Origin of the sequence: Methylobacterium sp. J-059 (genome assembly GCF_022829485.1) — a bacterium.
Classification (GTDB): domain Bacteria; phylum Pseudomonadota; class Alphaproteobacteria; order Rhizobiales; family Beijerinckiaceae; genus Methylobacterium.
In genome coordinates, this window is the sequence record NZ_JAKSYA010000095.1 from 56,165 (window position 1) to 110,952 (window position 54,788).

The window sequence follows — 54,788 nt, forward strand, 5'->3', positions numbered from 1 at the left end:
ACTACTTCCTCGCCGGCGCCGACGTCTGCGAGACCAACACCTTCTCCGGCACCACGATCGCGCAAGCCGATTACGGCATGGAATCGGTGATCCACGAGCTGAACGCGCAGGGCGCGCGCCTCGCCCGCGAGGCCGCCAAGCTCGCTGAGGAGCAGGACGGCCGCCGCCGGTTCGTCGCCGGCGCCGTCGGCCCGACCAACCGCACGCTCTCGATCTCGCCGGACGTGAACAACCCCGGCTACCGCGCCGTGACCTTCGATCAGGTCAAGCAGGCCTATGCCGAGCAGGTCCGCGGCCTGATGGACGGCGGCGCCGAGCTGATCCTGATCGAGACGATCTTCGACACGCTGAACGCCAAGGCGGCGATCGCCGCCACCTGGCAGGTGTTCGACGAGCGCGGCGTCACCCTGCCGATCCAGATCTCCGGCACGATCACCGACCTGTCCGGGCGCACCCTGTCGGGCCAGACCCCCGAGGCGTTCTGGAACGCGCTGCGCCATTGCCGGCCGCTGACCTTCGGCCTCAACTGCGCGCTGGGCGCCCGCGAGATGCGCGGCCACATTTCGGAGCTGTCCCGCGTCTGCGACACGCTGGTCTGCGCCTACCCGAATGCCGGCCTGCCCAACGAGTTCGGCCTCTACGACGAGAGCCCGGAGGCGATGGCCAAGCTCGTCGCCGAGTTCGCCGAGGGCGGCATCGTCAACATGGTCGGCGGCTGCTGCGGCACCACGCCGGACCACATCCGCGCCATCTCCGAGGCCGTCGCCGGCAAGACGCCGCGGGTAATTCCTGAGATCGCGCCGCTGATGCGCCTGTCCGGCCTGGAGCCGTTCACGCTGACGAAGGAGATCCCCTTCGTGAACGTCGGCGAGCGCACCAACGTCACCGGCTCGGCCAAGTTCAGGAAGCTCGTCACCGCCGGCGACTACGCCGCCGCCCTCGACGTCGCCCGCGACCAGGTCGCGGCCGGGGCCAGCATCATCGACGTCAACATGGACGAGGGCCTGCTCGATTCCGAGAAGGCGATGGTCGAGTTCCTCAACCTGGTCGCCGCCGAGCCCGACATCGCCCGCGTGCCGGTGATGGTCGATTCCTCGAAGTTCCACGTCATCGAAGCCGGCCTGAAGTGCATCCAGGGCAAGGCGATCGTGAACTCGATCTCGATGAAGGAGGGCATCGAGAAGTTCGTTCACGACGCGAAGGTGTGCCGCTCCTACGGCGCGGCCGTGGTGGTGATGGCCTTCGACGAGGACGGCCAGGCCGACACGCTCGAGCGCAAGGTCGAGATCTGCACCCGGGCCTACAAGGTGCTGACCGAGGAGGTCGGCTTCCCGCCCGAGGACATCATCTTCGATCCGAACGTGTTCGCGGTCGCGACCGGCATCGAGGAGCACAACGGCTACGGCGTCGCCTTCATCGAGGCGACCCGCATCATCCGCGAGACGCTGCCCCACGCCCACATCTCGGGCGGCATCTCGAACCTGAGCTTCGCCTTCCGCGGCAACGAGCCGGTGCGCGAGGCGATGCACGCGGTGTTCCTGTACCACGCGATCAAGGTCGGCATGGACATGGGCATCGTCAACGCGGGCCAGCTCGCGGTCTACGACCAGCTGCCGGCGGAGCTGCGCGAGCTGTGCGAGGACGTGGTCCTGAACCGGCGCGACGACGCCACCGATCGCCTTCTGGAGGCGGCCGAGCGCTTCAAGAGCGGCGCCTCGGCCCAGGCCAAGACCGCCGACCTGACCTGGCGCGAGGGCACCGTCGAGAAGCGCATCGAGCACGCGCTGGTCAACGGCATCACCGAGTACATCCTCGCCGACACCGAGGAGGCCCGCCAGGGCGTGGCGCGGCCGCTCCACGTCATCGAGGGCCCGCTCATGGCCGGCATGAACGTAGTCGGCGACCTGTTCGGCTCGGGCAAGATGTTCCTGCCGCAGGTGGTGAAGTCCGCCCGCGTGATGAAGCAGGCGGTGGCCTACCTCGAGCCGTACATGGAGGCGGAAAAGCTCGCCAACGGCGGCGACGGGCAGCGCCGCGCCGCCGGCAAGGTGCTGATGGCCACCGTGAAGGGCGACGTCCACGACATCGGCAAGAACATCGTCGGCGTGGTCCTGGCCTGCAACAACTACGAGATCATCGACCTCGGCGTGATGGTGCCGGCGACCAAGATCCTCGAGGTCGCCAAGCGCGAGAACGTCGACATCGTCGGCCTCTCCGGGCTGATCACGCCGTCGCTGGACGAGATGGTGCACGTCGCCGCCGAGATGGAGCGCGAGGGCTTCGACGTGCCGCTGCTGATCGGCGGCGCCACCACCAGCCGCGTCCACACCGCGGTGAAGATCCACCCGTCCTACCAGCGCGGGCAGGCGATCTACGTCACCGATGCCAGCCGCGCGGTCGGCGTGGTCTCGGGCCTGATCTCGAAGGAGACCCGCGGCGGGGTGATCGAGAAGGTGCAGGCGGAATACGCCAAGGTCGCCGACGCCCACGCTCGCTCGGAGCTCGACAAGCAGCGCCTGCCGCTGGCCAAGGCCCGCGCCAACGCGTTCAAGATCGACTGGACCGATTACGCGCCGAAGAAGCCGAGCTTCACCGGGACGCGCGTCTACGGCTCGTACGAGGTGGCCGACCTCGTGCCCTACATCGACTGGACGCCGTTCCTGCAGACCTACGAGTTCAAGGGCCGCTACCCCGCGATCTTCGAGGACCCGAACCAGGGCCCGGCGGCCAAGGCCCTGTTCGAGGACGCGCAGGCGATGCTCAAGCAGATCGTCGCCGAGCGCTGGTTCAACCCGAAGGCGATCCTCGGCTTCTGGCCGGCCAACGCGGTCGGCGACGACATCCGCCTCTACACCGGCGAGAGCCGCTCGGAGACGTTGGCGACCTTCCACGGCCTGCGCCAGCAGCTGTCGAAGCGCGACGGGCGGCCGAACACCTGCCTGTCGGACTTCGTGGCGCCTGCCGAGACCGGGATCGCCGACTACGTCGGCGGCTTCGTCGTCACGGCGGGCCTGGAAGAGGTGCGGATCGCGGAGAAGTTCGAGCGCGCCAACGACGACTACCGCTCGATCCTGGTCAAGGCGCTCGCCGACCGCATCGCCGAGGCGTTTGCCGAGCGCATGCACGAGCGCGTGCGGCGCGAGTTCTGGGGCTACGCGGCGGACGAGACCTACACGCCGGAAGAACTGGTGCGCGAGGAATACGACGGCATCCGCCCGGCCCCGGGCTACCCGTCGCAGCCCGATCACACCGAGAAGGTCACGCTGTTCGACCTGCTCCAGGGCGAGCGCCGCATCGGCGTGAAGCTCACCGAATCCTACGCGATGTGGCCGGGCTCGTCGGTCTCCGGCCTCTACCTCGCCCACCCGAAGGCGCACTACTTCGGCGTCGCCAAGGTGGAGCGCGACCAGGTCGAGGACTACGCGATGCGCAAGGGCATGGACCTGCACGCCGTGGAGCGCTGGCTCGGACCGATCCTCAACTACGATCCGGCGCGCTACCTGGCGGTGGCGGCGGAGTAGGCAGCCTCGACTTTGCGGCTCCGGCCTCCCGATCTATCCTCGTGACGGACATCGGGAGGTCGGCATGTCGAACATCGCGAAGATCATCCGATCGGACGGGGAGGAGGCGGTACAATTGCCGCCCGGTTTCCAGTTCGAGGGCAACACGGTGCGGATCCGACGCGACGGCGAGGCGGTCATCCTCGAACCGATCGTGGATGAGTGGGCTTGGCTCGAAGCCATCGCCGTCAAGCTCGACCCTGACGTCCTCGATGCCATCCTGAAAGCCACGGATGAAGATGTGCCGCAGCAAGACCGCCCGGCGCTCGACGAACTCTGATGCTCTATCTGCTTGATACCAATGTCGTAGTGGCTTTGCTGAAGCAACGACAACGGGTTTGGGAGCGGTTGCGAGCACATCGGCGGCGCGATTTCGGCGTTTCGGCGATTGTTTCGCACGACTTGTTCTTCGGCGCCTATCATGGTGATCGCCAAGACGAAACGCTCGCCGGGATCGATGCCCTGCGCTTCCCCGTGATCGATTTCACCGTCGCCGACGCCCGCCAGGCCGGCGAGATCCGTGCGGGCCTCGCCGCGGCCGGAACGCCGATCGGCCCCTACGACGTCCTGATCGCCGGGCAGGCGCTCGCGCGCGACGTGACGCTCGTCACCCGCAACGTCCGCGAATACTCGCGCGTCCCCGGCCTGCGGGTCGTGGATTGGGAAGGCGGCGGCGCATAAGCCGGCGCCTGTGTCCCGGCGGAGCTTGACCGGGCGGCCCTCGCGGCTTCAATGCCCGTGCGGGTCGTCCGCGGGTCGGTTGCGTGGAGACGGGTATGAAGCGGCTGGCGTTTGTCATCGCCGTCGCGACGGGCCTCGCGGTCACCGGATGCACCGGGTTTTCCCACATCTCCAAGACCTATGTCAGCCTGACGCCCCAGGTCGTGACGATTTCCTGCAACGACCCGTACGAGGTCTACGACCAGCGCCAGCAACGGCGGATGCTGATCGTCTCGAACGCGGTGCGCGAGTTCACCGGCTGCGGCATCGGCGACCGCTATGCCGACCGCGACCCCGGCGAGACGCGGGCGGCGCGCTTCCGCCTGGCGGCGCGGACCTACCTCGACGAGACGGTGCGCGAGGATTGCAGGATCACCGGCGAGACGGTGTTCACCGACCTGCAGACCGAGTTCGTCTACGCCTGCGGCGCCCCGATCGAGCCGCGCACCGCGAAGGTTCCGCGCCTGCCCGGGCGCACCAATCCCGGCATCGGGCTGCGCTGAGCCGCTATCGCTTGGCGGGCTGCGGGAAGCTGCGCTCGGCGGCGTCGCCCGAGGCGGCGAGCAACGTGCGGGCGAAGGCGCGCGCCTCCGCCCGGCTCAGGCTAAGGATGGCGGTGACCGGCTTTCCGTCGAGGTCGGGCAGCCCGAGCTCGAGGCGCACGCCGTCGCCCGCCGCCGCCGCGGACAGGCTCCAGCCGCGTTCGCCCGCGGGGCCCGGTTCCTGCTCCGGATCGCTCATCGTCGTGCATTCCCGTTCGGTCGCCGTCCTGCATGACCGATCGCGCCCGCGGAGGCCAGAGCCGGCGCCGGGCTTTATCGAGGCGGCCGCCCGGTCCGGCGGTTGACGAAGCTCTCCGGGGATGATGTCTGCGCGGCCGACCGCGCCTCGCCGGGGCGCCGCTTCCAAGGCCGAGAGACATGTCCGAGATCTGGTTCCGCACGGGCGAGGCGACGGTGCTCGCCGCCGAGGGGCAATACACCGACGCGATGCCCGAGGTGCTGATCGGCTCGACGCGGGGCCCGGTCGGCCAGGCCTTCGCCGGCATGATGGGCCAGGTGCAGGGCCACACCCGGATGTTCGTGGTGCGCGACCTCAACCAGCTCGTGCGCCCGGCGACGATGATGACCACGAAGGTCACGATCCACACCGCGGAATACGCCGAGCTTCTCGGCGGCGTGGTTCAGGCCGCGACCGGCGACGCGATCGTCGATTGCGTGATCGAGGGCATCCTGCCCAAGGACGGCTTGGACGAGCTGTGCATGATCATCATGATCTGGCTCGACGAGCGCTGCGGCGCCGATCCGAACGTGGACCGCAAGGACCTCTACCGCACCAACTACGAGGCGACGAAGCTCGCCATCGGCCGGGCCATGCGGGGCGAGCCGACGATCGAGGAGCTCATCGCCAATCGCAAGACGGTGAAGCACTACGCCCTCGAGGACGTGGTCGAGTACTGAGGCGAACGCTCAGGCCGTCCTCCGCGCGCGTGCCAGGGAGGTGCGCGCGTAGAGGTCGACGACCCGGCAATCCAGGCCGGCGGCGGACAGGATCAGGCGCTCGCCGGGATCGGTCAGGCGTCGCGTGATCCAGCCGCCCGGGTCGCGGATGGCGAGCGTCACCGCGACGACCGGCTGTTCGATCAGCAGGACGACCTCGCACATCGGCAGGGCCTGGTAGCCTGCCAGCTTGATCGCGATCTTCCCGCGGTTCGAGCCCGAGGGCTTCCGGCGGTCGCTGGTGGAGATGATCTCGGCGCGAGGTAGCAGGTCCCGGAAACGCTTCGGCCGGGCTCGAAGTCGGATCGATCGATCACGGCGGCGTCGGGAACGTAGGCGTTCCCCTCGATCACCGGCCGAAGGTCGATCGCCGGGATCTACAGGACCACACGGTCGGAGCCGATCCGTTCGAGGCCCTCACTCAGCCGCCGGTCGAGGTTTCCGGCGATGATCTGATGATCGATGCTCGGCTGCGCCTGCATGACGAAACGCCCTTCGATGAGTTCCCATTTCTCCTCGTCGATGGGGCGCGACGAAGTCCCAGAAGCTTCGATGCGCGTCGAGGCGGGAAGCATCCGTCAGCAAGGCGGGCATGATGGGCTCCGTGCCGAGAACGTCTGCGAGAGAGATCGGCCCAACCGCGCGACCGGTCAAGAGCATGTCAGCCCGGCGGGATGCGGCCGACCGAGCAGAGGGTGCGGATCGAGCCGGTGCTGTCGGTGTAGCAGCTCGCCGACCAGCCGTTCTGCTGGACGAACGACTTGCGCCGCTCCGAGAGCGCGGTGGCATGCGCCGTGGCGATGATGCCCTGGACCGCGCCGGCCGACTCGCCGACGAGCAGCTCGGAGGCGATCGACAGGTCGCGGAAGAAGGCGGCCGACGGCGTCGTCTCGCCGGAGCTCGCCTGGACGATCGGCTCGGCCCGGCAGGTCAGGTCGAGCTTGATCGCGCCGGGCACCCGGATGTCGATGCTGGGGCCGGCGCGGCGCCCGACCTTGCCGCCTGTGGCGGCGGCGACCCTCTGGGCGAGGCCGTCGCATTCGTCGGCGCGGGCAGCGGCGGGGATCAGCAGGAGGCAGGCGAGGGCGAAGCGAAGCATGGCCGCACCATACGCGCAGCCGGTCGGCTGTCGAGGCTCGGCGCGCGGCGCCCTCAATGGAAATCCCGGCTGCGATAGGTCCGCCGGTCGGTGGGAGCCCCGAAATCGTTGGTCTCGGGTGGCAGGCGCACGCCGCCGGCGCGAAGCTCGAGCAACTCCTCCGTCAGGTCGCGGAACCGCTCGGCGACGAGGTGGACCACGCCCTCGGCCCGCTGCACCCGGCCCTGCACCGCGAGGAAGCGGGCGTTCATCGCGGCGCGGCGGTTGGCCTCGAACACCTTCTTCCAGACGATGACGTTGGCGATGCCGGTCTCGTCCTCGAGGGTCAGGAACACCACGCCCTTGGCGGTGCCGGGCCGCTGCCGCGTCAGCACCAGCCCGGCCACGGTGACGCGACCGTTCTGGGGAAAGCCGGGATCGTGATGCTCGCGGGCCGGGACGGCGCCGATCCGGGCGAGCCGGGCGCGGAAGAACGCGACCGGGTGGCCCTTCAGCGAGAGCCCGGTGGCGGAATAATCCTCGGCCACCTGCTCGGAAGCCGGCATCGGCGGCAGCGCCACGGTCGGCTCGTCGCGGAAGAGCCCGTCGTCGGCATGGAAGGCGAAGAGCGGCAACGGCGCCTCCAGCAGGTGCGCGCGCCGGCCGAGGGCTTCGTCCGGCACGGGCTTGGCGATGCGACCGCCCTCCAGCGTCCGCACCATCCACAGGGCCGCCCGCCGGTCGAGGTCGAGGGACCGGAACGCGTCGGCCTCGGCCAGCCGCTCCAGGGCGTTGCGGGACAGCGCCAAGGCCGCCTGCAGGCCCTCGATGCTGGCGTAGCCGTTGGCCCGCAACGCCACGAGCCGGCGCATCGCAGCCTGCGGCAGCCCGGTGATCTGCCGCAGGCCGATCCGCACCGCGAGCCGCTTCGGCACCCCGGGCGGGGGAACCTCCGCGGCCGGCTCCAGGGTGCAGTCCCAGTCGCTGGCATTGACGTCGGGCCCGCGCACCTCGACGCCGTGGGCGCGGGCGTCGCGCACCAGCTGCGCCGGCTGGTAGAAGCCCATCGGCTGCGAATTGAGGATCGCGGCCAGGAACACGTCCGGGTGCCGGCATTTCAGCCAGGCCGAGGCGTAGACCAGCAGCGCGAAGCTCGCCGCATGGCTCTCCGGGAAGCCGTAGGTGGAGAACCCGCGGATCTGCGCGAAGCAGCGCTCGGCGAAGTCCCTCGGGTAGCCCCGTCCGGTCATCCCGCCGATGAACTTCTGCTCGAAGCCGCCGATCGTGCCGACGTGCCGGAAGGTCGCCATCGCCCGGCGCAGGCCGTCGGCCTCGGCCGGGGTGAAGCCGGCCGCGGTGATCGCGATCTGCATGGCGTGCTCCTGGAACAGCGGCACGCCGAAGGTCTTTTCGAGGACCTTCTCCAACTCGTTAGCCGGCCCGTGATCGGGGTGGGGGGCCGGGTATTCCACCGGTTCGGCACCCGACCGCCGCCGCAGGTAGGGGTGCACCATGTCCCCCTGGATCGGGCCGGGGCGGACGATCGCGACCTGCACCACGAGGTCGTAGAATGCGTTCGGCTTCAGCCGCGGCAGCATCGACATCTGCGCCCGGCTTTCGACCTGGAACACGCCGACGGAATCGGCCTTCGACAGCATCGCGTAGACCTCCGGCTCCTCCGGCGGCAGGTCGGCGAGGGTCGGGTAGTCGAGGCCGTAGTCGCGGGCCAGGAAATCGAGCCCGCGGCGGATGCAGGTGAGCATGCCGAGCGCCAGCACGTCGACCTTCATCAGGCCGACCACGTCGATGTCGTCCTTGTCCCATTCGATGAAGGTGCGGTCGGGCATCGCGGCGTTGCCGACCGGCACGGTCTCGTCGAGCCGCCCGCGGGTCAGAACGAACCCGCCGACGTGCTGCGACAAGTGCCGTGGGAAGCCGATCAGCGAGACCGCGAGGTCCACCGCCTGCCGGATCGCCGGGTTTCCGGGATCGAGGCCGGCCTGGGCCACGTGCTTGTCCGGCAGGTCCTTGCCCCACGACCCCCACACGGTCTCGGCGAGCGAGGCGGTGATGTCCTCGGTCAGCCCCAGCACCTTGCCGACCTCGCGGATGGCCGAGCGCGGGCGGTAGTGGATCACCGTCGAGCAGATCGCCGCGCGCTCGCGGCCGTACTTGCCGTAGAGGTACTGGATCACCTCCTCGCGGCGCTCGTGCTCGAAGTCGACGTCGATGTCGGGCGGCTCGTCGCGGTTCTCGGAGATGAAGCGGGCGAACAGCAGGCGGATCTGGGTCGGGTCGACCGCGGTGATGCCGAGGCAGAAGCACACGGCGGAGTTGGCGGCCGAGCCGCGGCCCTGGCACAGGATGCCCCGGCCGCGCGCGAACTCCACGATGTCGCGGATGGTGAGGAAGTACTGCGCGTAGTGCATCTTCGCGATGAGGGCGAGCTCCCCATGAAGGGTCCTCTCGATGTCCTCGGGGACGCCGTCGGGGAAGCGCCAGCGCGCGCAGTCCCAGACCCGTTCCTCCAGGTAGTCCTGAGGCGTCCGGTTCGGCGGCACCGGCTCCTCGGGGTACTCGTAGCTCAGCATCCCGAGGGAGAAGCCGCAGGCCTCCGCGATCTCGACCGTGCGGGCGAGCGCCTCCGGATGGTCGGCGAACAGCCGCGCCATCTCCGAAGGCGGCTTGAGATGGCGCTCGGCGTTGGCTTCCAGGCGGTAGCCGGCCTCCGCGAGGGTGCAGCCCTCGCGGATGCAGGCGATCACGTCCTGCAGCGGACGCCGGTCGGGATGGTGGTAGAGCGCGTCGGACACCGCGACCATCGGCGCGCCGAGGCGATGCCCGAGCTCGGCGAGGAGCCCGAGACGCCGGCGCTCGTCGCCGCGGTGGCGGTGGCTGGCACCGAGCCAGACCCTTCCGGGGGCGGCGGCTGCCAGCGCCTCGACCCGGGCGGAGAAGGCCGCGGGCGGCACCAGCCGCCGCCCGGGGGGCATCGCGATGAAGACCTGTCCCTCGGCCGCCTCCAGCATCTCCGCGAAGGAGAAGCGGCATTCGCCCTTACGCGCCCGCCGGTTGCCCGAGGACAGCAGCCGGCACAGGCGGCCGTAGCCCGCCCGATCCATCGGGTAGGTCACCGCCTCGAACCCGTCCTCGGTGACGAGCCGCACCCCCGGCAGGAACGGGATGTTCCAGATGTCCTTCGCGCCCGGTCGCTCCGGCTTCACCCGCGCCGCCGCATAGGCGCGGACCACCCCGGCGAGGGTGTTGCGGTCGGCGATGCCGATGGCGCGGAGCCCGTAGGCGATCGCCTGCTCGACGTATTCCTGCGGATGCGAGGCGCCGCGCAGGAACGAGAAGTTGGTCGAGACGGCCAGTTCCGCGTAAGCCGCCGCCGTCACGCGAACAGCCCGTGCACGAACCAGGCGGCCGGCCGGTCGGCCAGGTTCGGGCCGTCGCGGTAGAGCCAGAGCCGGCGGCCGGATTCACACTCGACGACGTAGTAGTCACGCGGGACGCCGGACTCGCGCCACCATTCGGGCTCGATCCGTTCCGGCCCTTCCGAATGCGCGATCCGATGGAGGCGGGAGCGCCAGCGGAAGCGGCGCGGCGGCCCCTCCGGCACCAGGGCGATCACGTCCTCGGCCGCCTCGCCGCGGTCGAACAGCACCAGCGGCCGGGGACCGATGCCGGCATCGGGATCGGGCCAGTGCAGGACGACGCGCTCGATGCGCCAAGGTTCGGTGCGCCAAGGTTCGGTGTGCCAGGGGGCGATGCGGTCGGCGCGCTCGGGCACGTGGCTCGCACGGGGGCTCAGGCGGATCACGGGTCGGCCGAAGCGCTGGCGCAGGGCGTCGGCGAGGCCGGCGGTCCGGTCGTCCTGAGGGGCGGGGCCGGTGGCGAGGGTAGCCTGGCGGCCGGGCATCGGGCCGGTGGCGGACACGTCCAAGCGGACCGTCTCGAAGCCGAAGCCGGCATCCAGGCCAGAGCCGAGCCGTTCGAGCCGAAGCTGCAGCAGGCGCGCGACATGGTCGGGGCTGCGGCTCGGCTCGGACAGGCCGAGGTCGAGGGCGCGCACCACGTCGTCGACCCGGTGCAGCGACAGGCGAAAGCCGCGGGCGCCGAGCCCGTCCGCCTCGAGGCGCGGCGCGATCTCGGCCATCAGCCGCCGCACCGTGGCGACGATGATCTCCTGGCTGCCGATCGGATCGAGGAAGCCGCGGGCGGCGCCGTAGCGCACGGGTTCCGTGACCGGGACGAGCGGCTCTGGCCGCCGCCCGGCCGCCTGGTCGAGGCGAACGAGGAGTGCCGTGCCGAAGCGGCGGGCCAGCGGCGGGCGCGGCGCGTCGAGGACGGCGCCGATCCTGCGCAGGCCGAGCCGCTTCAGGGCGACGGCGACGGCTGGTTCGCAGCGCAGGGCCTCGACGGGGAGGGGCCTCAGGGCCTGCTCGGTCCTCTCCGATGGGACGCACATGGTCTCGCCGCGCCCGTATCGCGCGAGGGCGAAGGCCGCGCCGGGCGTGTCGGCGAGCGCGATCCGTGCCGGGATCCCAGATCGCGCGAGGCGCGCGGCGAGGTCCGCGACCAGATCGGCTTCGCCGCCCAGGAGGTGGGCCGCCCCCGTGACGTCGAGGTACAGGCCGTCGCAGGCCTCGGCCGGGCCGAAGGGGACGACGCACGGCGTGTAGCGCTGCGCCCAGAGGCAGAGCCTGGCGAACGCCGCTGCGTCGGCGGCCGGATCGGCTGGGTGGACGTGGAGCGGGGTCGAGATCCGCGCCCGCACGCGGCCCAGCGGCTCGCCGCGTCGCAGGCCGAGGGCGGCTGCGGCGGGGTTCACGGCGGTGAGCCGTAGGCCGCCGGCCCCGGCGGCGGCGATCACCAGGGGGACGCCGTCATCCGGCGCGGCTCCCGCGCGCATCAGGCGCGCGACGGGCCAGTCCGTCAGGCAGATCGAAACGATGCGCGGCATGATCCCACTCCAGGAGCCAGTCGCCCGGCCGGCCGTTGCGGCAGCGGTCGAGCCGTGCGCGCCAACGGGGACGCAGGGTGCAGCCGAACCGGTCGCGCGCCGCGCCGCCGGCTGCGATCCGCCAGCGCGTCGCCGCGCCGTTCGGCAAGTCGGCCCGGCCGGGCCGCAGGATGAGGAGAAGGGGCGGCGCGGTGCCGAAGGATCCGGCGGCCAGCTGCAGGCGCCGGCCTGGCTTCAGCGGAAGCCCATCCGCGACGAGCCCGGCCACCGCCGCGAGGTGCCCGGCGCGCAGCGTCTCCTCGAGGGCTCCGAACACGGAAGCGTCGGCCTCGGCCTCCAGCAGCAGCAGGCGCCCCGGATCGAGCCCGAGCCCGGTGAGGCCGTGGCCGTAGGGGATTGGATGGCCGGGGGCGACGACGAGGAGGGCGTCGCCCGCCGCCCGCGCGAGATGGCGGGCGACCAGGGCCAGCACGAAGCCGAGGGCCGAGGCTTCGTCGCCCGCGCCCTCGGGGGCGACCTCGTGCAGGAGGCCGAGGCCGAGGCCTCCGCCGGGAAGCCGGGCGTCGAGGTCGGCGACGCCCAACGGCAGCACGCCGCCCGCGCCGGGGCGCCGCTCCGCGTCGAGGCGGGCCCGCAATTCCGCGAGCCGTTCCGCCGTGGACGGTCCCTGCTCATCCGGCTCGTCACGCGACCGCTCCATCCCGTCCCAGCTCCGACATGACGTCAGATAAGAACAAAACAAGAACACTTTCAAACGGTTTCGCACCGCCCGAAAATAGTCCCGCCGGGGCAGCAGCTTGGCCTGTGGACGGGTGTGGAAGGGTGTGGATCGGCTCCATTTGGAGGCGGCCATGGCCAGGGTTGACCCCGGTGGCAGCCGGGCGGCAATGTCCCGCCGCCGCGCGATCCGGCGGCGGGGAATGTCCGACATGATCCTTCATCGCGCGCGCTTCGCCACGCTGATCGCCGGATGCCTGGTCCTCGCCGGCGGCGCGCAGGCCCAGCAGCCGGCAGCGCCGGGACTCGATGCGCCCGCCGCGTCCGCACCGGCCCGCCAGCGTGCGCGTCGGCCTCAAGCGCCCTCCCAGCCGATCATGGTCTACGACGCCCGCATTGAGGCCGGCGACCTGCGGATCTCAGGTTCGGTGCGCAAGGGCGGCGCCGTCGTGGTGATGGACGAGGACGTGTCGGTGATGGCCGATTCCCGCGGCCGCTTCCTGTTCCGTCTGCCCTACCGGCCGGGCAGCTGCGTCGTGTCGCTGACGAGCAACGAGGACGAGCGCGAGGCGGTGATCGCCAACTGCGCCCCCGAGGGACAGGCCGGCGCCAAGGGCGAGACCGGTGTGCGCGGCGAGCCCGGCCCGCAGGGCGTGGCGGGGCTTCCCGGCCCGGCCGGACCGGCGGGCGAGGCCGGCCCGAAGGGCGAGACGGGTCCCAGAGGCGAGACGGGTCCTAAGGGCGAGACGGGTCCGAAAGGAGAGGCGGGCCCCAGAGGCGCGGCGGGCCCCCAGGGAGATGCGGGACAGAAGGGGGAAGCCGGCCCGGCGGGACCTGCCGCCGCCGCGCTCCCTGCCGCAGCCCCCGCGACGCCGTTTCGGGCGGTACGGAGCGAGACCTGCCCGGCCACCGGCTGCGAGATCGCCTGCGCGGGCGGCGAGGTCTTCGTCTCGGCCTACTGCCTCAAGGCCGGCGCCCCGGTCTTCTCGCAAGGCACCGACGGGACGGCAACCGCCTCCTGCCCGTCGGAAGCCGCCGGCATGGTCGGGTTCTGCGCGCGGATGTGACGGTCGCGTCACCGGATCGATCGCGCGAGGCACGGCACGCTCCCTCTTCCAGAGGGGAAGGGTCGGGGTGAGGGGCGTGACTTCTCCGCAAAGCTCACGCCCCTCAACCTGTCCATCTCCTTATGGGAGATGGGACCCGCGCTTCGAACCGGCCGGTCGGTCGCGCAGGGGATGAGGTAATTCCAGGCCTCAGCCGCGGCCGGAACGTACCGCGAGCCAGATCACGTGGCGGGCGCCACCCTTTCGGCCGTTGGCGCGGGTGGGGACCTCCTCGACGCTCAAGCCCGCATCGTGCAGGCGGCGGCCGAAGCTGCGGTCCGGCCCCGCGGACCAGACCGCTAGGACCCCGCCCGGACGCAGGGCGGCATAAGCGGCGCCGAGGCCGGCCGGATCGTAGAGCCGGTCGTTGGAGGCCCGCGTCAGGCCGTCCGGCCCGTTGTCGACGTCGAGCAGGATCGCGTCCCAGGCGGCCGGACGCTCGCCGATCGCGCGCGCCACGTCCACCTCGCGCAAGGTTACGCGGGGATCGACGAGGATGCCGTCGAACACGCCGGCGAGGGGTCCGCGCGCCCAGGCGGCCACAGCGGGCACGAGCTCGGCCACCGTCACCGCCGCTCCAGGAGGCAGCGCACCGAGCGCGGCGCGCAGGGTGAAGCCCATGCCGAGCCCGCCGATCAGCACGTGCGGCGCCCTGCGCGATGCGATCCTGCCGCAGGCCAGGGTCGCCAGCGCCTCCTCCGAGCCGCTGAGCCGGCTGTTCATCAGCTCGTTCTGGCCGAGCATGATCGCGTACTCGGTGCCCCGCCGCCGCAGCCGCAGGGTGCCGCCGTCGCCGGGGATCGAAGCGGTGTCGAGGTTCTCCCAGGGGATCATGCGGCGCTCACGTCCTCTCGTCCGGCAAGCCACGCCGCCATTCCGGCCGCCGCCGCCCGACCGCTGCTGATCGCGCCCTGGAGCAGGTAGCCGCCGGTGGGCGCCTCCCAGTCGAGCATCTCGCCGGCCACGAACAGGCCCGGCCGCTTCCGAACCATGAAGCCCGCGTCGAGCCCGTCGAAGCCGACACCGCCGGCGGTTGAGATCGCACGCTCGATCGGAGCCATCGCGTGCAGGCGCAACGGTGCGGCCTTGATCAGCCCGGCGAGCGCATCCGGGTCGGCCGGCAGCGCGACGCCCGCAGCCTCGCGCAGCACCCCTGCCGCCACCGGCGACAGACCGGCCCCCTTGCGCAGGCGGGTCGCCATCGATTCGCCGGGCCGCGGGTCGGACAGCCTTTCGGCGAGGGCGCTCCTGCTGAGGTCGGGACGCAGGTCGAGCACGAGGCGGGCGGCGCCCTTGCCTCCCGCGTCCTTCCCGCTCCTGTCCTGGCGCTCGATCATCGCGCGCAGGGCCCGCGACACCGCGTAGATCGCACCGCCCTCGATGCCGTCGGCGGTGATCAGCGCCTCCCCCCGCACGATCACGCCGTCGGCGGTCAACCCGATCCGCTTCAGGGGCTGCCCGGCGAAGCGCTCGCGGAAATGGTCCGACCACGCCACCGCGAAGCCCGCATTGGCCGGGCGCAGGGGCGCGACGGCGACGCCGAGATTCGCCAGCATCGTCACCCAGGCTCCGTCAGAGCCGAGGCGGGGCCAGCTCGCGCCGCCGAGCGCCAGCAGCACCGCCTTCGGCCTCGTCCAGCTCTTCCCCTCCGGCGTCTCGAACACCAGGGTGCCGTCCTCGACGGCCACGAGCCGGTGCCGGGTGCGGATACCGACGCCTGCGCCCTCGAGGCGGCGCAGCCAGGCCCGCAGAAGGGGCGAGGCCTTGAACGCCTTCGGGAACACCCGCCCGCTCGATCCGACGAAGGTCGGCTCCCCCAAGCCATCGCACCAGGCCCGCAACGCATCCGGCGGGAACGCCGCGATCGCCCCGGCCAGGCTGCCGGACGGGTGGTAGCGCCGCAGGAAGTCCGGGACGGGCTCGCTGTGGGTCAGGTTCAGGCCGCCGCGGCCGGCGAGCAGGAATTTCCGGCCGACCGACGGCATCCGATCGTAGATCGCGACCCGGTGCCCGGCCGCGGCCAGCACCTCGGCCGCAGCCAGCCCGGCTGGGCCGCCGCCGACGACCGCGACCTCGTTCCGGGAGGCGTCGTCCTGCGCCACGTCGTCGTCTCGCATGTCCATCGCAGCGGAAGGCGTCCGATCGTCCCCGCTGTCAAGGCATGCCTGCATGGCCCGGCATCGCTCGAGCCCGCCCTTGATTCGCCGCGTTCGGGTCTTTAACTGCCGCTCATCGGCTGCGGGCCCCTCTGGCGGGATGCTCTCTCAAGATGCTTCCGTGATGTCGGAGCCGATGCTTTCCTTGCAAAAGAAGCATCACGGTCCCGCTCATGGTCGATTTCCTGTACGTCGAGTGGCTCGGCAAGCCGATCTGGATGTGGCTCGGGTTCCACGCCCTTGTCGCCGCCCTGCTCGCCTTCGATCTCGGCCTGCTCCATCGCGACAAGGAGCACGAGATCGGCGTCAAGGAGAGCCTTCTCCTCACCGCCTTCTACTTCAGCCTCGGCCTCGCCTTCGGCGGCTGGATCTGGTGGTACCTCGGCGCGCAGCCCGCCCAGGAATACGTCACCGGGCTCGTGGTCGAGAAGTCGCTGTCGATGGACAACGTCTTCGTCATCGCGGTCATCCTGTCGGCGCTCGGCATCCCGCTCGCCGCCCAGCACAGGGTGCTGGTCTGGGGCATCCTCGCCGCGGTGCTGCTGCGCGGACTGATGATCGGGCTCGGCGCCGCCCTGGTGCATCAGGCCGCCTGGGTGCTGTCGTTGTTTGCCGCCTTCCTGATCTATGCCGGCCTGAAGATGCTGTTCTCCAAGGAGGAGGACGCCGGCGACTTCCAGGATCACGCCGCCGTGCGGTGGCTCAGGGCGAAGCTGCGGATCACGCCCGAGCTTCACGGCCAGCATTTCCTGGTGCGGAAGACCGATGCCAGGACCGGCAAGACCGCCCTGTGGCTCACTCCGTTGGCGCTCGCCCTGGTGCTTGTGAACGGCGCCGACGTGATCTTCGCGGTCGACAGCGTGCCGGCGATCTTCGCGATCACGACCGACACCTTCGTGGTCTACACCTCCAACATCTTCGCGATCCTCGGGCTTCGCGCGCTCTACTTCGCGCTGGCAGCAATGGTCGATCGCTTCGCCTACCTCAAGACGGCGCTCGCCTTCATCCTGATCTTCATCGGCACGAAGATCGTCGTCGCCGACACCTTCGGCCTCGTCCACGTGCCGCCGTGGGTGTCGCTGGCGGTGACCGTGGTGCTGCTGACGATCGGCATCCTCTACAGCCTGTGGCGCACCCGGGGCGAGGCGCATGCGGATGCGCGCGAAGCCGAGCTGCACGGTCGGGCCTGAGCCCGAGGGTCAGCCGCCCCGGCGGTAGACGCCGCTAAAGCTGATGTTCATGCCGCCGCAAGCCCTGTCGCGGCAGGCGGGCGCGAGGCTCGAGCAGGTGGGGTCGGCATCCGCCGACTCGAAGAATGGCACGCGCCCCTCCGCCACGACCCGTGCGACCTGGCGCGGGCGGCCGAGATCCGGCACGTCCGGACGGGTCGCGGCGGGCGCAGCCGAATTCATCGACGCCCTCCCGCCCGCATTCTGGGCCGAGGCCGGGGCGGCGAGGGCGGCCAGCAACGCGAGTCCGGCCGACATGGGAGGGAGGCGATCCGGCGATCGCGCCCTGACGGCCGCCTCAGCTTGGCCGCGACGCGATCAGGTCGCGCAGGGTGGTGATGGTGGAGGCGTCGGCGATGCCGTCGACCCGCGCCTGACGGAAATGGCGCTGGAACGCGGTGACGACGTCCCGCATGTGGCGATCGAATGTGCCCGTCACCGGCTGCTCGTAGCCGTAAAGCGCGAGCATCGCCTGCAGCGCCTCGATCGGCTGCCCGGCATCGCCCTCGGCGAAGAAGCGCCCGTCGCGCATCGGCACTTCCGGCACGTGATGGCCGACGCCGTCCGCCGCGAGCCGGCCCCAAGGGAAAGTCTCGCCCGGATCCTCCTTGCGACCGGGCGCGATGTCGGAATGCGCCAGCACCCGGTCGGCCGGGATCGCCCAGCGCGAGACGATGTCGCGCGCGAGCGCTGTCACGGCGGCGATCTGCGCCTCCGGGTAGGGCGGCAGGCCGCCGGCATGGCCGGGATGGACGATCTCGATGCCGAGCGAGCGGGAGTTCACGTCGCGCTCGCCGCGCCAGGACGCCCGCCCCGCATGCCAGGCCCGGCGGCTCTCCGGCACCATCTGCCAGATCGCGCCGTCCTCCAGCACGACGTAATGGGCCGAGACCTCGGCGATCGGGTCGGCGAGCCGCTGCATAGCGGCGGCCGCGCTCGTCATGCCGGTGTAGTGCAGGATCAGCATATCCGGCCGCGGGCCGAGGCGCTCGCCGTGGTTCGGCGAGGGCTGGATGCGGGTGGCGAGCGGGCTGTCCGGTGTCATGGCGAACCGCCCTCCACCGCGGCGGCGCCGTCCGCGAGGATCCGGTCGTGGGCCGCGTTGATCGCGGCGAGGCGCTTGGTGGCGATCGCCACCGCCTCGGGCGGCAGGCCGCGGGCGATGGCGCGGTCGGGGTGGTTCTCGGCGACGAGCTGGCGGTGGCGCGCCTTCACCGCAGCCGGGTCGGCGCCGTGCTCGAGCCCGAGGACGAGGTAGGGGTCGTCGGCCAGCCGCACGTGCCGGGCGGCGATGCGGCGGAACGCGGCGTCGTCGAACCCGAAGATCTCGGCCACCGCGCGGAGATAGGCCTCCTCCGCCTGATGGATCGCGCCGTCGGCGGTGGCGATGTGGAACAGGCCGTCGAGGACGTCCTCGAGCAGCGACGGCTCGTCGTGGAAGGCGTTGGCGAGCTGCCGCGCATAGGCCTCGTAGCCGTTGGTCGTCCGCTTCGCGAGGTCGAACAGCCGGGTGACGCGGGCGCGCTCCGCCTCGCCGACCTGCACGACCTTGCCGAAGGCCTCGACCTCGGACGGGGTCACCACCCCGTCGGACTTCGCCATCTTGGCGGCGAGCGCGACGAGGCCGGTGGTGAAGACCACGTCGCGCGGCATCGGCCCGAACAGCGCACCCTCGCGGTCGACGAGGTAATGGCCCGCGAGGCCGCCGACGAGCCCGCCGAGCGGGCCGCCGATGGCGAGGCCGATCCCGGCGCCGCCGATCTTGCCCCAGATCCCCGAGCTCATCGGGACCCGGCGGGGATGTTGCGGAGATGCGGAACGGTCACCGGCAGGCCTCTATGCGGTGCCGCCGGGGACCCTGACGGGATCCGGCGACGACAAGCCGCCGGGGATACAGGCTCGACCGGAAACGCGGAAGGGCCGGAGCGCTCGGCTCCGGCCCAGGCCTGGAACGAAGAAAGGGCCGGAGCGCTCGGCTCCGGCCCTTCGACGTTCGGTCGGCGGCGAGGCCTCAGCGGCAGTACACGTCGCCGTAGGCGTCGCGGTAGGTGCCGTAGGGGCAGCGCGGCGCGGTGGAGGCGCCGACGATGGCGCCGCTCGCGCCGCCGATCGCGGCACCGGCGAGGGCGCCGAGACCGGCGCCGCCGAGGGCGCGGTCCTGCGGCGTGTTGCAGGCGCCGACCGAGAGGGCGAGGGTGCCTGCGAGGGCGACGGCGATGAGCTTCTTCATGAGTCCGTGACTCCCTTGTGCATCCGGTCCGGCATTTCGCCGTGGTGATGGTGCGGTCCGAGCTTAGCCTTATCGGCCATGAAATGCACTTGCCACGGCCAAGGTTCCGTCGAGATCGCCGACGGGCGCCGGAAAGCCGGGCTCGGCCCGGCCTCGCGCCGACGACCGCGATGACCCGCCGCGCCGCGGTTCCCGTGGCCGGCCGCGCGCGAATGGGCCTCGGCACGGCGCATCGTGCGGGGTAAGAGCTTGCGGATGCGGGTTCCGCGAGGCCCGAGCCTCCTACGTTCCGATCACCGCCTGAGAGAGGGTGCCATGCCGAGAGCCACCACGATCGTCCGCAAGGCCGCTGTCCGCCCCGACGCGGTTGTCGACACGATCAGCCTCGATTACGCCGGGCGCCAGGCGCAGCAGGGGCACCTCCACAGCGCCGGCGGCCTGCACATCGATCTCGCCCTGACCAAGGCCGCCGGGCTGGAGGACGGCGACGCCCTGCGCCTCGACGACGGCCGCCTGGTCGCGGTTAAGGCCGCCCCGGAGGCGCTGCTGGAGATCCGCGCCGAGAATCCGGCCCGCCTGATCCGCCTCGCCTGGCAGCTCGGCGGCAATCACGTCCCGGCCGAGATCGGCGCCGACGTGCTCCACGTCCCGGCCTCGCCGGCCACGGCCGAGCTTGTCCGCGGCCAGGGCTGCACCGCGAGCCCGGTCGACCGCGCCTTCCGGCCCGAGCGCATGGCGCACGACCACAGCACCTGCGGCCACGACCATTCCCACGATCATCACGCGCACGCGGCGCACGCCGATCACGACCATGGCCACGACCACACGCACGCGGACGATCACGGCCACGATCACAACGCGCACGATCACCACGCGCACGATCACGCGCCCCACGTGCACGGCCCCGGCTGCAGCCACGATCACTGACATGCTCCCGCCGCCGACCGCGCCGGCCGACGCCGCTTCACGGGATCGCAAGCCTCGCCTGCGATCCTGATGCGGCACGAGTGCACCAGACTGGATAGCAGACTCGCATGTGCATCGTTTCGGCCGGGATGCAGGGCGAGAAATGAGAATGAAAGCGTTGCGTCAGAAATTCCTATAGCCGGCACGTCCAGCAATACCCCTTGCGAAGACAAGCCTGCCCTGGTTGATACATGCCTTGCTCGCAGCTTTGATCATCTTCGCGTGGGCGCAGCGAACGGCCGTCCTTCGGTGTTTCCGGATACGGCTTGGCATTATTCTCAAGGCGAGTACTTCGCATCGCGCCTCGGCATCGAAACACAGCGTGCCAGCGAGGACCGCGAAGCTGATCCGACTCCGATGATGCCGCGTTCGTAAGCGATGCGGAAACGGATTCCTGCAACCGTCGCCGGAGGGCGCTCGCCCTACTATGGCATCGCACTCGTGGCCACGGTCGAGATCGGAACGCTCTGGTTACTCGCCGCGATCCAAGCTTTCGTTGCCACTTGGCTCATTGCCATGTTGATGCGCACATCGTTCCCGCCGTTGAAACCGAGACACTTCTGATTATAAAACGTATTACTGAGTCTTCTTGCAAACCTTCCATTCATTGACTCACTTATGATGTCGGACGTATTTTCCGTCTTTGTTGTCGTCTGTATTTCGATGCAGATGGTCTACGCTGATCGCAGTCAGTTTCAGAGCCGCATCCTCGTATGGTTTCTGCTGACCGTCAGCGTGTCCTTTCACGCTGCGAATACCGTGATATCATCGATTTTGTTGGTTGCCTCGATACCGATACTCGCAGCTCTTGGCATTCTAACGCGTGCGATTGCAGGTCGTGCGGCCGGGTCGGCTGCCGCCATTGCCATGGCGGTCATATCGGAATGGGCGTTCGGAGCGGTCTATCGCTCCGATGCCGATATAGCCCAACGCAGCCCGCCCTTCCTGATGGCACGCCTGATCGCAGATGGGCCTGGACGTGATTATCTCGATGCTGCCTGCCCAGGCGGGGCAAGCCCAACATTGTGCCGGTTCAAGGAACGTCCGATGGCCGGCGAGGATGAGATTCTCTGGTCCGAAAACTAAGCACGTGGTGTCTTCAACATACCCGATTACGAAACCAGGACACGACTGAAGGATGAGGAACTTGCGTTCGTCTTGGCGGTCGTCGCATATTCTTCACTGGCTGCGCTGCGCGATGCCATCGGCAACGGTATCCTTCAACTGGGAGACTTCTACGTCCTGGAACCGATGCGCAACCCGGCCACGTTCCTTAACATCGGCCGGTGGGGTCGCACTGCCATCGAGCGCGTCGTACCGCATATGGACGTTTGCGAGCGGGATGCCGATGCCTGCGGTCCCAGAATGGACGGCGTGCTGCTCGCCGTGCTCCACATCGTTACGGTCCTCGGCTCGGTTTGTTTTGCGTGTTACACCCTCGTGCAGATCTTCCGGTCCGGCGCTGTGGCCGAGGAGAGACGCGCCGGCGGCGAGGATCTCCAGTGCCTCCTTACGGCGGGGCTGATCATCACCCTGGGCGTGATCCTGAACGCCTTTGTCTGCGGAGCGATCCCAGGCCATTTTGCGCGCTATCAGGCACGCGTTGTCCGGCTGGTTTCCCTCATCGCGATGCTGCTCGCAAACTATCGCTCGCTCTCGAGCAGACGCCTCTCGATGCCAGCAAGACGGTTGTTGTCTAGTGCATGCCGACTTTTAGGTCCGATCGGAAAGACTTGCGATATACGGAAGTCCTATGAGCCGTCGGCGTCGCCCATCACCAGGTAGCGCCCGCGCGCCGCCTGAAAGCCGCCGGCGAGGGCCGCGCCGTAGCCGCGCTCTGCGACCGGCACCACCCGCGCGCCGAGGCTTTCGGCCAAAGCCTGGCTGCCGTCGGTGCTGCCGTTGTCGGCGATGACGATCTCCCCGGCCAAGCCTTTGGCGGCGAGGGTCTCGAGGGCGGCGCGCGCGCTGGCGATCGCGGTCGGCAGGGGACGCACCTCGTCGAGGCACGGCATCACGATCGAGACGTCGATCGTGATGCCGCCGCCGCGTCGGCGGCGATCTCCCGGTCCTGCCCGCCCCGGTCCTGCCCGCCCATGCCGCTTCCACCCGCGTCTCGCCCGGGCGGCAGGATGGTTTGCAAAGCGTTGCGATTCGGTTTCGGCGGCCGCTCAGGCGCTGACGAAGCGGCCCGACGCTCGCGCGGGTCGGGCATCGGCCTCGGCCAGCACCAGGATCGCGCGGCCGGGCAGCGGCACGATCGCCTCCGCCGCGTGCGCGGCGGCGTCCGGTGCGACCGCGCCGGTCGCGGCGGTGGTGTCGAGGACCGTCTGCCACGGCCCGCCGATCACCGCGGCGAGGCGGAAGTCGCAGGGCTCGGGATCGGCATTGATCAGGATCAGGATGCGGCCGTGATCGAGGTCGTTGCCGATCTGCATCCCGAAGGCGCGACGGCTCTCGTCGGCCCAGGCGTCGGAATTCATCTCCGCGCCGCAGGGCGAGAGCCAATGCACGTCGCGCAGGGTGCTCCCGGGGGCGATCGGCGTGCCGTCGAAGAACTGCCGACGGCGAAGGGCCGGCCTCTCCCGACGCAAGCGCGTGAGGTTCGAGACGAAGGCGCCGAGATCCGGGTCGGGATCGGTCGACCAGTCCATCCAGCTCGTCGGGTTGTCCTGGCAATAGGCGTTGTTGTTGCCGCGCTGCGTGCGCGAGCGCTCATCGCCCATCAGCAGCATCGGCACGCCCTGCGCCAACATCACGGTGGCGAGCAGGTTGCGCTTCTGGCGGGCGCGGATGGCGAGGATCGCCGGGTCGTCGGTCGGCCCCTCGACGCCGTAGTTGCGCGAGACGTTGTGGCCGTGGCCGTCGCGGTTGTCCTCGCCGTTCTCGGCGTTGTGCTTCTCCTCGTAGGCGACCACGTCGGCGAGCGTGTAGCCGTCATGGGTCGCGGCGAAGTTGATGCTGGCGAGCGGCGAGCGGCCCGACGGCGCGAACACCTCGCGCGAGCCGGTCAGCCCCTGGGTCAGCTTGGCCAGCTGGCCGGCATCGCCGCGCCAGAAGCCGCGGGCGGCGTCGCGGAACTGGTCGTTCCACTCGCTCCAGCCGCGCGGATATCCGCCGAGGCGATAGCCGTTCTCGCCGAGGTCCCAGGGTTCGGCGATCATCTTCACCCGCGCCAGCACCGGATCCTGCGCCACCGCCTGGAAGAATGCGGCCTCGGCCGAGAATGCGGAGGGCGCCCGGCCAAGGCTGGTGGCGAGGTCGAAGCGGAAGCCGGCGATGCCGTAGGCGGTCGCCCAGTGGCGCAACGAATCCATCACCATCTGCATCACCCGCGGGTGGGCGACGTCCAGGGTGTTGCCGCAGCCGGTGCAATCGACGTCGCGGCGGGGATTGTCGGGGTCGAGCTTGTAGTAGCTGGCGTTGTCGATGCCACGGAACGACAAGGTCGGCCCGGTATGGCCGGCTTCGGCGGTGTGGTTGTAGACCACGTCGAGGATCGTCTCGATGCCGGCGGCGTTCAGCTCGCGGATCGCCGCCTTCAGGCCGCCGAGGCCGCCGTCGCCGAGATAGCGCGGATCGGGCGCGAAATAGCCGAGCGGCGAGTAGCCCCAGAAGTTCACAAGCCCCTTGTCGACCAGGAAGCGATCGTCGGCGAAGGCCTGGATCGGCAGCAGCTCGAGCGCGGTGACGCCGAGCTTCCACAGGTGCTCGACGATCGCCGGATGGGCCAGCGCCGCGTAGGTGCCGCGCTCGGCCTCCGGGACGGCCGGATGGGTCATCGTCAGCGCCTTGACGTGCGCCTCGTAGATCACCGTCTCGGAGAGCGGGCGGCGGATCGGCTGCAGCGCGAGGTTCGGAACCTCCGGCGCGGTGACGACCGATTTCGGCATGTAGACCGCGCTGTCGCGCCGGTCGATCTGATCCTCGCGTTGCAACCCGCGGCGGTGGCCGTACAGGGCGTCGTGCCAGCGGATCCGTCCGCGGACCTCGCGGGCATAAGGGTCGAGGACGAGCTTCGACGGATTGAAGCGGTGGCCGCGCGCCGGCTCCCACGGCCCGTGCACCCGGTAGCCGTAGAGCTGGCCCGGCAGGACGCCGCGGAGGTAGCCGTGCCAGATGTCGTCGCTGCGGCAGGGCAGGCGGATCGTGCGGCTCTCGTGGCGCTCGCCCGGCTCGAACAGGCAGAGATCGACCGCCGTCGCGTGCTCGGAGAAGAGCGCGAAGTTGACGCCGCGCCCGTCGAAATGGGCGCCCAGAGGCGCCGGCACGCCGTCGTCGACGGCGATCATGCGTGATTGCGACACTGGATGGTCCCCCCGGCCCGGAGCCGGTGTGGACGCATCCGCGATCCCGGATCAAGCCGCCGGGCCGCATGGGCCGTGGAGAACGACGACGTCCGCCCCGAGATCACTCCGCCGCGGCGGCCGTCGTCGGCGGCTCGCGCTCGACGGTGCGGAAATTCTCGAGCTCCGAGAGGAAGTTGCGCGCCCACCAATCGACATCCTCGCGGGTCATGCGCTCGACCATCGGCTTCCAGCGCTCCAGGCGCTCGCTGCGCGGCATGTACAGGGCCGTCCGGATCGCCTCCGCGACCTCGAAGCGGTCGTAGGGGTTCACCATCAGCGCTTCGGGCAACTGCCGTGCCGCACCGGCGAACTTCGAGAGCACGAGCACGCCGGGATCGTCCTCGCTCTGGGCGACGACGTATTCCTTCGCCACGAGATTCATGCCGTCGCGCATCGGCGTCACGAGGCCGACGCGGGCGGCGCGATACAGCCCGGCCAGGACCGGCCGGGGATAAGCCTTGGTGACGTACTGGATCGGCGTCCACGCGGGGTCGCCGAGCGCACCGTTGATCTCGCCGACCGTCTCGTTGACGGTGCGCGAGAGCTGCTCGTATTCCGGCACCTCGCTGCGGGACTTCGGCGTGATCTGGATGTAGGTGACGTTGCCGCGCTGGTCGGGGTTCGAGGCGAAGAAGCGCTCCACCGCCTCCATCCGCTCGGGCACGCCCTTGGAATAGTCGAGCCGGTCGACGCCGATCAGCAGCTTGCGGGTGCGCAGGCCCGCCATCGTCTCGCGAACCACCTTGTTCGAGCCCGCCTTCTCCGCCGCGTCTTTGAAGCCGGCGACGTCGATGCCGATCGGGAAGCTGCGGATCCGGGTCCGGCGCCCGTCGACCATCAGCGAGCCGCCGCCGAGCGGGATCGCCCGCAGGGTGTCGATCAGGTTGCGGGACAGGTTCTGCACGTCCGGGTCGGTCTGCAGCCCGATCAGGTCGTAGTCGGCAATGGCGCGGAGCAGGTCGTTGCTCGCCGGCAGCGTGTTGAACACGTCGGCGGCCGGCCACGGAATGTGGTGGAAGTAGCCGATCGGGTTGGCGAGGCCGAGGCCGCGAAGCTCGGCGGCCATCGGCAGCAGGTGGTAGTCGTGGACCCAGATGATGTCGTCGGGCTCGACGAGCTTGGCGAGCGCCCGCGCAAAGATGCGGTTGACGCGGCAATAGCCGGCATAGTCCGAGCGCGAGAACGCCCCGAGACCGAGCCGGTAATGCATGATCGGCCACAGCGCCCGGTTGGCGAAGCCGGCGTAGTATTCCTTGTGATCCTGTGGCGAGAGGTCGACCACGGCGTACTGGACGCGGTCCCGATCGATCAGCGTCGGTTCCTCGGAGGGCTCCTCGCTGATGTTGCCGCTCCACCCGAACCAGAGACCTTCGTAGGCGGTGAAGGCCTCCTTCACGGCGACGGCGAGGCCGCCGGCGGCGACCGCCTTGCCGCCTTCTTCCGGAACCGCAACGCGGTTCGATACGATCACAAGGCGTGCCACTCAGGTGGGCTCCGGATCCTCAAGCGCGCCGGCGTGGAACGCGCAACGTCAACGTTTCTTGCCATCGTGAACGCGCGAGAGGTCGGCGCGATCCGTAGCGTTAGCCAAGCGCGAATGACTGCCGCGGGTCAAGCGATCGTTTGCGGCCGTCACGACGAAATCCGGGGCCTGTCCCCGCATCCGTCCCCGCCGCGCGGGGCGGCGGAGGCAGGAGCGAACCTTGGCCGATCGCCCCTGAATGGAGGCTGAGCCGCGGATGTGCCGTCGTCCCCGGAACCCCCGGACGTGGACGATGTTACTCAGGCGAACATCGCCCCGCTAAGACCCCGTGTTCGAAGGAGTCCCCTCATGGCCGCGTCCGAGATCCCCCACCCCGATCCGGCCAAGGCCGCAGCCAGCGAGCAGGCCGAGTGGCGCGGCCTGAAGGGCGACGTCGAGGGGTTGGCCGACGTCGCGGCCGAGCGCGGGCGCGGCCTGATGGATGCAGCCCGGGTTCAGGCGCAGACCTTCGTCGAGGGCCGCAAGAACGACGCGGCGCAGTCCGTCCACGATCTCGCCAAGACCCTGCGCGATTCGAGCAAGGACTTCGAGGATCGCCCGAACATCAAGGCGTTCTTCGACAGCGCCGCCGACGGCCTGAGCCAGCTCGGCGGGTCGATCGAGTCGCGCAGCTTCGCCGACTTCTACGGCGAGGCCGAGGCCTTCGCCCGCCGTGCACCGGTCGCGGTCGCGGTCGGAACGTTCGTCGCCGGCTTCATCGCCGCGCGCTTCATCAAGTCGTCGAGCCTGCCGCCGGAAGGCGACGCCCGCGACAGCTTCCACGCGTGAGCGGCCCGGCCATGTCGACCGGATCGCAGACCCCACCCCCCGGCTCCTCCGGTGCGTCGCCCGCCGGCAGCATCCAGAGCCTCATCGGCGACGCGCTGCGCGAGACGAACGACCTCGCCCGCAAGGAGATCGCCCTGTTCCGCGCCGAGATGGCGCGGAACGTCCGCTCGCTGATCATCGGCATCGTCTGCCTCATTGCTTCGGCGGTCTTCTCCGTCGTCGCCCTGCTCGTGCTGATCGGCGCCTTCGTGAAGTGGCTGGCGACGATCGTCGGCTCGGAATGGCTCTCGGCCCTCATCGTCGGCGGCGTGCTCCTGGTCATCGCGATCGGGATGGCGCTGTGGGGACGCAGCGCCCTGTCGTTCTCGACGCTCACGCCCACCCGTACCGGCCGGCAGGTCCGCCAGGACGCCCGCGCCCTTTCCGAGAGAGTGTCCGGATGAGTTCGATGAATGAGATGGAGCGGGACATCGAGGAGAGCCGCGCGCGCCTCGACGAGACCATCGACCGCATCCAGGGCCGCCTCTCGGTGTCCAGCCTCGTCGACGAGATGCTCGGCAACGCCCGCCGCGCACCCGCCGTCAGCGGTGCCTACGACGGAGCGCTCGAGGCGGTCCGCCGCAATCCGGTTCCCGTCCTACTGATCGCCGCCGGCGTCGGCTGGCTGCTGCATCGGATGTCCCAGGACGCGACGCGCCGCCGGACGCAGGCTTCGGCCGAGCGCGTCCCGGTGCTCAACGACGGGGCGGCCCGGGTCTACGATCCGGATCTGCCCACCCGCCAGCCGAAACCCTCGCTGATGGACGAAACCCGCGCCTGACGGGCCGCCACCTGCGGACATTGCCAGCCGCGTACGAGTTCTGAAGGATCACGCCATGAGCGATACGAGCAAGTCGGCCACGACCGACAACCACCTGCCGGACGACCTCGCCCGAGCCGCCGCCGCGAAGGTCGACCAGGGCCTGCACGCCGCCGGCCTGGACCCGGTCCACCTCGACCCGCATGCGAAGGCGGCCGACCACACGCTGCGGGCGGATCCCACGGGCCTCCGCGATCCGATCGGACGGCCCGACGCGTCGCCGCACGATCATCAGGCCGGTCCCGCACCCGATGTCGGCAGCGTCGCCGGTCAGGCTCGCGCGGCGGCGGGCGATGCGGCTGATCGGGCCGCGGACTTCGCCGATCGCACGCGCGATCGTGCCGCCGACTTGGCCGACGACGTCCGCGATCGCCTCGGCGGTGCGGCCGACGAGGCCCGCAACTGGGTCTCCGGCGTCCATCGCGACCACATGCGCCGGATCGACGACGCGGTGGTGCGCGGCAGCGACCGGCTTGATCGCGGTCGCACCGCCGTCGAGCAGTTCGTGACCGAGAACCCGCTGCTGGTCGGCGTCGTCGGCGTCGCCGCGGGCCTGCTTATCGGCGCGTTGCTCCCGCGTACGCGCCAGGAGGACCGCAACATCGGTCCCTATGCCGACGAGGTCCGCGACCAGGGCCTGCGCTACGCCCGCGAGTTCACCAGCCGTGGCCGCGAGTTCGTCGAGACCGCCCTCGACCCGGACAACATCCAGACCGCGGCGCAAAAGGCCGGCCTCAAGACCGAGCCCGCGTATGAGGGCGAAGACCGTACCGCGCACCGGCTCTGAGCCGGCGCAATCGACCCGATCCGAGAGGCGGCACCGCGAGGTACCGCCTTTCTTCGTTCTCGACCCTCGCGCCGAGAGACGGTAGGCACGCGACCATGAAGACCGCCGATTGCGACATCCTGATCGTTCCGGGCCTGGGCGGCTCGGAAGAGGGCCACTGGCAGGCGCGCTGGGCCGGCCGCATGTCTACCGCCCGCGTGGTCGAGCAGCAGTCCTGGCATGCGCCCGAGCCCGAGGCCTGGTGCGGTCGCGTCGTCGAGGCGGTCGCGGCCGCGACTCGGCCCGTCGTCCTCATCGCCCACAGCCTCGGCGTCGTCGCCTGCGTCGAGGCGGTGCCGAAGCTTCCCGAGGGCCGCGTCGTCGGGGCGCTGTTCGTGGCGCTGCCGGACGTCGAGGAGACGCCGAACCTGCCCGACAGCGTGCGCGCCTTCGCGCCGCTGCCGCGCGCGCGTCTGCCGTTCCCGTCGCTCTTGGTGGCGAGCCGAACCGATCCGTACTGCCGCTACGAGCGCGCGGAGGATTTCGCCGCGGCCTGGGGATCGGCCCTGGTCGACGCCGGCGAATCCGGCCACGTCAACGTCGCGAGCGGCCATGGGCCGTGGCCCGAGGGGCTGATGCGGCTCGCCGGGTTCATGAAGGATCTTTGAGCCCGTCGGCTCGATCGCGCCCGGCGGTTAACCTCTCGTTTACCCAAGCCCGCGCTGATGGGTGCCGGATCACGGGCGATCCGGCCCGCGGGAGATCGACGTGACGCGAAAAGAGCTTCTGGTGCGACTGGACGCCGTGCAGACGGCGCTGGGCGAGCGCGCCCACACCTCCTTCAACAGCTCGATCTTCGGCGACGCCGCGCTGCTCAAGCGCATCGAGGCGTTCGAGGCCCAGCTCGTGGCCGTCGAGAAGCCGAAGGTCGCCGACTACACCGGCAACATGTTCACCCGCATCGCCAACCGCCGCAACGTCGAGGCGGTGCAGAAGCGCGCGCAATCCTGAGCATCACGGCTTCGGCTCCGGCTCGGCCGGGCGGAGAAGCTCGCCGGCGACGTCCGACAGGCGCGGCGGAGCCTCGCGCACGAACGGCAGCGGGCGGCAGACCGCGAGGGCCGCGAGGCCGAAGCGCGCGGTCATCAGGCCGTTGAGCACGCCCTCGCCGAGCTTGGCCGAGACCCGCGCCGCGATGCCGAGGCCGAGCACCTGCTGAATCATGCTCTCGCCGACCGCCATTCCGCCGGTGACGGTCAGGTGGGCGAAGGCGGCTCTGGCCAGGCGCAGGAAGCCGAGGAAGCCCGGGCGTCCGCCGTAGATCGCCGCGATCCGGCGCAGCAGCCGCACGGCGGAATAGATCACGAACGCCACGTCCACGATCGCCCGCGGGCTGAGCGCGGTCACGCCCGAGACCTGCTTGGCGGCGGTGGCGATGGCGTTGCGCGCCTGCCGGTCCAGCGGGCTCAACAGCTCGTGCTCGGCGAGGCCGATGCGATCGTCGACGTCGAGGATCGCGTCGGCCGAAGCCTCGAGCCGCTGCCGGCCCGCCGCCAACGCCGTTCGATCCGCATAGAAGGCGGCGAGATCCCGAACCACCCCCTGCGCCGCACTGTGATCGCGGGTCGCGATCGCGGCGACGGCGGCCCGGCGCAGGTGCTCGATCTTGCGCTCCCGCCACAGCCCGCGCACTTCGCGCACGACGATCGCCAGGAGAGCGAGGCCGGCGAGCGCCAGGAGCGCGAGCGCGACGCCGCCGAGCCAGGGCGCCGCCTGGAACAGATCGGCGATCAGCCGCTCGACCGACAAGCCGACCCCGAGGGAGACGAGGCCGCCCGCGGCCGACAGCAGCAGGCCGCCCCAAGGCACGCCGCGCGACTTCGCCACCGGCACGGGCGTGCCGTCGGCGACGTCGAGGATCTCGACCGGATCCTCGACGATGCGGACGCCGGTCGGGGCGGCCGGCATCGAAGGGATTCCCTCGACGGCCGGGGGCGCATCGGCGCTGGGGATGCGGAAGGCGCGCGGGCGCTGGGTCGAGCTCACGGCATCGTCCTCGGGGTTCTCGTCAGGGCCGCCATCACGTCAGCCTGTCGCCGATCAAGAACTGCATGGCCCGGTCGAGGCGGATCTGCGGCAGGTGGCCGGGACGCCCCAGCGCGTCGGGCTTGATCGATGGCGGGCGGAATCGCGGGAACCGCAGCGAGCCGGGCTCGACCGCGCCCTCGAGCACCGCCTCCGGGCGGGCAGGGAGATGGCCCGGGAACACCGCGGCCTCGGCCGTCCCGTCGAACACCTCGTCGCCGACCGTCTCGCCGGCCTCCGGCGTCCCGGCGACGGCGCGCAGCACGGCGTCGCCGTCGTGGATCGTGGTCTCGCGGGTGGCGCGGACCGACGCCAGGGCCACGGTGCCGACACGGGCGCCGGCGGCCTCCGTCCGGCGCATGGCGCGCGACACCAGCAGGCGCAGCAGCGCTTCGAGCCGATCGTGGCTGGTCTGGTGCAAATGGTCGGCCTTCGTCGCGGCGAACATGATCCGGTCGGCCCGCGGCGCGAACAGCCGCGAGAGCAGCGTGTTGCGGCCGATGTTCAGGCTGAGCAGGACGGAATCCAGTGCCTCCTCCAGCTCCGCCAGCGCCGCCGGCCCGGCATCGACGGCGGCCAGCACGTCGACCAGCACGATCTGTCGGTCGACGCGCTGGAAGTGATCGCGGAAGAACGGCACGACGACCTTGGCCTTGTAGGCCTCGAAGCGCCGCTCCATCAGCCCGGCGAGCGTGCCCGGCGCGATCGTCTCGGCCAGGTCGTCGAGCGGGGCGAAGGTCAGGGCCGGCGAGCCGGCGAGGTCGCCCGGCATCAGGAACCGGCCCGGCGGCGTCGTCGCCACCATCTCCGGGCCGGCGCGGAGAGCGGCGAGATAGGCGGTGAAGGCGGCGCTCGCCCGCTCGGCCACCACCTCGTCCAAAGGCCCCGCCGGATCGAGCCCCCTCAGCATCGCGAGCCACGGCGCGGCCATCCCGCCGCGGCCGGCGCGCCGGGTCCCGGCGATGGTCGCCCGCGACCACGCCGTGTAGCTCTGCTCCAGGAGCGCGAGATCGAGCAGCCATTCGCCGGGATAGTCGACGACATCGAGCATCAGCGTGCCCGGGCCGGAGCGCCAGCCGCCGGCGCGCTCGTACTCGATCGCAAGCCGGAACTGGCTGATCCGATCGGTGGAACGCGGCCAGAGGCGGGACTCCGTCAGCGCCGAGAAATGCTCCTCGAAGGGAAAGCGCGGAACGTCGTCGTCCGGCTGCGGCACGAGGCGGGCGCGGCGCAGGCGTCCCTCCTGCGCCGGGGCGAAGGCGGGGAGCGCATGGCTCTCGACGAGATGGTGGATGAGGGCGGTCGTGAACACGGTCTTGCCCGAGCGGGCGAGCCCGGTGACGCCGAGCCGCAGAGTCGGCTGGATCAGGAAGTCGCTCGAAGCTTCCGCGAAGGCCTTGACCGCGGAGCCGGCACGCGCGGCGAAACTCTGGATGGGCAAGGGCGGGCTCGGGGGCTCGGGAAACGCGAAGGGCCAGCCGGTCGGCCGTCGCCGCTCAGGTGGCGCGGGGAGGGGGCCGCGACAAGGCTCGGTGAAGGCTACTTGGCCGCATCGGCCGTCGCCGCGGGGGTCGGACTGAGCCGGGCGATCGCCGCCGCCACGAGGGGCGGACCCGCGTGCAACGCGCCGAGCTCGACCCCCGACATCGCGCGCATGACGGGGGCGAGGTTCGGCAGCGGGCTGCCGTCGGGCGAGAACAGCGCGAGGTCGTCCGTGGCGCGCAGGCCCACACTCCTGGCGATGGCGGCCGCGTAGTTGCCGATCCGGACCTCGTCGTTGCCGCAGAGCGGGGCCGGTGCACGCAGATCCCCCATCGCCAGGCCGGAGACCATCATCGGCAACAGGGCCGAATCGGCGACGAGGCGATCCGGCGACGGCACCTTGCGGTCGAGGAGCGCGGCGGGATCGTCCGCCCCGCGCGGGGCCGGAAACCGTACGGTCGGCGTCGGCCTGTCGGCGAGGCCGGTCGCGATATCCACGACGGGTTTCTGCATCGCCCTGGCCTGGATCGAAGGGCGCCGGGCCGGATGGCCGCTCATCCGGGCGAGCGGCGACCAAGGCTGCACCCGCAGGGCGGTGCGCGGCGCCCGCAAGACGCCGCGCCGGGCGCCGCCGGGAAGGTGGCGCGCCAGGAAGCGGGCACGAAGCGTGCCGCCGATCCCGCGCGGCGCGAGAGCGGTCGGCTTGGCCCTGGCCGCAAGCGGAGCGGTGGAGACGCCGCAGGAGGCCGGCGCCCAGCGGCGCACGATCGCCAGGGCCGTGCGGCGTCCATAATCCCGGTAGTATCGCCGGAGCAGCCCGGCCGCGGCGTCGGCGCCGTCCGCCGCGGTGGCGAAGCCGGTATGCCCCTCGGCGTCGGCACCGATCTCGCCCGACCAGCGCGCGCTCTTGATGCACCAGTAATTGTTGAGCTTGGCGCAGCGCGCGACGTAGGCCGGCTCGGTGGGTGCCACCTGCGCGACCAGGGCGAGCGAGACCGGCCGAAGCTCGGTACCGGCCTGGGCCCGCCAGTTCGAGACCGCCCGCGCGACGTGCTGATAATACGGTGCCGCCTCGACCGACGGCGTCTGCAAGCCGACCGCGTGCGCCCGGAGCGCGTCGACAGACCCTTCGGCCAGCGGCGGCAGCGTCGTCAGGAGAAGGAGTGCGGCGAGGAGCACGGGCAGCCGGGAGGAAGCGTTGCGGACGACCAGGAACGGCCGGGGCGCATGGACGGTTCAGTTCGTCGAGACGGGTCGCAATGCGGTTTCGGGCGCCGACCGGTTACGGGTTGAGAATCGCCAGCGCCGCCGCGTGCATGCGCGGATCGCCGGCGGCGACGATGCGGCCGCCGCCGGTCGCGGGACCGCCGTCCCAGGCGGTGATGACCCCGCCCGCACCCTCGACGATCGGGATCAGCGCGACGATGTCGTAGGGCTTCAAGCCGGCCTCGACGACGAGGTCGATCTGGCCCGAAGCCAGCATGCAATAGGCGTAGCAGTCGGTGCCGTAGCGCGACATGCGCACGCGACCCTCGATGGCCCGGAACCGATCGGCTTCCGCGCCGTCCGTGAACAACCGCGGATCGGTGGTGGCGAGCATCGCCGCCGACATGTCGGAGCAGCGGCGGGTATGGAGCGTGCGCTCGCCGCGCAAGCTTCGCAGGCGTGCGGTGCGTCCATCGCCGGTGAAGCGCTCGCCGAGATAGGGCTGGTGCATCAGGCCGCGCACGGCGCTCCCGTTCCGGGTCAGGCCGATCAGGGTTCCCCAGGTCGGGATGCCGGTGATGAAGGCGCGGGTGCCGTCGATCGGATCGAGCACCCAGACGCATTCCGCGTCGAGCCGCTCCGAGCCGAACTCCTCACCGAGGATGCCGTGGGCGGGAAACCGCCCGCGGATCATGTTGCGCAGGACCAGCTCGGCGGCGCGGTCGGCCTCGGTCACGGGATCGAACGCGGCCGTGCCCGCCGCCTTGTCGGTCAGCGCATACTGGGCACGGAAGAACGGCAGGATCGCCTGGCCCGACGCGTCGGCGAGATCGTCCATGAACCGGCCGAGTTCGACGACGCTCATCGGCTTTTCCCCGTTCGATCCTGCATCGCGGCAGGAAGGCGGGTTTCGGCCGTTTCCGTCAAGCCTGCGCAGCCACCGGCATGGGGGATGGCTCCGGCTCGGCGTGCACATGGGCCAGCACCGTGTCGACGGCGCTGCCGAGCGACGAGACGTGCTCGGCCGCCGGGATGCTGCCGCGGCCGGCGGCATCGTCGTCCGCCTGCCACAGCCCGACGACGATCGGGACGTCGGGCATCCGGCGCCGAAGGCGATCGACGAGCCGTCGCAGGTGCCCCGGCTCTCCGCTGATCGCCAGGGAGACGATGCAGGTCATCTGCGCCTCGCCGGGGTCGAAATCGGCGATCTTCGCGCGCGACACGTCGCCGAACGGTACGATCCGCGTCCCGAGCCCGCGCTTGGCGAGGAGCTGTGCGAGGATCGCGGCCGCCGGCGTGTCGATGAAGCCCCGCCCCGCGACGCACAGCACCGCGCCCTCGCGAGACCACGCCGGCGGGATCGCCGCCCGGCTTGGCTGCGCCGCTTCGGGATCGGCCTTCGCATCCCCCTCGGCACCGTCGTCGGCATCGGCCGCAGGCGCGGCCGGAACCCGGTCGTCGCGCTCGGCGAGCGCGTCGACGAGCTCGCTGACGGAGGCGCGGATGTCGGTCTTCTGCTCGAGGGTCAGCACGCCGCGGGCGGCGTCGCGGGCGGCGAGCTCGAGGCCCTTCAGAACCACGTCGTCGTAATAGGCCGACAGCGAGCAGGTCTGAAGGATCAGCTCAGCATGCTCCTGCGCCTCTTCCGGGTCGTCGGCGAGGATGCGCTGGTAGAAGTTCTCGACCGGCGTGAGGGCCGCCCGGTTGCCGAACAGCACGTCGAGGAACTCGAGCTTGTCGATGTGCCGCCCCAGCACGACGAGGCAGACCGTCAGCGGCGTCGAGAGCAGAAGCCCGACGGGCCCCCACAGCCAGGTCCAGAACAGCGCCGAGATCAGCACCGCGAACGGCGAGAGGCCGGTGGAATGGCCGTAGAGCATCGGCTCGACGATCTGGCCCGTCAGCGGCTCCAGCACCAGGAACAGGATCGCGGTGGCGATCACCATGTCCCAGCCCGGATCGACGGCCGCCGCCAGCAGGAGCGGCAGCAGGGCCGAGAGGAAGGCGCCGATATACGGCACGAACCGCATCATCGCCGAGACGATGCCCCACAGCACCGGGTTGGGCACGCCGATGACGTAGAGGCCGATGCCGACCACCAGCCCGAAGGCGGTGTTGAGCGCCAGCTGCACCACGAAGTAGCGGCTGAGCCGCCGCGCGGCGTCGTCCATCGCGACGGTGGTGCGGTGCAGGTCGCTCGATCCGGCGAGGCGGATCATCCGGTCGCGCAGGTCCTCGCGCTGCATCAGGACGAACAGCAGCACGACGAAGACGATGCCGGTGGTGGCCAGCGGCTGCATCACCGGGGAGAGCAGGGTGCTCGCCGTCTCCAGCGGGCCGGGCGGCGTCTGGCGCATCTCGACGAGGACGGGGGCCGGTTCCGAGGCCGGCCGCGCCGGCTTGGTTTCGGGGCCGGGCTTCGCCTCCGCCTCGGGCTTCGGCGCCTTCTCGGTGTTGCCGGCATCGTGAATCGCCCGGCCGATATTGGCGACGTAATCGGTGAGATGCGCGACCGGGCTGTCGCGCAGGCCCTCGATCTTGCGCTCGATCGTCGAGCGGTAGCGCGGCGCGTCGCCGACGAGGCCCGCGACCTGGACGCCGATCAGCGTCGCCAGGGCGGCGACGATGCCGAGGGTGAACACCACCGCGGAGCCGACCGCGACGACGCGGGGCAGGTGCCAGCGGCGCAGGAGCGCGACCAGCGGCCCGAGCACGAAGGACAACAGAACCGCGATGACGATCGGGATGAAGATCTCGCGCCCGACATAGAGCGCCGCGATGATGATCGCGCTGACGAGGACCGGTGAGACCAGCGCCGATTTCGGCGTCTCGGCGGCGGCGATCCGGGTGGGAGACGGCACCGGGATGGGAGGGTCGTCTGTCTTCGTCGCCATGCCGCCACCGAACCGTACGCTCACGCCCGCAACGCCCGTGCTCTCGCCGGTGCGAACGGGGAACGGCACGGCGCCGCGAAACGATCCCTCGCGTTGCGGCGGGTTTTCACGGGCCCGTGATCGTCAGGCTTGCGCAACCCCTGCGCGAATCACGTCGCCGACATCCCTGAGCGTATCGAGCGACCAGCACAGGCCCATCACCCGGCGGGCCTGCGCCGCGGGCAGCACGCCGTCGGCGAGATCGGTGAACTTGCGTTCCAGGGCGGCGTCGCTCATCGGACGCTCGACGCTGCCAATCGCGTGCTCGATGCGGCGGTGCAGCGTGCGCCCGTCAGCGAGCGTGACGGTCATGTCGACCTGTGCCGCCGCGATCCCCGGCGTGACAACCGGCACGACCTTGTCGCGCAACGCGACGACGACGGGATCGCGAACGGCGCGGTCGCTGAACTGCTTCTCGCCGGCCGCGCCTTCGACCAGCGCGACGGCGACCGCGTGGTAGATGCTGAACTTGCCTTCCAATCCCGCCTGCGGGGCGGTCTTGCCGGTAAGCTCGAGCACGAGGGGATGCACCTTCAGGTCGACGCGCGCGATCTGCTCGGGCTTCAGGTGCTCCTCGTTGCGAAGCTGGATCGCGGCATCGATCGCCGGATGCATGACGATGCCGCAGGCGAACGGCTTGTAGGTGTTGAGCAGGCTCTCGTACCGCGTGCCGAGCCCCTCGGTGATCTCGCGATAATCCTGCTTGGTCGAGACGGTGTTGGCCCAGCCACGCTTGGCCTCGATCATGCCGTCCGACGAGGTGAAGCCCTTGGCCGCGAGGATCGCGGCGAACAGGCCGTTGGCGGCGGCGCGGCCGGGGTTGAAGCTCTTGTTCATCGAGCCGAACGATTCGCGTAAGCCCACCGGCTGCGAGGCGGCCAGCCCCAGGGCGAACACCATCTGCTGCTCGGTGAGGCCCATCAGCTTGCCGGCGGCGGCCGCCGCCCCGAACACGCCGGCGGTGCCGGTGATGTGCCAGCCGACGTCGTAGTGGTTGGGATAGACCGCGTTGCCGATCCGGCACTCGGTCTCGATTCCGAGCACCAGTGCGTCGAGGAAGTCGCGCCCCGAGACCGGGTGCATCTCGGCATAGGCGAGGATCGCCGAGGCGACCGGGCCGGCCGGGTGGATGACGGTCTTCAGGTGGGTGTCGTCGTAATCGAAGATGTGGCTCGACACGCCGTTGAGGAACGCCGCGTTCATGATGTCGAAGCGCTCGGTGCGGCCGAACAGGCCGGCCTGGGGCGGCCCCGAGAACGGTGCGAGTGCGGAGACCGCTACGTCCAGCGTCTCGTGATGCGAGCCGCCGATGGCGACGCCGACCCAGTTCAGGAAGGTTCGCGTCGCCTCCCGGCGCACCGCCTCGGGCAGATCCTCGAACCGGGCGTTCACGACCCAGCGCGCCAGCGTGCGGGTGACGTCCTTCGCCTCGGCTGGCTTCGGTGCGGGAGCATCCGCGGCATGTGCCGAACCCCCGAGGGTGGGGCCTGCGAGCGCCAGACCCGCTGCTCCAATCAGCGCGCGTCGATCAATCCGTGACATGGCGTCCGCATCCCTGCTGTTCCGGCTTGGTTCGCGCGCCTCCTCGGAAGGCAACGCGCCGGTATCAGGGCGGGACATAGCGCACGCCCACCACGAACGGAGACCACGTAATTTCAATCTTCAGTCTGTGACACGACTTCAATCGAAGCTGCGCCGGGGCCCGGCGCGCTCGGCCAGCTTAGACCACCACCGCCATCGCATCCTGCGCGCCGACGCCGAACACGCGCTTGTAGCGCGCGACGGCGTCCGCCGGCCCCTGCGCCTTGGTCGGGTTGTCGGAGATCTTCACCGTCGGGCGCCCGTTGGCATGGGTCACCTTGCAGACGATCGAGATCGGATCGAGCCGGCCCTCCGGCACCAGCCCGCGAAAATCATTGGTGAGCAGGGTGCCCCAGCCGTAACCGATCCGCAGGCGCCCGTAGAAATGTGCGTGGATCCGCTCGATCGTGTCGATGTCGAGCCCGTCGGAGAAAATCGCGAGCTTTTCGCGCGGGTCGGCGCCGCGGGAGCGCCAAAACGCGATCGCCTCCTCGCCGCCCTCGATCGGGTCCTTCGAATCGATGCGGATGCCGGTCCAGTCGCCGAGCCAGTCGGGCGCGCCGGCGAGGAAGCCGGTGGTGCCGTAGGTGTCGGGCAGCACGACGAGAAGGTTGCCCTCGTAATCCTCCTGCCAGTCGCGCAGCACGTCGTAGGGCGCGCGGGCGAGCGCCGCATCGTCCTCGGCCAGGGCCGCGTAGACCATCGGCAGCTCGTGCGCGTTGGTGCCGACCGCCTCGACCTCGCGGCGGAGCGCGATCAGGCAGTTCGAGGTCCCGAGGAAGCGCTTGGAGCCCAAGCCCTCGTCCATCGCCTGCACGCACCAGTCCTGCCACAGGAAGCCGTGTCGGCGACGGGTGCCGAAATCGGCGATCGACAGGTCGGGCAGCTTGCGCAGGCGCTCGATCTTCTCCCAGACCCGCGTCATCGCCCGCGCGTACAGCACCTGCAGGTCGAGCTTGCCGAGGTCGCGCAGCACGGCGCGCGAGCGCAGCTCGTTCAGGATGGCGAGCGCCGGCACCTCCCACATCGTGGTCTCGACCCACGGTCCGTGGAAGGTGAGCTCGTACTGCCCGTCCCGCGCCTCGAGCTGGTATTCGGGCAGCCTAAACCCCTCGAACCAGGCGATGAAATCGGCCGACAGGATGCGGCGGCGCCCGTAGAAGGCGTTGCCGCGCAGCCAGGTCGCCTCGCCACGCGACAGGCGCAGGGAGCGGGCGTGATCGAGCTGCTCGCGCAGCGCGCCGGCGTCGACCTCGTCGGCGATGCGGATGCGGGTCGTGCGGTTGTTGATGCCGAAGGTCACCGCCACGTCGCGGTGTCGGCGCAGGATCGTCTGCGCCATCAGCAGCTTGTAGAAGTCGGTGTCGAGCAGCGACCGCACGATCGGGTCGATGCCGAAATTGTGGTCGTGCACCCGCCGCGCGAGATCGAGCATGTCTTTGGAACCTCGGGGCGGGCGTCACGGAGCCCCGAGGGCGCATGACCGGCGGGCCCGTGTCAACGGAGGCGGCGGCGCGGGCACGAAAAAGGCGGCGCGCCGCACCGGGCACGCCGCCTGTCGTCGCGAAGGTGGCTCAGGCCGCCGCGATCAGGCGAGGTCGACCTTCTTGGTCTCCGTCTTCGGGCTCTCACCGGTGAGCGAGGCCTTCACGTAGCCGAACAGGTGCAGCATCTTGCTGTTCGGGCTGTCCCAGTACTCGCCCTGCTCGGGGTGGATGCGGAGCAGCGCCACCTCGGGGTCGTCCTTGCCGTTCGGGAACCAGGTCTTCAGGCTCTCGGTCCACTTGGCGTCGATGATCGCCTGGTCGCTGACGATCTCCGCCTTGCCGGCGATGGAGACGTAGGTCTGGCTCGACGGGTCGGAGTACGACAAGTTGATCTGGTTGTCCCGGCCGATCTCGGCGGTCTTGGGCGTGTGCAGCTTGGTGAAGAACCACAGGTCGCCGTTCTCGTCGATGTCGTTGTTCCACATCGGACGGCTGTTGAGCGTGCCGTCGGAGTCGGCGGTGGTCATCATCGCCACTTTGACGTCCTTGACCAGCTCGAACAGCTTCTTCGCGCCCTCGTGGTCGCGGTGATTGCCCTGATGCATCGCGTAGGTCTCTCCAGATGGTGACGGCGCACCGGCTCTCCCTGCCGCCCGCGCCGGCGGTCGTGTCACAACGGATGACGCATCGGTTGGTTCGATCGCCTGCGCACAGGCGCCGCATGGTGGTAGGCCCGCTTCGGCTGGCGTTTCCGGCACGGCTGTTTACATGGGCCGGAACCATCCCTTTCGAGATCCAAAGACGCCGGACGCGGCGAAGGAGGCCGACCGTGGCGATCACCCGAGACGACGTGCTGCGCGCACTGCAAAGCGTGACCATCGATACCGCCGGCACCACCCTTCCGGCGTCCGGCCGCCTGTCGCAGGTGGTCGTCGACCCGACCAACCGCGTGATGTTCTCGATCCTGATCGACGCCAGCGAGGCAGCGCGCTTCGAGCCGATCCGCCGGTCGGCCGAGGGCAAGGTGCTGTCGATGCCTGGCGTCTCGGGCGTGTTCGCGAGCCTCACCTCCGAGCGCGGCCCCGGCATGCCGGAGCAGAGCAAGGCCGCCCCGGTTCCGGTGAATGCCGCGCCGCCGCGTCCCGGCGCGCCTCCCGGCCAGGGGCCGGCCCTGCCGGGAGTCCGCCACATCGTGGCGGTGGCCTCGGGCAAGGGCGGCGTCGGCAAGTCGACCACCGCCTGCAACCTCGCCCTCGCCCTGAAGGCGCAGGGCCTGAAGGTCGGCCTGCTCGATGCCGACATCTACGGTCCCTCGGTGCCGAAGCTGTTCGGCCTGTCCGGCAAGCCGAAGGTGGTCGACAACCGCAGCATGGAGCCGATGGAAGGCTACGGCCTCAAGGTGATGTCGATCGGCTTCCTGATCGAGCCCGAGACGGCGATGATCTGGCGCGGCCCGATGGTGCAGTCGGCGCTGACGCAGATGCTGCGCGACGTGCTCTGGGGCGAGCTCGACGTGCTGATCGTCGACATGCCGCCGGGCACCGGCGACGCGCAGCTCACCATGGCTCAGGCGACACCGCTCTCCGGCGCCGTGATCGTCTCGACGCCGCAGGACCTCGCGCTGATCGACGCGCGGCGCGGCGTGACGATGTTCAAGAAGGTCGCGGTGCCGATCCTCGGCGTGATCGAGAACATGGCGACCTTCATCTGCCCGAACTGCAACCACGAATCGCACATCTTCGGCCATGGCGGCGCGCGGATCGAGGCGCAGCGCCTCGGCGTGCCGTTCCTCGGCGAGGTGCCGCTGAACATGACGATCCGGGAATCGTCCGATGCCGGCCAGCCGGTCGTCGCCGTCGCCCCCGACGGGCCGCAGGCCCAGGTCTACCGCGAGATCGCGCGCAAGCTCTGGGACAACCTGACCGCGGCACCGGCCGGCCGGGCGGCGCCCAAGATCGTCTTCGAATAGGCACGACGATGGCGCCGGTCCTGGGCCTGATCCTGGCCGGCGGTCTCGCCCGCCGCATGGGCGGCGGTGACAAGGTCCTGCGCACCCTCGGCGGCCGGACGCTGCTGGAGCGGGTGACCGGGCGTCTGGCGCCGCAATGCCCGGCCGGGCTGATGCTCAGCGCCAACGGCGACCCGACGCGGTTCTCCGGCTTTCCGGGGCCGGTCCTGCCCGACGGCGTCGCCGGCCATCCCGGCCCGCTCGCCGGCATCCTGGCCGGGCTGGACCATGCGGCCGCGTTCCACGCCGACGTGGACGCCGTCGTCAGCGTCTCCTGCGACGCGCCGTTCCTGCCGCTCGACCTCGTCGCCCGCCTCGCCGCAGCCCGAGAGCCGGCTGCGATCCCGGTCGCCGCCTCGGGCGATCGCGAGCACTACACCGTGGCGCTCTGGCCGATCCATCTGCGGGCAGAGTTGCGTGCCGCGCTCGTCGAGCGCGGCGAGCGCCGCGTCGGCGGCTTCATCGGCCGTCACGGCGCCGCGGTGGTGCGCTGGCCGATCGAGCCGATCGACCCGTTCCTCAACGTCAACACGCCGGAGGATCTTGAAACGGCGGAGAGGCTGGCCGAGATCGTCGAGGGATCGAGCGCCACCTGAGAGGGCGTCCGCGCAGGCACGAACGGGTCCAGCAGCCGCGGCTGCGAATCCAGTTCAGACGCTGGGGAGGCATGGTGCCCAGGGACGGAGTCGAACCGCCGACACTGCGATTTTCAGTCGCATGCTCTACCAACTGAGCTACCTGGGCCTTCGCCGATCCGCGTGGCGGCTCGACAGGGCGGGGGTATAGTCAGTGCCTCCGGGCCTGTCCAGCCTGATCCGGCGCATCGGCCGGATGATTTTCCCGCTATTTGTGCTCGGGTTTCCGGGCGGCCGGCAACGCGTCCTCGTCCTCGTCATCGGCGGCCGGGATCACGTAGCGGTCGCTGAGCCAGCGGCCGAGGTCGATGTCCGAGCAGCGCTCCGAGCAGAACGGCTTCAGCTTCGGATCGGCCGGCCTGCCGCAGATCGGGCAGGGGGGCAGCTTCGCGACCGTCGTCATGCCATCGCGCCCCAGCCGGCCCGCACTGGGAATCCCTCGCCGTCGAGGAGCGCCATCGTCTCGTAGAGCGGCAGGCCGACGACGGCCGAGTGCGAGCCGACGAGCTTGACGACGAAGGCGCCGGCCAGCCCCTGGATCGCGTAGCCGCCGGCCTTGCCGCGCCATTCGCCCGAGGCGAGGTAGCTGCTCATCTCGCGCTGGGACAGGCGCTTGAACCGCACCCGGCTCTCGACGATGCGCTCGCGCCGCGCGCCCTTCGGCGAGAGCAGGCAGATCGCCGTGAACACGCGGTGCTGCCGCCCGGAAAGCAGGCGCAGGCAGTCGGCGGCCTCGTCGGGCACCTCGGCCTTGGGCAGCACGCGGCGGCCGACCGCGACCACGGTGTCGGCCGCCAGCACCCAGCTCTTCCCGCCGTGCTCGTGGAGGTGGAGCGCCCCTTGCGCCGCGGAGAGCTTCAGCCGCGCGAGCCGCCGGGCGAGCTCGCGTGGCGATTCGGACTTCAGCGGCGTCTCGTCGACGTCGGCGGGAAGCAAAGCGTCCGGCTCGATGCCGATCTGCTGCAGGAGCGCGAGCCGGCGCGGCGAGGCCGAAGCGAGGATCAGCCGCGCGGGATTGTCCGCGGGCGCGGCCAGGGGGGAAGGGGCGTCCATGGATCTCGGATCGGTCCTCGGCCGGCGCCGCCCACCGGAGGTGGACGCCGCACGCATCGTGGGTGCAGGTCCGACGGGTGATAGTGGAACGGCGTCGCCATGGGAACGGATACGGCGGCGATGGTGTGCGCGCGGCGATCGTGTGGCCGCTGCCGGAGCATCGCGTGCCGGGCTGCAGCGCGAAGAAGATGTGTCGCGAAGACCGTCCATGACCGCAGGACCATCGACCCCGTGGACAACGTCGGCGGCTCTGCTATGGTCCAGCCGCGCTGCCGAAACGCGGCCCGGCGCGGGCGTAGTTCAGTGGTAGAACGTCAGCTTCCCAAGCTGAATATACGGGTTCGATTCCCGTCGCCCGCTCCAATCCGATCGTTCCGCCCCTTTCGAATCGGTGGTGTGTCCCCCTCTCCCTTCGAGGAGGCGCGACGCACGCAGGTCCGGTCGAAACGGTCCTTACCGATGCCGGTGCTTAGAGCGCTGGATCGGCCGCACGAGACCTGCCGTCACACCGGCCAGGCGGCTTTGCGGTAGGCGCTGTCCCAGAACATCCATTCGAGCCTAGTCGCGTGGGTGAAGGCCTTGTGCATCCGCTTGCGAACGGTGGACGATGCCCCGCGGGCGGCTTCGTCCGTCGCCGCGATCATCCGGGCGACGGCGTCCTGGAAATCCGTTCCGGAATAGGTGTCGATCCAGGCGCGATAGGGATTGCCGGCGCTCTCGCGCGCCAGGATGTCCCGCCCGACCTCGGCGTAAATCCAGAAGCACGGCAGCAGCGCCCCGAGCAGCACCTCGAACGGCTCGGCGTAGGCCGTCGCCATGAGATACGCGACGTAGTGATCGCAGGCCGGCGTCAGCGGCGTCGCTGCGAAGGCCTCCGCGCCGATGCCGTAGTCGCGGAAGAAGCCGCCGTGGAGCGCGCGCTCGACGACGATCGCCTCTTCCACCGCCTTGGCGAACAGGACGATGCCGTCGGGCTCCGGCGCCTTGGCGGCGGCGAGACTCAGGGCGCGGCCGAAGCCGATGAGGTAATGAGCGTCCTGGACGATGTAATGCGTGAAGCGCGACCGGCCGAGCGTGCCGGCCGCGAGCTCGGCGTTGAACGGCATCGTACGGATGGTCTCGTAGAGCGCGGCGTTGCGCGCCCACGCGGCTTGCGAGAACGTGTCGGTTTCCGCATCGCCCATGGTTCGGCCTCTCGTCGTGTCGCGCGGCGCGGCCGCCGCCGGATCGGTCAACCCTGACGCTGGGCTTCGGTGACGGCGACGTGGATCAGCTCGGCCAGCGTCCGCACGCCGAGCTTCTGGCGCATCTGCGAGCAGGCGTTGGTCACGGTCTTGTAGCTCACCGACAGGTCGGTCGCGATCGCGCCGTAGGACTTGCCCTGCGCGAGGCGCGCGAGGATCTGCTGCTCGCGCGGCGTCAGCTGGGATTCGGGGGTGCGGCGGGCGTCGGTGCGCAGCATCGCGACCTCGGTGGCGAGGCGCCGGTCGAGGTAGACCTGCCCCGCCCGGACCTTCTCGAAGGCCTCGAACAGCTCGGCCGAGGCGTGGTCCTTGAGCACGTAGCCGAGCGCGCCGGCCTCGAGCGCGCGTGCCACGATCACCGGATCGTTGTGCATGCTGAACACGAGGATGCGGGTCTTGGGCTCGACCGCGCACATGCGGCGGATCAGGCCGAGGCCGGCCAGGCCGCTGCCCTGGAACGTCAGGTCGCAGATCACGATCGGCGGGCGCAGGCGGTGGAACGCCCGGTAGCCGTCGACCACAGTTGTCGCCTCGGCCACCGTCTCGATGCCGGCATCCTCCAGCACCCGGCGGCAGCCCTGGAGCACGATCGGATGATCGTCGATCACGAGGACCGGCATCCGGGTCTCGACGGCGACGGGCTTCATGGCAAAGGCGTTCATCGAGCCGGGAACTTCATCGGGGGATCGCTCGGGATGGCGAGGCCGCTCAGGCGGATCGCACCGGGTCGGCATCGTCGCCCCTTTGCGCATCCACGGGAATGATAATGCGGACAACGGCGCCCGGGGGGTGCTTGTCAAGAACAAACGTTCCGTCCAGCGCTTCGACGCGCTCGCGCATGCCCGAGAGCCCGAGGCCGGTGCCGTGATCGGGCGCGAACCCGGTGCCGTCGTCGGCAATCGACACGACCAGCGAGCCGCTCCCCTCGCGCGCCTCGGCGGTGACCGTCGCGGCGTGGCCGTGACGCACGGCGTTGGTCATGCTCTCCTGGATGCAACGGAACACGGTGAGGTCGGCGAGATCGCCGTAGCCGCGGGCGAGCCCTTGGAACCGACCGGTGAATCGGGTCTCGGGGTGCCGGCGGGCGAAGTCGCGCAACAGCAGGTCGAGGCAGTCGGCGAGCGGAACCTGGCCGAGCGCGTGCGGACGCAGACGGTTGAGCAGGTCGCGGTTGCGGCTCTGCACCTGGCCGACGATCGCCGCGATCTCGGAGGCGCGCGCCAGGAGCTTGTCCCGGTCGGGCTCGGCCGTGCCGGTCGCGAGCCGCTTCACGGAAGCCGCGTTGGCTTCCAGGGCGAACAGGCAGGGGCCGAACTCGTCGTGCAGTTCCAGTGCCGTGCTGCGGCGCTCGTCGTCCTGCGCGGTCAGCAGCTGCCGCTTCAGGCGGCCGTTGGCGGCCCGGACGGCACTCAGCGCTTCCGCGACCTGGTTGAAGCGCGTGGCGATCACCGCGAACTCGTGGGTCGCCGGGTTTTCGAGCCGCGCGGTGTAGTCGTGCCGCTCGAGCTGCGTCAGGCCGTCGGCGAGGCGGCCCAGCGGCGCCAGCACGCGCCCGAGCGCAAGGTAGAGGGCTGCCAGCATCGCCGCGTTGATGCAGAACGTCGTCAGCGACAGGGCGCGCGCATAGACCCAGATCTCGTCGATCTCATCCATCGGCTGCGTGGTGATCCGCGCCGTGCCGATCGTGCGGCCGGCGGTGACGATCGGCAGCTCGTGCTGCTCGATCTTCGGCATGATCAGGTCTGCGAACCAAGCCGGCGCCGTTTTCTCCTGACGCGGCTGGCCGATCGGCGCGCCCACCGTCGCGCCGGCGGCGTCGCGCACCGTGACGCGGACGTGGCGCAGGATCTGGAAGCGCAGGTCGAGGGTCTGGAGCAGGCGTTCGGACGGGGCCGCGTCGAGGAGGCGGATCGTGTCGGCAACGAGCGATTCCACGGTGGAGAGCGATGCCTGCGTCTCGACCTTCACCGCCGTGCGCGCGTTGATCACGATGACGCCGCAGGAGACCAGGGCCGCGACGACGTCGATGGCGAGGACGACGGCGATCAGCCGCGCGCGGGTCGACCAGCCGCTCCAGAACCCGGCCGCCGGGATCGCCTGCGGTGGAACAGGGGAGGCGGTGCCGGGCGCGTCGTCCGGCGGTGTCGAGAGGGAGATCGGTCTGGCGCTCACGCCGCGCAGGGTGGCGGCGACGCGCGGCGAAGTCCATGCCGCGCAGGCGCGCTCGGCATGCGGTCCACATCGCAGCCTTCGGTTGCAGACGGCGCTTGAGCCTCCGCGACGACCGGCGTAGCCGTGCCCGCCATGGCCCTCGACGCGACCGATCGCGACATCCTCTGCGCCGCGCTCGCCGATCCCGCGAGCGCGTGGAACCTCGGCGCGTTCGGGGCGGCCGCCGAGTTCCGCCGGCGGCCGGACGAACCGTTCCGGATCCTTGGGGAGGACCGGATTGGCCTTCGAACCGCCAGGGGCGGCATCGCGCTGACGCTGACGGATGCGGTGCGACCGATCGCCTACGAGATGCCGGTGGGCGACGGATGGAGCCACGCGGTCGCGCTGTGCCTGCCGGCTCTGGAATTCGGCGCCGTCGCCTGCTCGCGGTTCACCGAGCTCGGCCCCGATCGCGAAGCGCTCGATCCGGCTCGGCGGGCGGCCGTGAGCTTCGATCTGGGTCTCGGCTCGGCGCAGGTCTCCGTCCGGGTCAGGACCGATCGGCCGGGACCGCTCGCGCGGCTCCGCGCGCATCTCGGCGCCGCACCGCCGGATTTCGATGGCGCGATCCGGCCGGAGGCGTTGGGCGGCGAGGCAGACTTGGTCGTCGTAGGACCGCTCGGGCGGATCGAGGTGTCGTCCGGCGCCGGCGATCCGTTCGGGCCGCGGGCCTACGTCGTGCCGAAGATCCTGTGCCGCCGCCGCACCCACGTGGCCACGGCGCCGATCCCGGCCGGCCTGGTGCCGGTGGGCCATCTCTACCCGCCCCATCCCTGTCGTGATTCCGCTTTGCGGCCGATCCCCTTCGAGCGTGCGCGGCACGACGCGTTCCAGGTTCTGCTCGCGCGCTGGGGCGATCGGGACGGCGTGACGCTGAAGGCGGCCGTCGCGGCCGGCGCATCGTCGCCCGTTCGGCCGGCGAGCCGATGGACCCGCGCGGTCGAGCGCGTGGCACGGGCGCAGGCCGTGCACCTCGCAGGTTGGCCCTGAGCCTCGACCGGGGCAGGACGCCCGGCGATACGAGTTCTTAAGCACACACCGTCTACGCAAGACCTCGGCGCGACAACGACTTCTCCACAGAAGATGCGACAGGTCGAAGCCCGGGGCTCGGCGCCGCGAAGCGGGGCGACATCGTTGCGCCGTATTGCCGGTTCTTGATCCCAGCTCAAGTTCCGCGTGCGGAACATCTTCGGAGGCGATGCGGCCGTGATGGGGAGATCGGTCGCATCCGCCTCGCGTGCCCGATGCAACCTCCTGCCATGATCGCCCCCCGATGAATGAACTCGCCCTCGACCCGTCCGAGACCCGGCAATCGCCGAAGACGGTGCCGCGCCCGGCCGCACGACGCCCCTGGGCCCGCATCGCGCTGTTCGGCGTGATCGGGGTGGCCGGGACCGGGGCCTTCGCCGCCGCGGCCAGCACCTACCTCTCAGGCCTCGCCGGACCGCAGCGCGCCAAGCCGATCGTGACGAGCCGGCAGGCCGCCGACTGGCCCGACCTGAAGGACGGGCTGCCGGCGCTGGCGACGGGCAGCCCCTCGTCGATCCCGAAGATCCGCGAGATCCTGCCGCCCGAGCCGGCTGAGCCCCCGGTCGTCGAAGCGCGGATCGATCCGATGCTGCGCGCGGGCTCCGTCGCCACCGACGCCGCACCGACACCGGCGACGCCCGCCATCACCCCGAACCCGCCCGTCGCCGCGAGCAAGCTCGCGACGCCGGCACCCGCGCCGAAACCGGTCCCGGCGCTCGTCGAGGTGCCGGTGATCGGCCCGGCCCGTCAGGCGACCCTGGTCGCGCCGGCCCGCACCGTGCCCGGCATCGCGCCGCTGGCGGCCGAGACCGTGCGCGCCAAGACCGAGACCGCGACCTACGCGGCCCTGCCGCCGGAGCCCCCGAAGGCGGTCGCGACCCGTCCGGCATCGGCGGTGGACGAAACGGCCAAGATCGAAGCGGCCAAGATCGAAGCGGTCAAACCTGAGCTGGCGAAGCGCGAGGCCGCGAAGCCCGAGTCTTCGAAGGCGAAGCCGCGGATCGAGGCGCACGCGAAGCCTCCCGCCGCCACGGCGGCACCAGCGGCGAGCAAGGCGGTCGCGGAAAAGCCGGCCGCCCGCAAGCCCGCGGCGGTCGAGGCCAAGGCGGTGCCTGCGGAAGCGCAGGACGAGGACACCGAGGTGTTCGGCATCAAGGTGCCGTCCCTGGCGCCGGCCGGGCGCAAGCTGCGCGAAAGCGTCGAGGCGCTCGGCGATGCGGTGAAGGGCATTCCCGACCGGTTCTGACCGGTCGGGTCGCTGCGAGGCAACGTCGGCCGCGCTTAGGCGCGCGGCTTGCGGGAGTAAGGCTTCGCCGCCTCTGGCTTGCCGATGTGGCGCTCGTGCTTGGCCGCGCGCGGGCTCTTGAAGCCGGCCGGCCCCTTGCGCTCGGCGACCGGGGCATCGCCGACCAGGGCCTCGACCTGAATCTCCGGCGAGCCGTTGCGGGCGAAGGCCTGCGCGAAGCGCGAGGCGGCGTTGCCGCGCACCTCGAACTTGGTCTCGCGGTCGAAGATGCGGATCGCGCCGATCTCCTGGCGGTCGATCCCGCCGCGGCGGGTCAGCATCGGCAGCAGGCGCCGCGGGTCGGCGTTGTCGCGCCGGCCGAGGTTGAGCCGGAACCACACCGCCGGGCCCATCGCCGCGATGCGCTCGGGGTCCATCGGATCGTAGGGCGGCCGGCTCGCGGAGCCGCGGCCGGACTGGTCGCCCGGATCGGTGACCTCCTCCGGCGCCGGCAAGCGGGTGCGGTAGACGCGGGCGAGGGCGGCGGCGAGCTCGAGCGGGGTGCGGCCGGTGACCAGCGTCTCGGCGAGGGCGAGATCCTCCTCGCCGGGCGCCTCGGTGAACAGCGGGTCTTCCAGCATGCGTTCGCCGTCGAGGCGCCGGATCTCGTCGGCCGACGGGGGACCGCCCCATTCGGGGCTGATCTTGGCGAGCTGGAACATCTGCTCGGCCCGGCGACGGCGGGCGTTCGGCACCAGCAGGATGCTGGTGCCCTTCTTGCCGGCGCGTCCCGTGCGGCCGCTGCGGTGCTGCAGCACCTCGGCGTCGTGCGGCAGGTCGGCGTGGATAACGAGCGACAGGCCCGGCAGGTCGATGCCGCGGGCGGCGACGTCGGTCGCGACGCAGACCTTCGCGCGGCCGTCGCGCAGCGCCTGGAGCGCGGCATTGCGCTCGCCCTGGCCGAGTTCCCCCGACAGGGCCACGGTGGAGAAGCCGCGCTCGGTCAGACTCGCCTGGAGGTGACGCACCGCGTTGCGGGTGTTGCAGAACACGATCGCCGTCGGCGCGTCGGCGGCGCGCAGCAGGTTGAGCACGACGTGCTCGATCTCGCGCGGCACCACGCGGATCGCCCGGTAGGCGATGTCGGCGTGACCGCGGGTCTCGCTCTTCACCGCGAGGCGCAGCGCGTCGCGCTGGTAGCGGGCGGCGAGGCTGTCGATCGCCTTCGGCAGCGTCGCCGAGAACAGGAAGGTGCTGCGCTCGTTCGGCGTCGCCGAGAGGATGAACTCGATGTCCTCGCGGAATCCGAGGTCGAGCATCTCGTCGGCCTCGTCGAGCACGACGGCCCTCATCTGGTCGGTAAGGAGGGTGCGGCGCTCGAGGTGGTCGCGCAGGCGCCCGGGCGTGCCGACGACGATGTGCGTGCCCTCGTTGAGCGCGCGCGCCTCGCGGCGCGGGTCCATGCCGCCGACGCAGGCCGTGACGCGGCCGCCGGCCGGGCCGTAGAGCCACATCAGCTCGCGCTGAACCTGCAGCGCCAGCTCGCGCGTCGGCGCGATGACCAGCGCCAGCGGGGCACCGGCCGGTGCCAGCATCTCGGCACCGTCGAGCAGCAGGCCGGCCATGGCGAGGCCGTAGGCGACGGTCTTGCCCGAACCGGTCTGGGCCGAGACCAGGAGGTCTCTGCCGTCGGCGGCCGCTTCGAGGACGGCGCTCTGCACCGGTGTGGGTTCGGCGTAGTCATGGTCGGCGAGCGCCCGCGCGAACGGGGCGGGAAGGGTCGGAAACGGCACGGTGCGGGGCTTTCACGACCGTCCGTCCCGTCGGAACCGGCGCAGGGCGCGGTTCTCTGTCAGGCTCACCGGTCTCGACTCGGGTTGCGAAGCCCTATCCTCTAGCGCCTTCGCGGCGGTTCCGCCACGTCCCGGCCCGCATGGGGCGGTTGCGTGTACGCAAGCCTTCCCGATCGCCTAAAGGTCTTTCGGGTGCGTGGGGCATCCGGGCGGATCGGACGGTAGATGGGCATGGCGCGGTTGGCGGTGGCGTGGGCGACGGTCGGCGCCTTCGCATGGTTCGGCAAGGACTGGCTCGGCGACCTCGACCGCCCGCTTTGGGCCCTGGCCCTGTTCGCCTGGCTGCTCGTCGCGATCTTCTGGTGCGCCTTCGGCGTGGTGCACGAGGCGGAGGAGCTCGCCGACCTGCTCGGCGAGCCGCTCGGCACTCTGGTGCTCACGCTCTCCATCGTCGTGATCGAGGTGGCCCTGGTCTCCGCGGTGATGCTCGGTGCCAAGGATGCGCCGACTCTCGGGCGCGACACGATGTTTGCGGTGCTGATGATCGTGCTGAACGGCGTCGTCGGGCTCGGCCTGCTGGTCGGCGGGCTCAGGCATCACCAGCAAAGCTACAACCTGCAAGGGGCGTCGGCCTTCCTGTCGGTGATCATCCCGCTCTCGACCCTTGCGCTGATCATCCCGAACTTCACCACCTCCACCCGCGACGGGACCCTGACGACGCTTCAGGCGGTGACCTTCTCGGGCTTCACCCTCGCGCTCTACGGGGTGTTCCTGCTGATCCAGACCGGGCGGCATAGCGATTTCTTCCAGGAGGAGGGCCACGCGGCGCGGGGCCGAGCCGCCGGAGCGGAACGCGAGGGGCCCGAGGGCGAAACGGCATCCGCCGGGAGCATCATCCGGCACACGATCCTTTTGATCGCCAACATCCTGCCGATCGTGCTCCTGTCGAAGAGCCTCGCGACCATCCTCGACCACGGCATCGCCGCCCTCGGCGCCCCGTCCGCCCTCTCGGGCGTGCTGATCGCGGCGATCGTGTTCACGCCCGAGGCGATCTCGGCATTGAAGGCGATCGCCCGCAACGAGTTGCAGCGCGCGATCAATCTCTGCCTCGGCGCCGCGACCTCGACCATCGGCCTGACCGTGCCGGCCGTGCTCGCGGTCGGCCTGATCACCGGGCAGACCGTGGTCCTCGGTCTCAAGCCGACGGAGATGACCCTGCTCGCCGTGACCCTGATCCTGAGCACGCTGACCTTCTCGGGCCTGCGCACCACGGTGCTCGAGGGCGCGGTGCACCTGATCGTGTTCTTCGTTTATCTCGTCCTGATCTTCAGTCCCTGAACCTCCCGTCCCGACCATGTCGTCGCGCGGGGCGATGGGATCGTGCCGACGGATCGCAGCCGGGGCGTCCGGCGTCCCGACTTCGTCGATCGACCGATGAAGGCAGGATTGCCGTTCCTCCAAGCCGCTTTCCCGGGGCGACAACGGACGATATCTGTCGGCCGACGGCCTCAGCATAGCCCGAATCGGATGTCGGATTGCACGTCGGACGGCGGCTCGCCGCGCAACGACGTGAGCCGGTCGCGCAAGGCGCCGGTGCACCACTACTTCGCCGAGGGCTGCGTGTGCTACCACGACCTCGGCGGTGCACGGCCCGGTGGAGAGCCTGCCGACCTGCGGCGCATCGAGCCCCGACATCAAGCGGCGCAGCCAGATCGTCCGCTCCTGAATCCCGGAGCATCGCGAGGTCGCATCCGTCTCGCGCGCACCGGCCGCCACTGCGCAAAAGACCCTAGCCGCCGAACCGCTCCGTGCGGATCAGGCCCGGCGCAACGCCCGCCTCGACAAGCAGCGTCGCGGCCGTGCGGACGAACGGCGTGGCGCCGCAGACGAAGACCCGGGCCGGCTGGCCGAGCCTGTCGAGGGCTTCGGCGACCATCGCCGCGTCGATCCGGCGTCCGCCTTCACGCGTCGCGGTGAATGTCAGCGACAGGCCCGGCTCGGCGCCGGCACGCGCCTCGATCTCGGCGAGCGCGACGGCGTCGCTCCGCGTCCGGGCCGAATAGAGCAGCAGCGCCGGGATCTCGGGCGCGGCGACCGCGCGGTGGCGCAGCATGGCGAGCAGCGGCACCACGCCGGAGCCGCCGCCGACGAGCAGCAGCGGCCCGCCATCGGCCGGCCCCCAGGAAAACGAGCCGCCGATCGGCCCGCGCAACTCGATCGCGTCGCCGACCTCGGCGATCTCGTGGAAGAAGCTCGAGACCTCGCCGCCCTCCAGCCCCTCGATCATCAGCTCGATCGTCCCCGAGCCGTCCGGCGCCGAGGCGATCGAGTAGCTGCGCTGCGCCCGGTAGCCATCCTCGGCGGTGAGGCGCACGTCGACGTGCTGGCCCGGCCGGTAGGCGTCGGCGATCCCGGTGCGCAGGCGAAAGCTCTTCACCCGCGCGGTGACCGGCGCGATCGCCGTGATCACGCCCTCGCGCCAGCGGAGATCGGGGGCCTCAGTCACCGGTGTAGCGCTGCTCGCGCCACGGGTCGCCGTACATGTGGTAGCCGCGCATCTCCCAGAAGCCGGCCTCGTCCTTCTTGGTGAAGCGCAGGCCCTTCACCCACTTCGCGCTCTTCCACAGGTAGAGGTGCGGCACGAGCAGACGTGCCGGGCCGCCATGATCCGGCTCGATCGGCGCGCCCTCGTAATGCGTCGCGATCATCGCGCGGCCGCCGACGAGGTCGGCGACGGGAACGTTGGTCGAATAGTCGTCGTAGCCCTCGGCAAGCAGGAAATCGGTCGGGGCCGCGATGCCGGCATCGGCGAGGAGGTCGTCGAAGCTCACGCCCTCCCAGCCGGTGTCGAACTTCGACCACTTGGTGACGCAGTGGATGTCGCCCTGCCACGTGGTCCGCGGCAGCCCCTGGAACGCGTCCCAGTCCCAGGATTTCAGCGGCTTCGCGCCGTCCCGCAGCGTGAAGCGCCAGGTGGCGAGATCGATCACCGGGTTCGGCCCGATCTGGAGGATCGGGAAATCCTCGACGCGATGCTGCCCGGGTGGCAGCCGCTTCTGCGTCTCTTCCGGACTGCGCCGGCCGACGAAGCCTCGTGTCGCCATTCGTATCGCTCCGATGCTGCTTGCGCCGGTTGCAGCCGGAATGGCCGGCGCCGTCAAGCACCGGCTTCAGCGAACGCGACGGCGGCGCTACGCTCGCCCCGCGGCACGCAATCGACAGGGCGACGACGATGGACCCGGCCTTCAAGGATCATTTCTCGTCCCATGCGGCCGGCTACGCCGCGCACAGGCCGACCTATCCGCCGGCGCTCGCCGCGTTCCTCGCCGAATGCGCGCCCGGTCGAGACCGCGCGCTCGATTGCGCCTGCGGCACCGGCCAACTCTCGACGCCGCTCGCCGAGCATTTCGACGCCGTCGTCGCCACCGATGCAAGCGCCGCGCAGATCGCGAACGCGACGCCGCATCCCCGCGTCGCGTACCGGATCGGGGCGGCCGAGAGGAGCGGCCTGCCGGCGGCGAGCGTCGATCTGATCACCGTGGCGCAGGCCGCCCATTGGCTCGACCTCGACGCCTTCTACGCGGAGGTCCGCCGTGTCGCCCGCCCGGGCGCCGTGCTGGCGCTCGTCAGCTACGGCATCCTCCACGTCGAGGGCGCACCCGACGCGGTGGTGCAGCATTTCTACCGCAACGTCGCCGGACCGTACTGGCCGCCGGAGCGCAGGCACGTCGAAGAGGGATACCGCTCGCTGCCGTTCCCATTCGCGGAGTTCGTCGCGCCGGACTTGGCGATCACCGTCGCGTGGCGTCTTCCCGACCTTATGGGCTACGTCGAGACATGGTCGGCGCTGCGGGGGCTCGAGACGGCGGTCGGCCGGGCGCCGGTCGACGCGTTCCAGGACGCGCTCGCCGCGTCGTGGGGGCCGGCCGAGCACCGCCGCGCCGTACGCTGGCCGCTGGCGCTGCGACTCGCGCGGCTGTGAGCGGCAGCGTCGATCGGACGTCGAAGATTTGCCTCAAAGCACGCTGATCTGTGTTGCGATCCGCGGCCCAACACGAACGTGATCGTGCGATGGGCTTCGAAGCCTGCGGCGTTCGCATTTCGTTTACGAACCGGCCGGACATTGCGACCACGACAGATCCCGAGGGGACGAACCATGATCCGAATTCTTTCCGTTGCTCTCCTCGCCGGGAGCCTCGTCGCCGCAGCACCCGCGGCTGAAGCCCGTGACGGCATCGGCGCCGGCGGCGCAGCCGCGCTCGGCGTGCTCGGCGGCCTCGCCGTCGGCGGCGCGATCGCCTCCT

The 54,788-nt window shown here is 70.7% G+C and carries 55 protein-coding genes and 2 tRNA genes (2 of these 57 running past the window's edge); 24 read left to right on the plus strand and 33 right to left on the minus strand.

Annotated features, from left to right (window positions below; genetic code table 11):
* The 4 genes from metH to MKK55_RS10340 form a co-directional block, all read left to right on the plus strand.
* Nucleotides 1-3,521, plus strand: the 3' portion of a protein-coding gene (gene metH, locus MKK55_RS10325) for a methionine synthase (protein WP_243934570.1). Its footprint begins 232 nt before the window's first position; the window shows 3,521 of its 3,753 coding nt (coding positions 233-3,753); its start codon lies off the left edge, out of view; it ends in the stop codon at nt 3,519-3,521.
* Between the two features lie 64 nt (nt 3,522-3,585).
* Nucleotides 3,586-3,840: an antitoxin gene (locus tag MKK55_RS10330; protein ID WP_243934571.1), complete on the plus strand. Its 255-nt coding sequence runs from the start codon at nt 3,586-3,588 to the stop codon at nt 3,838-3,840.
* Nucleotides 3,840-4,241, plus strand: a complete 402-nt coding sequence (locus MKK55_RS10335; protein WP_243934573.1) for a type II toxin-antitoxin system VapC family toxin — start codon at nt 3,840-3,842, stop codon at nt 4,239-4,241. The genes MKK55_RS10330 and MKK55_RS10335 overlap by 1 nt, the downstream gene beginning before the upstream one ends.
* A 95-nt stretch (nt 4,242-4,336) precedes the next feature.
* On the plus strand, nt 4,337-4,783 hold the full coding sequence (locus MKK55_RS10340; protein ID WP_147728159.1) for a hypothetical protein: 447 nt from the start codon (nt 4,337-4,339) through the stop codon (nt 4,781-4,783).
* Nucleotides 4,784-4,787: 4 nt separating this feature from the next.
* On the opposite strand, the gene MKK55_RS10345 is transcribed toward MKK55_RS10340, so the two are convergent.
* Nucleotides 4,788-5,021, minus strand: coding sequence for a hypothetical protein (locus tag MKK55_RS10345; protein ID WP_243934574.1), 234 nt, complete (start codon nt 5,019-5,021; stop codon nt 4,788-4,790).
* Nucleotides 5,022-5,200: 179 nt separating this feature from the next.
* Here MKK55_RS10345 and fae point away from each other — a divergent pair, with 179 nt between their 5' ends.
* Entirely contained in the window at nt 5,201-5,740 is a 540-nt protein-coding gene (fae, locus tag MKK55_RS10350) for a formaldehyde-activating enzyme (protein ID WP_147728265.1), read from the plus strand.
* 9 nt (nt 5,741-5,749) lie between these two features.
* Here the strand turns inward: fae and MKK55_RS10355 are convergent, their stop codons facing one another.
* The 6 genes from MKK55_RS10355 to MKK55_RS10380 form a co-directional block, all read right to left on the minus strand.
* Nucleotides 5,750-5,944 (minus strand): hypothetical protein, encoded by a 195-nt coding sequence (locus tag MKK55_RS10355; RefSeq protein ID WP_243934575.1) that lies wholly within the window; start codon nt 5,942-5,944, stop codon nt 5,750-5,752.
* 212 nt (nt 5,945-6,156) lie between these two features.
* On the minus strand, nt 6,157-6,354 hold the full coding sequence (locus MKK55_RS10360) for a Uma2 family endonuclease (RefSeq protein ID WP_243934576.1): 198 nt from the start codon (nt 6,352-6,354) through the stop codon (nt 6,157-6,159).
* Between the two features lie 86 nt (nt 6,355-6,440).
* Nucleotides 6,441-6,878 carry a hypothetical protein gene (locus tag MKK55_RS10365; RefSeq protein ID WP_243934577.1) on the minus strand — a complete coding sequence of 146 codons (438 nt, stop codon included), beginning with the start codon at nt 6,876-6,878 and terminating at the stop codon, nt 6,441-6,443.
* A gap of 53 nt (nt 6,879-6,931) precedes the next feature.
* Nucleotides 6,932-10,255 carry an error-prone DNA polymerase gene (locus MKK55_RS10370; protein WP_243934578.1) on the minus strand — a complete coding sequence of 1,108 codons (3,324 nt, stop codon included), beginning with the start codon at nt 10,253-10,255 and terminating at the stop codon, nt 6,932-6,934.
* On the minus strand, nt 10,252-11,823 hold the full coding sequence (locus MKK55_RS10375; protein ID WP_243934579.1) for a Y-family DNA polymerase: 1,572 nt from the start codon (nt 11,821-11,823) through the stop codon (nt 10,252-10,254). Before MKK55_RS10375 ends, MKK55_RS10370 begins: the two co-directional genes overlap by 4 nt.
* Entirely contained in the window at nt 11,747-12,754 is a 1,008-nt protein-coding gene (locus tag MKK55_RS10380) for an ImuA family protein (RefSeq protein ID WP_243934580.1), read from the minus strand. The genes MKK55_RS10375 and MKK55_RS10380 overlap by 77 nt, the downstream gene beginning before the upstream one ends.
* On the opposite strand from MKK55_RS10380, the gene MKK55_RS10385 reads away from it, so the two are divergent.
* Nucleotides 12,753-13,607: a collagen-like protein gene (locus tag MKK55_RS10385; protein ID WP_243934582.1), complete on the plus strand. Its 855-nt coding sequence runs from the start codon at nt 12,753-12,755 to the stop codon at nt 13,605-13,607. The genes MKK55_RS10380 and MKK55_RS10385 overlap by 2 nt on opposite strands.
* Before the next feature lie 189 nt (nt 13,608-13,796).
* Here the strand turns inward: MKK55_RS10385 and MKK55_RS10390 are convergent, their stop codons facing one another.
* Complete coding sequence (locus tag MKK55_RS10390) at nt 13,797-14,480, minus strand: spermidine synthase (protein WP_243934583.1); 684 nt, start codon at nt 14,478-14,480, stop codon at nt 13,797-13,799.
* Nucleotides 14,477-15,769, minus strand: coding sequence for a TIGR03862 family flavoprotein (locus MKK55_RS10395; protein WP_243934584.1), 1,293 nt, complete (start codon nt 15,767-15,769; stop codon nt 14,477-14,479). The genes MKK55_RS10390 and MKK55_RS10395 overlap by 4 nt, the downstream gene beginning before the upstream one ends.
* Nucleotides 15,770-15,975: 206 nt before the next feature.
* On the opposite strand from MKK55_RS10395, the gene MKK55_RS10400 reads away from it, so the two are divergent.
* Nucleotides 15,976-16,992 carry a TerC family protein gene (locus MKK55_RS10400; RefSeq protein ID WP_147843901.1) on the plus strand — a complete coding sequence of 339 codons (1,017 nt, stop codon included), beginning with the start codon at nt 15,976-15,978 and terminating at the stop codon, nt 16,990-16,992.
* A gap of 9 nt (nt 16,993-17,001) precedes the next feature.
* On the opposite strand, the gene MKK55_RS10405 is transcribed toward MKK55_RS10400, so the two are convergent.
* From MKK55_RS10405 to MKK55_RS10420, 4 genes are all read right to left on the minus strand, one after another.
* Nucleotides 17,002-17,289, minus strand: coding sequence for a hypothetical protein (locus tag MKK55_RS10405; RefSeq protein WP_243934585.1), 288 nt, complete (start codon nt 17,287-17,289; stop codon nt 17,002-17,004).
* Nucleotides 17,290-17,329: 40 nt separating this feature from the next.
* A complete protein-coding gene (locus tag MKK55_RS10410; protein ID WP_243934586.1) occupies nt 17,330-18,076 on the minus strand; it encodes an N-acetylmuramoyl-L-alanine amidase in 747 nt (248 codons plus the stop codon).
* Nucleotides 18,073-18,816, minus strand: a complete 744-nt coding sequence (locus MKK55_RS10415) for a J domain-containing protein (RefSeq protein ID WP_147858797.1) — start codon at nt 18,814-18,816, stop codon at nt 18,073-18,075. Before MKK55_RS10415 ends, MKK55_RS10410 begins: the two co-directional genes overlap by 4 nt.
* A gap of 226 nt (nt 18,817-19,042) precedes the next feature.
* A complete protein-coding gene (locus tag MKK55_RS10420; protein ID WP_243934587.1) occupies nt 19,043-19,261 on the minus strand; it encodes a hypothetical protein in 219 nt (72 codons plus the stop codon).
* Nucleotides 19,262-19,576: 315 nt separating this feature from the next.
* On the opposite strand from MKK55_RS10420, the gene MKK55_RS10425 reads away from it, so the two are divergent.
* From MKK55_RS10425 to MKK55_RS10435, 3 genes are all read left to right on the plus strand, one after another.
* Nucleotides 19,577-20,188 carry an urease accessory protein UreE gene (locus tag MKK55_RS10425; RefSeq protein ID WP_243934588.1) on the plus strand — a complete coding sequence of 204 codons (612 nt, stop codon included), beginning with the start codon at nt 19,577-19,579 and terminating at the stop codon, nt 20,186-20,188.
* A gap of 657 nt (nt 20,189-20,845) precedes the next feature.
* Nucleotides 20,846-21,313, plus strand: coding sequence for a hypothetical protein (locus MKK55_RS10430; protein WP_243934590.1), 468 nt, complete (start codon nt 20,846-20,848; stop codon nt 21,311-21,313).
* Nucleotides 21,314-21,385: 72 nt separating this feature from the next.
* The gene (locus tag MKK55_RS10435) at nt 21,386-22,012 is read left to right on the plus strand and encodes a hypothetical protein (protein ID WP_243934592.1); all 627 of its coding nucleotides are present in this window, start codon (nt 21,386-21,388) and stop codon (nt 22,010-22,012) included.
* On the opposite strand, the gene MKK55_RS10440 is transcribed toward MKK55_RS10435, so the two are convergent.
* The 3 genes from MKK55_RS10440 to MKK55_RS10450 all read right to left on the minus strand — a co-directional run bounded on the left by MKK55_RS10440 (nt 21,979) and on the right by MKK55_RS10450 (nt 26,059).
* A complete protein-coding gene (locus MKK55_RS10440) occupies nt 21,979-22,242 on the minus strand; it encodes a glycosyltransferase (protein ID WP_243934594.1) in 264 nt (87 codons plus the stop codon). The genes MKK55_RS10435 and MKK55_RS10440 overlap by 34 nt on opposite strands.
* Before the next feature lie 156 nt (nt 22,243-22,398).
* Nucleotides 22,399-24,519: a glycogen debranching protein GlgX gene (gene glgX, locus MKK55_RS10445; RefSeq protein WP_243934595.1), complete on the minus strand. Its 2,121-nt coding sequence runs from the start codon at nt 24,517-24,519 to the stop codon at nt 22,399-22,401.
* Between the two features lie 118 nt (nt 24,520-24,637).
* The gene (locus MKK55_RS10450) at nt 24,638-26,059 is read right to left on the minus strand and encodes a trehalose-6-phosphate synthase (RefSeq protein ID WP_147858801.1); all 1,422 of its coding nucleotides are present in this window, start codon (nt 26,057-26,059) and stop codon (nt 24,638-24,640) included.
* Nucleotides 26,060-26,407: 348 nt separating this feature from the next.
* Between MKK55_RS10450 and MKK55_RS10455 the strand changes: the two genes are divergently transcribed.
* The 6 genes from MKK55_RS10455 to MKK55_RS10480 all read left to right on the plus strand — a co-directional run bounded on the left by MKK55_RS10455 (nt 26,408) and on the right by MKK55_RS10480 (nt 29,523).
* Nucleotides 26,408-26,887: a hypothetical protein gene (locus MKK55_RS10455; protein ID WP_243934596.1), complete on the plus strand. Its 480-nt coding sequence runs from the start codon at nt 26,408-26,410 to the stop codon at nt 26,885-26,887.
* Between the two features lie 11 nt (nt 26,888-26,898).
* Complete coding sequence (locus MKK55_RS10460) at nt 26,899-27,330, plus strand: phage holin family protein (protein ID WP_243934597.1); 432 nt, start codon at nt 26,899-26,901, stop codon at nt 27,328-27,330.
* Entirely contained in the window at nt 27,327-27,707 is a 381-nt protein-coding gene (locus MKK55_RS10465) for a DUF3618 domain-containing protein (protein ID WP_405043539.1), read from the plus strand. Before MKK55_RS10460 ends, MKK55_RS10465 begins: the two co-directional genes overlap by 4 nt.
* A gap of 55 nt (nt 27,708-27,762) precedes the next feature.
* Entirely contained in the window at nt 27,763-28,533 is a 771-nt protein-coding gene (locus MKK55_RS10470; RefSeq protein WP_243934598.1) for a hypothetical protein, read from the plus strand.
* Between the two features lie 95 nt (nt 28,534-28,628).
* A complete protein-coding gene (locus MKK55_RS10475) occupies nt 28,629-29,180 on the plus strand; it encodes an RBBP9/YdeN family alpha/beta hydrolase (RefSeq protein ID WP_243934599.1) in 552 nt (183 codons plus the stop codon).
* Nucleotides 29,181-29,280: 100 nt separating this feature from the next.
* Nucleotides 29,281-29,523 (plus strand): hypothetical protein, encoded by a 243-nt coding sequence (locus MKK55_RS10480; RefSeq protein WP_147727461.1) that lies wholly within the window; start codon nt 29,281-29,283, stop codon nt 29,521-29,523.
* Nucleotides 29,524-29,526: 3 nt separating this feature from the next.
* Here the strand turns inward: MKK55_RS10480 and MKK55_RS10485 are convergent, their stop codons facing one another.
* The 8 genes from MKK55_RS10485 to MKK55_RS10520 form a co-directional block, all read right to left on the minus strand.
* Nucleotides 29,527-30,558 (minus strand): YcjF family protein, encoded by a 1,032-nt coding sequence (locus tag MKK55_RS10485; protein WP_243934601.1) that lies wholly within the window; start codon nt 30,556-30,558, stop codon nt 29,527-29,529.
* Between the two features lie 34 nt (nt 30,559-30,592).
* Complete coding sequence (locus MKK55_RS10490; RefSeq protein WP_409566048.1) at nt 30,593-32,032, minus strand: YcjX family protein; 1,440 nt, start codon at nt 32,030-32,032, stop codon at nt 30,593-30,595.
* A gap of 104 nt (nt 32,033-32,136) precedes the next feature.
* Nucleotides 32,137-33,258, minus strand: coding sequence for a hypothetical protein (locus MKK55_RS10495; protein WP_243934605.1), 1,122 nt, complete (start codon nt 33,256-33,258; stop codon nt 32,137-32,139).
* A gap of 103 nt (nt 33,259-33,361) precedes the next feature.
* Nucleotides 33,362-34,150, minus strand: coding sequence for a histidinol-phosphatase (hisN, locus tag MKK55_RS10500; protein ID WP_243934607.1), 789 nt, complete (start codon nt 34,148-34,150; stop codon nt 33,362-33,364).
* Between the two features lie 58 nt (nt 34,151-34,208).
* Complete coding sequence (locus MKK55_RS10505; protein ID WP_243934609.1) at nt 34,209-36,179, minus strand: AI-2E family transporter; 1,971 nt, start codon at nt 36,177-36,179, stop codon at nt 34,209-34,211.
* Between the two features lie 123 nt (nt 36,180-36,302).
* Entirely contained in the window at nt 36,303-37,760 is a 1,458-nt protein-coding gene (locus tag MKK55_RS10510) for an MmgE/PrpD family protein (RefSeq protein WP_243934611.1), read from the minus strand.
* A gap of 178 nt (nt 37,761-37,938) precedes the next feature.
* The gene (locus MKK55_RS10515; RefSeq protein ID WP_147841061.1) at nt 37,939-39,234 is read right to left on the minus strand and encodes a nicotinate phosphoribosyltransferase; all 1,296 of its coding nucleotides are present in this window, start codon (nt 39,232-39,234) and stop codon (nt 37,939-37,941) included.
* A 153-nt stretch (nt 39,235-39,387) separates the two neighbouring features.
* The gene (locus tag MKK55_RS10520) at nt 39,388-39,891 is read right to left on the minus strand and encodes a pyridoxamine 5'-phosphate oxidase family protein (RefSeq protein WP_147858809.1); all 504 of its coding nucleotides are present in this window, start codon (nt 39,889-39,891) and stop codon (nt 39,388-39,390) included.
* 224 nt (nt 39,892-40,115) lie between these two features.
* Here MKK55_RS10520 and MKK55_RS10525 point away from each other — a divergent pair, with 224 nt between their 5' ends.
* Both MKK55_RS10525 and mobA read left to right on the plus strand, forming a co-directional pair.
* Nucleotides 40,116-41,255: an Mrp/NBP35 family ATP-binding protein gene (locus tag MKK55_RS10525; RefSeq protein ID WP_147725998.1), complete on the plus strand. Its 1,140-nt coding sequence runs from the start codon at nt 40,116-40,118 to the stop codon at nt 41,253-41,255.
* A gap of 8 nt (nt 41,256-41,263) precedes the next feature.
* A complete protein-coding gene (gene mobA, locus MKK55_RS10530; protein ID WP_243934613.1) occupies nt 41,264-41,890 on the plus strand; it encodes a molybdenum cofactor guanylyltransferase MobA in 627 nt (208 codons plus the stop codon).
* A 72-nt stretch (nt 41,891-41,962) separates the two neighbouring features.
* On the opposite strand, the gene MKK55_RS10535 is transcribed toward mobA, so the two are convergent.
* The 3 genes from MKK55_RS10535 to MKK55_RS10545 form a co-directional block, all read right to left on the minus strand.
* Nucleotides 41,963-42,038 (minus strand) — tRNA-Phe (locus MKK55_RS10535).
* 99 nt (nt 42,039-42,137) lie between these two features.
* On the minus strand, nt 42,138-42,332 hold the full coding sequence (gene yacG, locus MKK55_RS10540; protein WP_243934614.1) for a DNA gyrase inhibitor YacG: 195 nt from the start codon (nt 42,330-42,332) through the stop codon (nt 42,138-42,140).
* Nucleotides 42,329-42,982 (minus strand): Maf-like protein, encoded by a 654-nt coding sequence (locus MKK55_RS10545; RefSeq protein ID WP_147726001.1) that lies wholly within the window; start codon nt 42,980-42,982, stop codon nt 42,329-42,331. The genes yacG and MKK55_RS10545 overlap by 4 nt, the downstream gene beginning before the upstream one ends.
* 289 nt (nt 42,983-43,271) lie before the next feature.
* Here MKK55_RS10545 and MKK55_RS10550 point away from each other — a divergent pair.
* Nucleotides 43,272-43,345 (plus strand) — tRNA-Gly (locus tag MKK55_RS10550).
* 140 nt (nt 43,346-43,485) lie between these two features.
* Here MKK55_RS10550 and MKK55_RS10555 read toward each other — a convergent pair.
* From MKK55_RS10555 to MKK55_RS10565, 3 genes are read right to left on the minus strand one after another with little or no spacing between them, the layout of a single operon-like run.
* Nucleotides 43,486-44,166, minus strand: coding sequence for a TenA family protein (locus MKK55_RS10555; protein ID WP_243934615.1), 681 nt, complete (start codon nt 44,164-44,166; stop codon nt 43,486-43,488).
* A gap of 47 nt (nt 44,167-44,213) precedes the next feature.
* A complete protein-coding gene (locus MKK55_RS10560) occupies nt 44,214-44,888 on the minus strand; it encodes a response regulator (protein WP_147726003.1) in 675 nt (224 codons plus the stop codon).
* 46 nt (nt 44,889-44,934) lie between these two features.
* Entirely contained in the window at nt 44,935-46,398 is a 1,464-nt protein-coding gene (locus tag MKK55_RS10565; RefSeq protein ID WP_409566044.1) for an ATP-binding protein, read from the minus strand.
* A 132-nt stretch (nt 46,399-46,530) separates the two neighbouring features.
* Between MKK55_RS10565 and MKK55_RS10570 the strand changes: the two genes are divergently transcribed.
* Together MKK55_RS10570 and MKK55_RS10575 are read left to right on the plus strand one after the other, a co-directional pair.
* On the plus strand, nt 46,531-47,427 hold the full coding sequence (locus MKK55_RS10570) for a DUF6925 family protein (RefSeq protein ID WP_409566049.1): 897 nt from the start codon (nt 46,531-46,533) through the stop codon (nt 47,425-47,427).
* A gap of 283 nt (nt 47,428-47,710) precedes the next feature.
* Nucleotides 47,711-48,712, plus strand: coding sequence for a hypothetical protein (locus tag MKK55_RS10575; protein ID WP_243934617.1), 1,002 nt, complete (start codon nt 47,711-47,713; stop codon nt 48,710-48,712).
* 35 nt (nt 48,713-48,747) lie between these two features.
* Here MKK55_RS10575 and MKK55_RS10580 read toward each other — a convergent pair whose 3' ends face one another.
* Nucleotides 48,748-50,484 (minus strand): DEAD/DEAH box helicase, encoded by a 1,737-nt coding sequence (locus MKK55_RS10580; protein WP_243934618.1) that lies wholly within the window; start codon nt 50,482-50,484, stop codon nt 48,748-48,750.
* Nucleotides 50,485-50,709: 225 nt separating this feature from the next.
* On the opposite strand from MKK55_RS10580, the gene MKK55_RS10585 reads away from it, so the two are divergent.
* Nucleotides 50,710-51,822, plus strand: coding sequence for a calcium:proton antiporter (locus MKK55_RS10585; RefSeq protein ID WP_409566045.1), 1,113 nt, complete (start codon nt 50,710-50,712; stop codon nt 51,820-51,822).
* A 451-nt stretch (nt 51,823-52,273) separates the two neighbouring features.
* Here the strand turns inward: MKK55_RS10585 and MKK55_RS10590 are convergent, their stop codons facing one another.
* Entirely contained in the window at nt 52,274-52,990 is a 717-nt protein-coding gene (locus MKK55_RS10590) for an FAD-binding oxidoreductase (protein WP_243934621.1), read from the minus strand.
* Nucleotides 52,983-53,588, minus strand: coding sequence for a sulfite oxidase-like oxidoreductase (locus MKK55_RS10595; RefSeq protein WP_243934622.1), 606 nt, complete (start codon nt 53,586-53,588; stop codon nt 52,983-52,985). Before MKK55_RS10595 ends, MKK55_RS10590 begins: the two co-directional genes overlap by 8 nt.
* 128 nt (nt 53,589-53,716) lie before the next feature.
* Between MKK55_RS10595 and MKK55_RS10600 the strand changes: the two genes are divergently transcribed.
* Together MKK55_RS10600 and MKK55_RS10605 are read left to right on the plus strand one after the other, a co-directional pair.
* Nucleotides 53,717-54,466 carry a class I SAM-dependent methyltransferase gene (locus MKK55_RS10600; RefSeq protein WP_243934623.1) on the plus strand — a complete coding sequence of 250 codons (750 nt, stop codon included), beginning with the start codon at nt 53,717-53,719 and terminating at the stop codon, nt 54,464-54,466.
* A 174-nt stretch (nt 54,467-54,640) separates the two neighbouring features.
* On the plus strand, nt 54,641-54,788 hold the 5' portion of the coding sequence (locus tag MKK55_RS10605) for a hypothetical protein (protein ID WP_147726188.1). The gene runs 155 nt beyond the window's last position; the window shows 148 of its 303 coding nt (coding positions 1-148); its start codon is at nt 54,641-54,643; its stop codon lies off the right edge, out of view.

What these genes read in the sequence shown, in the direction of transcription:
- MKK55_RS10330 (WP_243934571.1), top strand. Translation starts at nt 3,586, where the DNA reads ATGTCGAACATCGCGAAGATCATCCGATCGGACGGGGAGGAGGCGGTA.
- MKK55_RS10335 (WP_243934573.1), top strand. Translation starts at nt 3,840, where the DNA reads ATGCTCTATCTGCTTGATACCAATGTCGTAGTGGCTTTGCTGAAGCAA.
- MKK55_RS10340 (WP_147728159.1), top strand. Translation starts at nt 4,337, where the DNA reads ATGAAGCGGCTGGCGTTTGTCATCGCCGTCGCGACGGGCCTCGCGGTC.
- MKK55_RS10345 (WP_243934574.1), bottom strand. Translation starts at nt 5,021, where the DNA reads ATGAGCGATCCGGAGCAGGAACCGGGCCCCGCGGGCGAACGCGGCTGG.
- fae (WP_147728265.1), top strand. Translation starts at nt 5,201, where the DNA reads ATGTCCGAGATCTGGTTCCGCACGGGCGAGGCGACGGTGCTCGCCGCC.
- MKK55_RS10355 (WP_243934575.1), bottom strand. Translation starts at nt 5,944, where the DNA reads ATGTGCGAGGTCGTCCTGCTGATCGAACAGCCGGTCGTCGCGGTGACG.
- MKK55_RS10360 (WP_243934576.1), bottom strand. Translation starts at nt 6,354, where the DNA reads ATGCTTCCCGCCTCGACGCGCATCGAAGCTTCTGGGACTTCGTCGCGC.
- MKK55_RS10365 (WP_243934577.1), bottom strand. Translation starts at nt 6,878, where the DNA reads ATGCTTCGCTTCGCCCTCGCCTGCCTCCTGCTGATCCCCGCCGCTGCC.
- MKK55_RS10375 (WP_243934579.1), bottom strand. Translation starts at nt 11,823, where the DNA reads ATGCCGCGCATCGTTTCGATCTGCCTGACGGACTGGCCCGTCGCGCGC.
- MKK55_RS10385 (WP_243934582.1), top strand. Translation starts at nt 12,753, where the DNA reads ATGATCCTTCATCGCGCGCGCTTCGCCACGCTGATCGCCGGATGCCTG.
- MKK55_RS10380 (WP_243934580.1), bottom strand. Translation starts at nt 12,754, where the DNA reads ATGTCGGACATTCCCCGCCGCCGGATCGCGCGGCGGCGGGACATTGCC.
- MKK55_RS10390 (WP_243934583.1), bottom strand. Translation starts at nt 14,480, where the DNA reads ATGATCCCCTGGGAGAACCTCGACACCGCTTCGATCCCCGGCGACGGC.
- MKK55_RS10395 (WP_243934584.1), bottom strand. Translation starts at nt 15,769, where the DNA reads ATGGACATGCGAGACGACGACGTGGCGCAGGACGACGCCTCCCGGAAC.
- MKK55_RS10400 (WP_147843901.1), top strand. Translation starts at nt 15,976, where the DNA reads ATGGTCGATTTCCTGTACGTCGAGTGGCTCGGCAAGCCGATCTGGATG.
- MKK55_RS10405 (WP_243934585.1), bottom strand. Translation starts at nt 17,289, where the DNA reads ATGTCGGCCGGACTCGCGTTGCTGGCCGCCCTCGCCGCCCCGGCCTCG.
- MKK55_RS10410 (WP_243934586.1), bottom strand. Translation starts at nt 18,076, where the DNA reads ATGACACCGGACAGCCCGCTCGCCACCCGCATCCAGCCCTCGCCGAAC.
- MKK55_RS10415 (WP_147858797.1), bottom strand. Translation starts at nt 18,816, where the DNA reads ATGAGCTCGGGGATCTGGGGCAAGATCGGCGGCGCCGGGATCGGCCTC.
- MKK55_RS10420 (WP_243934587.1), bottom strand. Translation starts at nt 19,261, where the DNA reads ATGAAGAAGCTCATCGCCGTCGCCCTCGCAGGCACCCTCGCCCTCTCG.
- MKK55_RS10425 (WP_243934588.1), top strand. Translation starts at nt 19,577, where the DNA reads ATGCCGAGAGCCACCACGATCGTCCGCAAGGCCGCTGTCCGCCCCGAC.
- MKK55_RS10430 (WP_243934590.1), top strand. Translation starts at nt 20,846, where the DNA reads ATGATGTCGGACGTATTTTCCGTCTTTGTTGTCGTCTGTATTTCGATG.
- MKK55_RS10440 (WP_243934594.1), bottom strand. Translation starts at nt 22,242, where the DNA reads ATGCCGTGCCTCGACGAGGTGCGTCCCCTGCCGACCGCGATCGCCAGC.
- glgX (WP_243934595.1), bottom strand. Translation starts at nt 24,519, where the DNA reads ATGATCGCCGTCGACGACGGCGTGCCGGCGCCTCTGGGCGCCCATTTC.
- MKK55_RS10455 (WP_243934596.1), top strand. Translation starts at nt 26,408, where the DNA reads ATGGCCGCGTCCGAGATCCCCCACCCCGATCCGGCCAAGGCCGCAGCC.
- MKK55_RS10460 (WP_243934597.1), top strand. Translation starts at nt 26,899, where the DNA reads ATGTCGACCGGATCGCAGACCCCACCCCCCGGCTCCTCCGGTGCGTCG.
- MKK55_RS10465 (WP_405043539.1), top strand. Translation starts at nt 27,327, where the DNA reads ATGAGTTCGATGAATGAGATGGAGCGGGACATCGAGGAGAGCCGCGCG.
- MKK55_RS10470 (WP_243934598.1), top strand. Translation starts at nt 27,763, where the DNA reads ATGAGCGATACGAGCAAGTCGGCCACGACCGACAACCACCTGCCGGAC.
- MKK55_RS10475 (WP_243934599.1), top strand. Translation starts at nt 28,629, where the DNA reads ATGAAGACCGCCGATTGCGACATCCTGATCGTTCCGGGCCTGGGCGGC.
- hisN (WP_243934607.1), bottom strand. Translation starts at nt 34,150, where the DNA reads ATGAGCGTCGTCGAACTCGGCCGGTTCATGGACGATCTCGCCGACGCG.
- MKK55_RS10505 (WP_243934609.1), bottom strand. Translation starts at nt 36,179, where the DNA reads ATGGCGACGAAGACAGACGACCCTCCCATCCCGGTGCCGTCTCCCACC.
- MKK55_RS10510 (WP_243934611.1), bottom strand. Translation starts at nt 37,760, where the DNA reads ATGTCACGGATTGATCGACGCGCGCTGATTGGAGCAGCGGGTCTGGCG.
- MKK55_RS10515 (WP_147841061.1), bottom strand. Translation starts at nt 39,234, where the DNA reads ATGCTCGATCTCGCGCGGCGGGTGCACGACCACAATTTCGGCATCGAC.
- MKK55_RS10520 (WP_147858809.1), bottom strand. Translation starts at nt 39,891, where the DNA reads ATGCATCAGGGCAATCACCGCGACCACGAGGGCGCGAAGAAGCTGTTC.
- mobA (WP_243934613.1), top strand. Translation starts at nt 41,264, where the DNA reads ATGGCGCCGGTCCTGGGCCTGATCCTGGCCGGCGGTCTCGCCCGCCGC.
- yacG (WP_243934614.1), bottom strand. Translation starts at nt 42,332, where the DNA reads ATGACGACGGTCGCGAAGCTGCCCCCCTGCCCGATCTGCGGCAGGCCG.
- MKK55_RS10545 (WP_147726001.1), bottom strand. Translation starts at nt 42,982, where the DNA reads ATGGACGCCCCTTCCCCCCTGGCCGCGCCCGCGGACAATCCCGCGCGG.
- MKK55_RS10555 (WP_243934615.1), bottom strand. Translation starts at nt 44,166, where the DNA reads ATGGGCGATGCGGAAACCGACACGTTCTCGCAAGCCGCGTGGGCGCGC.
- MKK55_RS10560 (WP_147726003.1), bottom strand. Translation starts at nt 44,888, where the DNA reads ATGAACGCCTTTGCCATGAAGCCCGTCGCCGTCGAGACCCGGATGCCG.
- MKK55_RS10570 (WP_409566049.1), top strand. Translation starts at nt 46,531, where the DNA reads ATGGCCCTCGACGCGACCGATCGCGACATCCTCTGCGCCGCGCTCGCC.
- MKK55_RS10575 (WP_243934617.1), top strand. Translation starts at nt 47,711, where the DNA reads ATGAATGAACTCGCCCTCGACCCGTCCGAGACCCGGCAATCGCCGAAG.
- MKK55_RS10585 (WP_409566045.1), top strand. Translation starts at nt 50,710, where the DNA reads ATGGGCATGGCGCGGTTGGCGGTGGCGTGGGCGACGGTCGGCGCCTTC.
- MKK55_RS10595 (WP_243934622.1), bottom strand. Translation starts at nt 53,588, where the DNA reads ATGGCGACACGAGGCTTCGTCGGCCGGCGCAGTCCGGAAGAGACGCAG.
- MKK55_RS10600 (WP_243934623.1), top strand. Translation starts at nt 53,717, where the DNA reads ATGGACCCGGCCTTCAAGGATCATTTCTCGTCCCATGCGGCCGGCTAC.